Below are 56,685 nucleotides of genomic sequence, written 5' to 3'. Positions count from 1 at the left end.
AAATACGATTTTATTTCCCTCGCAAACTGGCAGCGGAGTGACAACAGCAACGAAAGCGGAAGCTGAGCAGTGGATTAAAGAATTGAATTTACCGGCCAGCTGTCTAAAGGCGTCTGGTTCTGGTTATGTCGTACTGGTGGATACGGGGCCACTGAGCAAAATGGTTAGCGATCTTAATGGAATAGGATCGGGTTCAGCCCTTGAACTGGATAACGCCAAATATCAAGCCTGGCAGTCGGGTTTTAAAGCACAGGAAGAAAATCTGAAAACCACATTACAGACGCTGACGCAAAAATATAGCAATGCCAATTCATTGTACGACAACCTGGTAAAAGTGCTGAGCAGTACGATAAGTAGCAGCCTGGAAACCGCCAAAAGCTTCCTGCAAGGATAACAGAAGAGGATATTAATAATGGTTACAAGTGTAAGAACTCAGCCCCCCGTCATGATGCCAGGTATGCAGACCGAGATCAAAACGCAGGCCACGAATCTTGCGGCGAATCTTTCCGCAGTCAGAGAAAGTGCCACAGCGACGCTGTCAGGGGAAATTAAAGGCCCGCAACTGGAAGGTTTTCCCGCGCTGATCAAACAGGCGAGTCTGGATGCATTGTTTGCATGCGGGAAAGACGCCGAGGCGTTAAAAGAAGTTTTTACCAATTCAAATAATGTCGCCGGTAAGAAAGCGATAATGGAATTTGCCGGGCTCTTTCGTTCAGCGCTCAACGCCACCAGTGATTCTCCTGAGGCGAAGACGCTACTAATGAAGGTGGGGGCAGAGTATACCGCGCAAATCATAAAAGATGGCCTGAAAGAAAAGTCAGCTTTTGGACCATGGCTGCCAGAAACAAAGAAAGCGGAAGCGAAGCTGGAAAACCTGGAAAAACAGCTGTTAGATATCATCAAAAATAACACTGGCGGTGAATTAAGTAAATTATCGACGAATCTTGTTATGCAGGAGGTGATGCCCTATATTGCCAGCTGCATTGAACATAACTTTGGCTGTACGTTAGATCCGTTAACCCGCAGCAATCTTACGCACCTTGTTGACAAAGCGGCGGCGAAGGCGGTTGAGGCGCTTGATATGTGCCACCAAAAATTAACGCAAGAGCAGGGTACCAGCGTAGGACGGGAAGCCCGGCACCTTGAAATGCAAACGTTGATACCCCTGCTGCTACGTAATGTTTTTGCACAAATTCCTGCAGATAAACTGCCCGACCCTAAAATTCCGGAACCTGCGGCTGGACCAGTACCTGATGGTGGGAAAAAAGCAGAACCTACGGGTATTAATATCAATATTAATATTGATAGCAGTAACCATAGCGTGGATAACAGTAAGCATATTAACAATAGCCGAAGCCATGTCGATAATAGCCAGCGCCATATCGATAATAGCAACCATGATCATAGCCGGAAGACGATTGATAATAGCCGAACATTTATTGATAACAGCCAACGCCATGGCGAGTCACACCATTCGACTAACAGCAGTAACGTAAGTCATAGTCATTCGCGTGTGGATTCGACTACGCATCAAACGGAGACGGCACACAGCGCCAGCACAGGGGCAATTGACCATGGCATCGCGGGTAAAATTGACGTCACGGCTCATGCGACGGCAGAGGCTGTGACCAACTCTTCATCCGAAAGTAAAAATGGAAAGGTGGTCACGTCAGAAAAGGGCACTACGGGTGAAACCCCCTCTTTTGATGAAGTCGATGGCGTAACCAGCAAGAGCATTATCGGCAAGCCGGTACAGGCCACGGTGCACGGCGTTGATGATAATAAACAGCAAAGCCAGACGGCAGAGATTGTGAATGTGAAGCCGCTTGCCAGTCAACTGGCTGGCGTCGAGAATGTTAAAATCGATACCTTACAATCAGACTCGACGGTAATTACAGGTAATAAAGCCGGTACGACCGATAATGATAATAGCCAGACAGATAAGACTGGCCCATTTTCTGGTTTGAAGTTTAAGCAAAATAGTTTCCTCTCAACAGTACCGAGCGTTACGAATATGCATTCAATACATTTCAACGCCCGTGAGGCGTTTTTGGGTGTGATACGTAAAGCCCTGGAGCCGGATACCTCCACACCGTTCCCTGTACGCAGAGCGTTTGACGGCTTGCGTGGGGAAATATTACCCAATGACACGATAAAGAGTGCAGCGTTGAAAGCGCAATGTAGCGATATTGACAAGCACCCAGAATTGAAAGCGAAAATGGATACGCTTAAAGAGGTCATTACTCATCATCCACAAAAAGAAAAACTGGCTGAGATTGCATTGCAGTTTGCCAGAGAGGCGGGGTTGACCAGGCAAAAAGGGGAAACTGACTATGTGTTAAGTAATGTGCTGGACGGCCTTATCGGAGACGGTAGCTGGCGAGCTGGCCCGGCTTACGAGTCATACCTGAATAAACCTGGCGTGGATCGGGTTATTACTACCGTTGATGGCTTGCACATGCAGCGTTAATTAACCGGGAAAGATGCGATGAATATGGATATTGAAGCAAGAGTCAAAAAAGTGATCACCTCCTGTATTGCCGTTGATGTTGATAGTATCAATGGTCAGACCCATCTGGTTGAGGATCTTTATGCTGACTCATTGGATTTAATTGATATTGTATTTGGTCTTAGTGAGGAGTTTGACATTAGTTGCAATGAAAACGATCTTCCTGATATGACGACCTTTGCAGATATATGCCGTGTTGTTAAAAAAAGTCTTGAGTCCAGGGTGTAGTATTTTTCTCTCGCTCGACAACAATTGAACAAGATTAATTGTTATGAAAATCATCACACACGTAGTACCCGGTTCAGGTATGGCTGCAATATATGATGATATTGCTGACAGTCCGCGTTTTGTTATTAAAGGCAAGTTACGTCATGTTGAAAATGATCCGAAGGAGCTGCTGATATGTGTTCCGATGCGTAGTGAATGGCTATTCTACTGGATTAAAGGAGAGAAATATTGCGCCCGGCGATGGGCGCGAAAAAGTATCAAGACATTGTGTAACCAGATTAAATTTGAAGAAGCAATCTTATAAAAGATATAATTCAAGAGGAAAGTAAATTGCAAGCACACCAGGATATTATCGCTAATATTGGTGAGAAATTGGGTTTACCGCTCACTTTTGACGACAACAATCAGTGCTTATTACTACTCGATAGCGATATTTTTACGTCTATTGAAGCTAAAGATGATATCTGGTTATTGAACGGTATGATTATACCGTTATCGCCTGTTTGTGGCGATTCTATCTGGCGGCAGATTATGGTGATTAATGGTGAACTGGCTGCGAATAATGAAGGTACGTTAGCGTATATTGAGGCCGCAGAGACGTTGTTGTTTATACATGCAATTACCGATCTGACAAATACTTACCATATTATATCGCAGCTTGAGTCATTTGTGAATCAGCAGGAAGCGCTCAAAAACATACTGCAGGAATATGCTAAAGTATGAGGAGAGAAAATTGAATAATTTAACGTTGTCTTCTTTTTCAAAAGTTGGTGTGTCGAATGATGCCCGACTTTATATTGCTAAGGAAAATACTGATAAGGCATATGTTGCGCCTGAAAAATTTTCGTCAAAAGTATTAACCTGGCTTGGAAAAATGCCGTTATTTAAAAACACTGAAGTGGTGCAAAAACATACGGAAAACATCAAGGGACAGGATCAGAAAATTTTACAAACATTTCTCCAGGCACTAACGGAAAAATATGGGGAAACAGCGGTCAATAACGCACTGTTAATGTCCCGTATAAATATGAACAAACCCCTTACCCAACGTTTAGCAGTGCAGATCACGGAGTGTGTAAAAGCTGCTGACGAAGGGTTTATAAACCTTATTAAGAGCAAGGATAATGTTGGTGTCATGAATGCCGCTTTAGTCATAAAAGGCGGCGATACAAAAGTGGCAGAAAAAAATAACGATATTGGAGCAGAAAGTAAGCAACCTTTACTCGATATCGCGCTAAAAGGACTTAAGAGAACAATACCGCAACTGGAACAAATGGATGGAAATAGCCTGCGAGAAAACTTCCAGGAGATGGCTTCAGGTAACGGCCCGCTACGTTCATTAATGACGAATTTACAGAATTTAAATAAAATTCCAGAGGCTAAACAACTTAATGATTATGTTACAACGTTAAAAAATATTCAGATAGGAGCAGACAGGTTCTCACAATGGGGAACCTGTGGGGGAGTGGTTGAGAGGTGGATTGATAAAGCCTCTACTCATGAATTAACCCAGGCTGTAAAAAAAATTCACGTTATTGCTAAAGAACTGAAAAACGTTACAGCTGAACTTGAGAAAATAGAAGCCGGCGCGCCAATGCCACAGACGATGAGCGGACCGACACTGGGCCTGGCACGGTTTGCGGTCAGCAGCATTCCAATTAATCAGCAAACCCAAGTGAAACTGAGCGATGGAATGCCTGTGCCAGTGAATACGTTAACTTTTGACGGTAAGCCTGTGGCATTAGCCGGTTCGTACCCAAAAAATACGCCGGACGCGCTGGAAGCGCATATGAAAATGCTTCTTGAAAAAGAATGCTCGTGCCTGGTGGTGTTAACGTCGGAAGATCAGATGCAGGCAAAACAATTACCACCCTATTTCAGAGGGAGCTACACTTTTGGCGAGGTGCATACCAACAGCCAAAAAGTGAGCTCAGCCAGTCAGGGAGGAGCGATAGACCAATACAATATGCACCTGTCCTGCGGGGAAAAGCAGTATACAATCCCGGTATTGCATGTAAAAAATTGGCCAGATCACCAGCCGTTACCGTCTACTGATCAGTTAGAATACCTGGCGGATAGGGTGAAAAATAGTAACCAAAATGGCGCGCCGGGGCGTAGTTCATCAGATAAGCATTTACCGATGATTCATTGTCTGGGCGGAGTGGGGAGAACCGGAACGATGGCGGCGGCTCTTGTACTTAAGGATAATCCTCATAGTAATCTGGAGCAGGTACGTGCAGATTTCCGGGATTCACGGAACAATAGAATGCTGGAAGACGCCTCACAGTTTGTACAACTAAAAGCAATGCAAGCCCAGTTGCTTATGACGACGGCAAGCTGATAAAAACATAGCTTACTTTTAGAACTATCTGAAAGTAAGCTATTTCTGTATAATTATTTGTTTACCGCGATAGAAAGTCTTTTGTTTTTCTCTTCTGCTGACATCCCTTTTAATTTTCTGTAATTCTCCCAAATTTTTTTAGCATAACGCTTCCTTATATCCGATCGTTTCGGTGACGTCCCGGCATTATAAGCGCCAACGGCCTCCCAGCTATAACCGTAGATTTTCATCATATCTGATAAAATGGATGCGCCCACAATGACAGAAATGCAGGGGTCCTGTAACAACTGTTTTTCACTAATCCCCATTTTTTTCAGCCTTTTCATATGGAAGCTGTTAATTTGCATCAGGCCAAGATCGGTTGAACCATCTCGGTTATAACCAATGGCGCCTGGTTTCATCGCCGATTCCTGCTGGGCGATAGCGTAAAGTAGTTCGGATTCAATATTGAACATTTTTTCAGCCTGAAGCCAGCAATCAGCCCATGCAGTATTTATGCTAAGCAACCAGATTACGATGATAAAAAAATAATGCATATCTCCTCTCTCAGATTTTACCGTAATTTAATCAAGCGGGGATCCTGTTTCCATCTTTTGAACCAAATATTGTCTTCGTTTTTAAATTTATTCCACATTTTCTCGGCAATAGCTTCGCCGTGGGCAACCAGCACTAACGGTAATAATCCCGGATTATTATCTATACGCTGTTCACTTTCCAGAAATTCTCTTATCGTCGGTAAGGCTCGCTCACTATTCTGACAGTATTCAGCATAAAGAAGATTAACAGCAATAAGCCCTGTTATTTCCTGCGTGGATATTTCTTTAGTTAATTTTCGTGCCAGTTCATGTTTACCTTTAAGCGAAAGAAACATAACCTGCATACTTAATAATATTGGATTATCCTGCAGGTGTTGTGAGCGTAATTCATCGCCTAAACGTATAGCATCATCAATACCAGTATGATAATAGGTAATCCACAGCTTAGTGATCCCTGCGGCTGCACGCGTTGGATCCAATTTTAAACACTCATTAATCGTTTGTAAGGCCTCCTCCAACTGACCAGCCATGAAGAGATTCCAGCCATAATAATATTTAATATCTGCAGAGATGGGCGAAAGTAAGTTAGCTTGTTTGAATAGCAAACTCCCGACGATGTATTCTGAATGAATCGTATTAATTAGCCCCAGTAATCCTAAAGCTTGTGGATTATTGTGGTCCAGCTCTGTCGCCTTAATCGCATGTTCTTTAGCTTTGATCATGGCGTTTTGTTTATCAAAAATCCCCATTTGCGCCATGCTGAGGTAGCATTCTGCCAGCGCACAGTAAGGCGCAATGCTGTTTGGCGACATGTTAACGCATTGAGTCAGCAATTTAAGCGCTTGCTGTAAGCTATAGGGGGTATATTGATTTAACTCATGCTTACCGCGTAAGTAAACCATAGTACTGTCAATCGAATTTAGCTCGCTAACCTGCTTTGTGTCCCAGCGAAGCCCGGGAATACATCTGAGCAAAAGATTAGCAATTTTGTTTTGCAAGAGAGAAGCGGGTTGGTGTTCTATCAACTTAATGCTTTCCTGGTGCAGCAGGTGATAACCTTTAACCCGAACTATCTCGATCTGTACAATATTATCATTGCCATCGGGTATCATCTGCCCGGAGATATAATAATCGGGGCGTAATTGATCCATGAGCTCAAGAATATCTTTAACACTGCGACAGTTCTTCGTAATGGTCACCGGTAGCACGCTCAGGCCAAAGGGCGCATACTGCGATAATCCCTTCACGATAGAGTAATGCAGACTCTCGGATTGAACCTGATCCTGCATCTGAAAAGGAAGTATCGCCAATGTATGAGTCGTAGGTTGCGGCGCTGGCGGAGACACCACTACGACCGGACGATTAAACCGATAGCCCTGTCCGTACAGTGTTTCAATGTAACGATGCTCTTTATCTTCCGACAGAATACGTCGTAAGGCATAAATACAGCGGGTAAGAGATTCTTCGTTAACTTCCGCGTCGCCCCATACCTGGTCCAGTAAGGTGTTTTTACTCACAATCTCGCCGGCGGCTTCGAGCAGGATGACCAGAACGGCATATTCTTTTGGCGGAATATTGACTTTCTTTTCTGAGCGTAGCAGGGAGCCGTCCATGTTGAGTATGAAATCATCAAAGACGAATTTTTTATTCGATACAGGAACAGGATTAAAATGTGGCATGATAATAGTGTATTCTCTTACAGGGTGAAAAGTTATAATAGCTAATACAAGTCGTTAGGATAGAATCTACTGTTTCAGTAATTCTGCTGTTAGTACTAACGGTCAGGTTGAGCTTTTATTATGAGCTTAATGTCATATTGTACGGGCTCGGGTTTATATGTTTTTAACATTTGATTATTTAGCTTATGCCTGTGCTTTAAATAACTGACATGTTGGTAATAATATTGTTATAACTAACCGTGATTATCGAATGGACGCTGTCGTATATCCTGGTGCAGAGAGTCAGCGCCGGGCATCTAAATATTTACATATTTAACTTGGCCTCATTGCAATAGAGATTAGTTTTGTAGCTATCTTACTGCATTTTTTTTGGGTGTAAATGCTGCTTATTATATCTTCATGGTTAATGGTCTGATAATTACACCATCAGAACCATTTTTCTCGAAGATTTCCACTAAATGACCATTCGTTGAAAGTTTAAGAGTGTAATTTGTCTTAGGTGCCAAAATATAAATGAAAGACTGTTTTTAATGGTGCGCTTATTTTTATATTTTTTTGCAAAATAATGATATCGTCTTTTCTTTACTCCCTTCAGCTATAGCGTGAAAAAGGCAGGGGGGTTATGAGCAGTATCATCCTCAGGCTGGCCCCCAGGCATTATATCGATATCAGGAGGAAGAGAAGAGGTATGCCTGGCAGAAAGCTAACAAGCGTGACTGTTTCGGTGTAGACCGTTCAGGCAAATAGTTCTCAGAGGGAACGGATGATGTATAAATATGAATAAAATGCCGGCCTTAATCCACAGGATTAAAGCCGGAAGGAGATAGTGTCATCTGGACGAATTCTTACGCTGTGAATAAGGCAATATCGGTTTACTAGTCATCATAGCGATGACAAGTTCACAAAAATCGTGTTATATAATCAGCCTTACTTTAAATTACCAGAGATATCAGTATAAGCTGTCTTCCGGACAGAACAATGATATTGAATAGCCTCCCATTCTGATATAGCGTGTTAATGCGCAGTCTGAATTTTAAATTATTACAATTTTAATAAAAATCTTTACTTGAATGACAGATACAAAAAATGTTAATGGTTCGCCATTTTTATGAATGTCGATGGCGTAGTTTTAAAATATTTTTTGAAACATTGAATGAAGTAGGACGTGCTGTCATAACCACATTTTAATGCTACAGCATTAACATTATGGTTGCCTATGCGTAAAAGTTTTGCTGCCTGATTCATTCTTGCCGATAAGTAGATGTCGCTAAAGCTGGTACCTTCTTCTGCAAGTTTCCGTTTGAGCGTTGACGTACTCATAAATATATGATCGGCAACATCCGTAAGCTTCCACTGTCTACTGGGTGACGAAGATATAATGTTGTAAACGCGCTCCTTTAACGTTATCTGAGCCGAGCTAAGGATGATCTCATAACTCTCCGGGAGTCGGAGAAAAGCAGTAAGCAGGAACAGCAGAAAATAAGGAATTAACTCTTCATTTTCAATACAACTCTTGTTGTTACAGTTACTGCAACCTTTGCTTGTATCCTTCGTACAGGAGAACGCCGTTTTCAGATGTTCAAATACCTCTCTTCTGGCAGGAAAGTCAGGCGTATAGAAGATTTTCTGCGCTTTCTCTGTGGGTACCGCCATTTTTGTTTGCTGCTCGTTTGGGATAAGTGCATAGAGAGCGCCAAGTCGTTGCGTCGGTATCTCGAGTATATCGAAATCCATATGGCCATTGACTTCTTCAAGCGTCACGCTAACTACCTGCTCTTTTTTGAGCACCAACATCCCAGGTTCGTCACAGTAAATCGTATCGTGATTATTGCTAATCGTCAGTTTACCGCTCCGAAAGCAAACTAAAGTGAAACTGCTTACATAAAGATTTTTGATGGTAACCTGCTGAGTCTGACTTTTAATTTGCTGCCGGGTATTTGTCAAAAGTGATTTTAATTTCTGTAAGTTATCTGCGGCAGGACGCTGATGACTATTACTTACAAAGGTTACATTTTCCATATTATCCCTTTGTTGATGTTATTTTAATGTTCCTTACTGGTATCCTACTGAAAAAATCTGAGTTGTAAATGCTCTTTATTAGCGTGTGTTGGCAATGGTCTGATTGTTACACCAAAAGAACCCAAATTTGGGTAATTTATCTACAGTAGTTTAAGCCCCAATGGGGATGATGGTTCTTTTAATATGTGTTGAGACGCATTATACAGAATAAATTGATTTTATTTCTCACTTTTCATTCTATTTTCATCAGGAATCCCTGTGTCCTGTGCGGTAATCTGCTGCTATCGAGAACGACAGACATCGCTAACAGTATATATGGAAACATCAAAAGAGAAGACGATAACAAGCCCAGGGCCATACATAGTTCGATTACTTAACAGCTCACTGAACGGCTGTGAGTTTCCATTGCTGACAGGCCGAACACTCTTTGTGGTAGGTCAGAGTGATGCGCTCACTGCTTCAGGCCAACTCCCTGATATACCTGCCGATAGCTTTTTTATCCCGCTGGACCATGGCGGAGTAAATTTTGAAATCCAGGTGGATACGGATGCGACCGAAATTATACTCCATGAGCTGAAAGAAGGAAATTCTGAATCTCGTTCGGTGCAATTAAATACGCCAATACAGGTCGGTGAATTGCTTATCCTGATTCGCCCGGAAAGCGAGCCGTGGGTGCCCGAGCAGCCTGAGAAGTTAGAAACGTCTGCAAAAAAGAACGAGCCACGTTTTAAAAACGGAATTGTAGCAGCACTGGCCGGGTTTTTTATATTGGGAATTGGGACGGTGGGGACGTTATGGATACTTAACTCGCCGCAGCGGCAGGCCGCAGAGCTCGATTCGTTATTGGGGCAGGAGAAGGAGCGCTTTCAGGTGTTGCCAGGACGGGACAAAATGCTCTATGTCGCTGCGCAAAATGAAAGAGATACGCTGTGGGCTCGTCAGGTTTTAGCGAGGGGCGATTATGATAAAAATGCGCGAGTGATTAACGAAAACGAAGAAAATAAGCGTATCTCTACCTGGCTGGATACCTATTATCCGCAGCTGGCTTATTATCGGCTTCATTTCGATGAGCCGCGTAAACCCGTTTTCTGGCTAAGCCGCCAGCGAAACACGATGAGCAAGAAAGAGCTCGAGGTGTTAAGTCAAAAGCTGAGAGCGCTAATGCCTTACGCGGATTCGGTTAACATCACGTTGATGGACGATGTTACCGCCGCAGGCCAGGCGGAAGCGGGGCTAAAACAGCAGGCGTTACCTTATTCCCGCAGGAATCATAAGGGGGGCGTAACGTTTGTTATTCAGGGGGCGCTCGATGATGTAGAAATACTCAGAGCCCGTCAATTTGTCGATAGCTATTACCGCACATGGGGAGGACGCTATGTGCAGTTTGCGATCGAATTAAAAGATGACTGGCTCAAGGGGCGCTCATTTCAGTACGGGGCGGAAGGTTATATCAAAATGAGCCCAGGCCATTGGTATTTCCCAAGCCCACTTTAATTTAACGCAAATAAGGAAGTCATTATGGCAACACCTTGGTCAGGCTATCTGGATGACGTCTCAGCAAAATTTGATACGGGCGTTGATAATCTACAAACGCAGGTAACAGAGGCGCTGGATAAATTAGCAGCAAAACCCTCCGATCCGGCGCTACTGGCGGCGTATCAGAGTAAGCTCTCGGAATATAACTTGTACCGTAACGCGCAATCGAACACGGTAAAAGTCTTTAAGGATATTGATGCTGCCATTATTCAGAACTTCCGTTAATCAGTTATAAGGTGGATTATGTCGATTGCAACTATTGTCCCTGAGAATGCCGTTATAGGGCAGGCGGTCAATATCAGGTCTATGGAAACGGACATTGTCTCGCTGGATGACCGGCTACTCCAGGCTTTTTCTGGTTCGGCGATTGCCACGGCTGTGGATAAACAGACGATTACCAACAGGATTGAGGACCCTAATCTGGTGACGGATCCTAAAGAGCTGGCTATTTCGCAAGAGATGATTTCAGATTATAACCTGTATGTTTCTATGGTAAGTACCCTTACTCGTAAAGGAGTCGGGGCTGTTGAAACGCTATTACGCTCATGATTCGTCGATATCTATATACCTTTCTGCTGGTAATGACCCTTGCCGGCTGTAAGGATAAGGATCTTTTAAAAGGACTGGACCAGGAACAGGCTAATGAGGTCATTGCCGTTCTGCAAATGCACAATATAGAGGCGAATAAAATTGATAGCGGAAAATTGGGCTATAGCATTACCGTTGCTGAGCCTGATTTTACCGCTGCGGTGTACTGGATTAAAACTTATCAGCTTCCTCCCCGGCCGCGGGTGGAAATAGCGCAGATGTTCCCGGCGGATTCGCTGGTATCGTCTCCGCGAGCTGAAAAGGCCAGGTTATATTCGGCTATTGAACAGCGACTGGAACAGTCATTACAGACGATGGAGGGCGTGCTCTCCGCCAGGGTCCATATTAGTTATGATATTGATGCTGGTGAAAATGGCCGCCCGCCAAAACCTGTTCATCTGTCGGCATTAGCCGTATATGAACGAGGTTCGCCGCTTGCGCATCAGATCAGCGATATCAAGCGTTTCTTAAAGAATAGTTTTGCCGATGTGGATTATGACAACATTTCTGTTGTGTTGTCAGAACGTTCTGATGCCCAATTACAGGCTCCCGGCACACCAGTAAAACGTAATTCTTTTGCAACCAGTTGGATTGTGTTGATTATTTTGTTATCCGTGATGTCAGCAGGCTTTGGCGTCTGGTATTACAAAAACCATTATGCCCGCAATAAGAAAGGCATAACGGCTGATGATAAGGCGAAATCGTCAAATGAATAGGCAGCCATTACCCATTATCTGGCAAAGAATCATTTTTGATCCGTTATCGTATATCCATCCTCAGCGGTTGCAGATAGCGCCGGAAATGATTGTCAGACCCGCCGCCAGGGCGGCGGCAAATGAGTTAATACTGGCGGCATGGCGGCTTAAGAACGGAGAAAAGGAGTGTATTCAAAACTCACTGACGCAGCTGTGGCTGCGTCAGTGGCGCCGACTGCCGCAAGTAGCGTATTTACTCGGTTGCCATAAACTGAGAGCCGATCTGGCAAGGCAGGGAGCCTTGCTTGGCCTGCCGGATTGGGCGCAAGCATTTTTGGCAATGCATCAGGGAACAAGTTTATCTGTCTGCAATAAGGCGCCGAATCACCGGTTTTTACTTAGCGTCGGGTATGCACAGTTAAATGCCCTGAATGAATTTTTACCTGAATCTTTAGCACAGCGTTTTCCTTTGCTTTTTCCTCCATTTATTGAGGAGGCATCGAAGCAGGATGCTGTAGAAATGTCAATTTTGCTACTGGCCTTACAATATGCTCAAAAATATCCCAATTCCGTCCCCGCTTTCGCCTGTTGAGGGGATACTGATAAAGCGTAAAACGCTGGAACGTTATTTCTCTATTGAAAGATTAGAACAGCAGGCGCATCAACGGGCTAAGCGTATTTTGCGAGAGGCGGAAGAAGAGGCAAAGACCTTGCGGATGTACGCCTATCAGGAAGGTTACGAGCAGGGAATGATAGACGCGTTACAGCAGGTCGCCGCTTATCTTACTGATAATCAGACAATGGCCTGGAAGTGGATGGAAAAAATACAGATTTATGCCCGCGAGTTATTTTCAGCTGCGGTCGACCATCCCGAAACGCTTTTAACCGTCCTGGATGAGTGGCTAAGGGATTTCGATAAGCCTGAGGGGCAACTTTTTTTAACACTACCAGTTAACGCGAAAAAAGATCACCAAAAACTGATGGTGTTGCTTATGGAGAACTGGCCAGGCACTTTTAATCTTAAATATCATCAGGAACAGCGCTTTATCATGAGTTGCGGCGATCAGATCGCAGAATTTTCACCTGAACAATTTGTTGAAACGGCAGTAGGCGTCATTAAGCATCATCTTGATGAACTTCCACAAGACTGCCGGACGATTTCTGATAACGCCATTAACGCACTTATTGATGAATGGAAGACAAAAACGCAAGCATTGTAAAATGGAGGTTATAAGGTGATACCGGGTACGATTCCGACTTCTTATTTGGTCCCGACAGCGGATACTGAAGCGACGGGTGTGGTTTCGTTGAGTGCCAGGGCCGCTATGCTGAATAATGTGGATAGCGCGCCTTTAAGCAATGGCGGCGACGTTGATCTTTATGATGCATTCTACCAACGACTTTTGGCGCTTCCTGAGTCAGCCTCTTCTGAAACGCTTAAAGATAGCATTTATCAAGAGATGAATGCCTTCAAAGATCCGAAAAGTGGTGATTCGGCTTTTGTTTCTTTTGAGCAGCAAACGGCTATGCTACAAAACATGTTAGCAAAAGTTGAACCGGGCACTCATTTATATGAGGCTTTAAACGGGGTATTAGTTGGTACAATGAATGCGCAGTCACAAATGACCTCCTGGATGCAGGAGATTATTTTATCGGGCGGGGAAAACAAAGAGGCAATTGACTGGTGACCCCCATTGCTGGCGATTTGTGATAAGGTATGGTGTATACATTAGCAAATAATGCAGAAAATGCACCATGCCAGTGTATCTATCTTATTGATGTATATGGATTATTAAGGTATCTACCAGGCGTTTTATTCTGAAATGATTATATTAATATTGTAAGCTTCCATTACAAAATTGTGCATAAAGTTTGTAAGAGTATCTTTTTGTGACGAAATGAACGCGCGTTGGAATGTAATTATTGGCTATAATAATAAAAAAATCGGATTTAAATCATCTCTGTGAGTTTTAATTATTTGTTTATAAGAATATAACGATTTTGAGTTCCTTATAGCACACAGGATAAAATATGGTATTGCCTTCAATGAATAAATCAGTTGAGGCCATTAGCAATAATCACCTTCAACAGCCGAACAAATTTCCATTAATAAATGGATTAGCTGACGTAAGAGACTATTATGTCGCAAACTGCTTATTGTTTAAACTTAATAAAGGCAGTTTGCGAATTGAAAACGAATTTGGGGAGTTCATCGAACAATCTGCGCCGTGTTTATTTTTATTGGAAAAAGATCAAACAATCACGCTTAGTATGAGCGAAATAGAAGGGCATATTGATTTTTCTTCACTGGAAGTTTCCTATGACTTAATGCAAAAATTCTACAAAGTTTTTTACAGTACAAGAAACTATAATGATCGAGAGCTATCATTAAAAACGAAACCAAAGTATTTTTTTCATGCGGACTTGTTGCCAGGGATGAGTGATACTTTTGACTCTATTTTGCATGGTGTGGCATGTCCACGGGTTTGTAGTAACGTGAGTATTGATGATCATGATTATTCATATTTCTCATTGATGTATCTTATATCAGCATTTGTACGTAAGCCCGGTGGGTTTGATTTCCTTGAGCGAGCAATAAAAATTACGACAAAAGAGAAAGTTTATAACATTATTATCAGCGATCTCACCCGCAAATGGTCACAGGCTGAGGTAGCAGGAAAGCTGTTTATGAGCGTATCAAGTCTGAAGCGAAAACTGGCCGCTGAAGAGGTGAGTTTTAGCAAAATATATCTGGATGCTCGTATGAATCAGGCTATAAAATTATTACGTATGGGGGCTGGAAATATTTCACAAGTCGCGACGATGTGTGGCTATGATACGCCTTCTTATTTTATCGCTATTTTTAAACGGCATTTTAAGATTACACCGCTTAGCTTTATGCGTACGATGAACCATTGATTTGTGAAATTATTTTAAACGTTACTATCTGTTTGCGTTACAGATACCAAATATTTTTTTAATCGTAGTGTATATTTCAGTATCGCTACACCAGTGATATATAGTTAATGAAAGGGAATCGAAAGCGTTCATTGCCAGACATACATGGCCACCAGGCGTCGGGCAATCGTTGTACTCTAAGAGATTACAGTAAAGTAAAACAGCAAATTTAATCATTATCAGATTTGTAAAAGGAATTCATTTCGGTAACGACATTGCGCATGTAATAACGTATCTGGTCTTATTACCTTTGTAGTAAGAAGGCGTTATCTACTTGCGCAGTAGTCGCCCAGGAAGAAAAATCATTACCGAAGCTGTGGTCAGTTTTCAAAAAAGGATAAATAAATGAGAAATGTAATTATATACGGTATTAACTGGACTAATTGTTATGCCCTTCAGTCTATTTTTAAGCAAAAATATCCGGAAAAGTGCGTTAAAACGTGTAACTCATTAACTGCACTTTTGCATTCTCTATCCGATATGCCGGACGCCGGGCTGATTTTAGCTTTGAACCCGCATGAGCATGTTTATCTTTTTCATGCGTTGCAGACGCGGTTGCAGAACCGTAAAGTTTTGGTAGTGGCAGATCGCTTGTATTATATCGATCGCTGTGTGCTGCAATATTTTGGCGTTATGGATTATGTTTTAAAAGACGAACTATCCTGCGCTATCCGCTCGGATCGAGAGAAGCTTCGTCTTCCGGAAGCCTGGCTGCGTTTCTGCCACAGGCCACAAAAGAAAACCGTGGCTGCTACGTATGCTTTTAATGCCGGCGAGACGCCGGAAGAGGTATTGTTTAATATCAATCAATACGCCTGGTGGAATCTACCTCCCGGCGTCACTCAGGCGAAATATGCGCTGCTGATATTATTATCCTCGGGACATCCGGCAATTGAACTGGCGAAAAAATTTGGTCTGGGAACAAAAACCGTTAGTATTTATCGTAAGAAGGTTATGTATCGTTTGGGGATGGACTCTTCACCGCTATCGCTGTTCCGGGGACTGAAACTAGACGCGCATTTACAGCGCACTGCTTTTGCACATAACCCTGCTGTACCTGACGATAATTGCGCGTTACCGATTGCGGTAGGAATGAATTAAAATATTTTTTATCATTTATGACCATGTGTTGAGCTTTTATTATAAAAAAGATTTTTTGAGTAGTAATTCTTATATATAATCATCCGGAGGTGGTTGGTAGCCTGGCTCAATCATTGAGGCATATTTTTGCAGGCAATATATTGAATCTGAAAAGTTAAAGATGATATTTTCGGTGCAGGAGCTATCATGTGGAGGGAGAAGTATGCTAAGTCCTACGACTCGTAATATGGGGGCGAGTTTATCGCCTCAGTCTGACGTCAGCGGGGAGCTAAACACCGAAGCATTGACCTGTATTGTTGAGCGTCTGGAAAGTGAAATTATAGATGGCAGCTGGATTCATATCAGTTACGAGGAAACCGATCTCGAAATGATGCCTTTTCTTGTTGCACAGGCCAATAAGAAGTATCCAGAGTTAAATCTTAAATTTGTTATGTCAGTCCATGAGCTTGTTTCCTCTATAAAGGAGACCAGAATGGAAGGCGTTGAATCTGCCCGATTTATCGTAAATATGGGAAGTTCAGGTATCCATGTTTCAGTCGTCGATTTTAGAGTTATGGACGGAAAGACATCGGTGATTTTGTTCGAACCAGCAGCGTGTAGCGCTTTTGGACCTGCTTTACTGGCATTGAGGACCAAAGCAGCTCTTGAACGTGAACAATTGCCTGATTGTTATTTTGCTATGGTCGAGCTGGACATTCAACGAAGCTCTTCTGAATGCGGTATTTTTAGCCTGGCGCTCGCCAAAAAACTTCATCTTGAATTTATGAACTTAGTAAAAATTCATGAAGATAATATTTGTGAACGTCTGTGTGGTGAAGAACCTTTTCTCCCGTCCGATAAAGCAGACCGCTATCTGCCGGTGAGTTTTTACAAACATACTCAAGGCGTACAACGATTAAATGAATATGTGCAGGCCAATCCGGCGGCGGGAAGCAGTATAGTAAACAAAAAGAATGAAACGCTTTATGAGCGATTCGATAACAATGCCGTTATGCTAAACGATAAAAAACTCTCTATATCCGCTCATAAAAAAAGGATAGCTGAATATAAGTCTTTACTTAAACCGTAATGAAGTTATAAGGTTGCCTGCCAGAGGTAATCCTTCCAGCGCCATAAGACTACTCTATATTATGACCGTATGTTTCCTGAATAGCAGGCAAAAAAGTGTTAACCTTGCGCCTCTGGTACGATTTCATTACGCCTGTCGCGCCATGTTGCGTAAATAAATACCGCAATAAACACGATGGCAAATAATACCACGATGGTCGGCGCTGGCGCGCTATCAAGATAAAAAGACAGATAGACGCCCGCAAAAGCGGTAATAACTGACAGACTCACCGCTAATCCCAGCGCGCGCGCAAAGCGTCGCGTCAGCAAAATGGCAATTGCGCCGGGGGCGATAAGCAATGAAATCGACAGAATAATGCCCACCGATTTCAGCGTGGCGACGATAGTCAGCGCAATCATACATAGCAGACCATAATGCAGTAGCGTCGTATTCAGCCCGCTGGCTTTCGCCTGGTGCGGGTCAAAAGCGTGTAGCAGGAGATCTTTCCATTTCAGCCCTATGATTAACGCAATACCCAGTGCAATAACCGACGTTTGTACGATATCCCCCAGCGATACGCCCAGCATATCCCCAAACAGGATGTGATCCAGATGCACTTCCGATTGAATAGAAACATAGAGCACCAGACCTGCGCCAAACATCCCGGAAAAGACGATGCCCATCACCGTATCACGTTTGATGCGGCTGTTATCGTCCAGATAGCCGGTCGCGATAGCGCAAAATAATCCGGCAATGAAAGCGCCAATCGCCAGGGGGATCCCCACAATATATGCCAGCACGACCCCGGGGAATACCGCATGACTCATTGCGTCGCCCATTAACGCCCAGCCTTTTAACACTAAAAACACGGACAGTAAGGCGCAGGGAATCGCCACAATGACCGAAACCATAAGGGCGTTCACCATAAAATCAAACTGAAAGGGTTCCAGTAACGTTGTTAAGAACATGTCGGCTCCTTCTGCAGGCGGGCGCGTCGACGGTTGGCTAACAGACCGTGTTTCGGGGCGAAAATAAAGGCTGTGATGAACAGTAAGGTTTGCATGACGACAATAATTCCACCCGTGGCGCCATCCAGCCAGTAGCTAAGCCATGCGCCCAGAAAACTGGTCAGGCTGCCAATCACGACGGCAATCATGAGCAGACGTGGAAAACGGTCGGTGAGTAACCAGGCCGTCGCGCCCGGCGTGACGACGAGACAGATCACCAGGAACGCCCCAACGGTTTGCAGGGCCGCCACGGTGGAGACGGACAACAGAGTGAAAAACAACAGCTTTAGTCGACCCGGATTAAGCCCGATAGAACGCGCATGGGTTTCATCGAAAAAGACGACCATTAAATCTTTCCACTTTAACAGCAGAATAGTCAGCGAGACCGCGCCGATAATCGCCAGTTGCGCAATATCCGCTGGCGCGATAGCCAGCACGTTGCCGAGAATAATCGTCTGGATATTCACCGACATCGGATTGAGCGACACCATAAAAAGGCCGACGCCAAAAAAAGAGGAGAAGATAAGCCCGATAATCGCGTCTTCTTTCAGGCGTGAGCGTTGGTTAAGAAAGAGCATACTGCCTGCCGCCAGTCCGCCGGAAAGAAACGCGCCGAGCGAGAAGGGCAGCCCTAACATCCAGGCGCCAGCGACGCCAGGCACAATAGAGTGAGATAGCGCATCGCCAATGAGCGACCAGCCTTTGAGCATCAAATAGCAGGAGAGAAACGCGCACAGACCGCCCACCATCGCGGAGACCCACATCGCGTTGAGCATATACTGGTAGCCAAACGGCTCAACAAGCCAGTTCATGACGATTTTCCTCCGCTGGCCACGCGCCGGGAAATAAAGGGGCGCTCGTCATCGGTGATGATGTGCTCTTCACCTCCGCTTAGCGCGATATGACGTAGAACGCCGCTAAACGCCTGTTCCAGATTCGCGGCGGTAAACGTGGTTTCGGTAGGGCCGCTGGCCAGTACGGTTCCTTTAATCATTACCGTATAGTCGCAAAACTCGGTGACGGAGCCGAGATTATGCGTTGAGACCAGCATCGTGCGGCCTTCATCGCGCAGTTCCTGCAGTAGATCGATGATTCGCGCTTCGGTTTTTACATCCACGCCGGTAAAAGGTTCATCCAGCAGGATTACCTGTCCATCCTGAGCGATGGCCCTGGCAAGAAACACACGTTTTTTCTGCCCGCCGGACAGCTCGCCAATCTGCCTGTGACGATACTCCTGCATATCCACCCGCGCCAGCGCGGCGTCAACACAGGCGTGATCATGCGCAGTGGGGCGGCGTAGCCAGCCCATATGGCCGTAGCGTCCCATCATCACCACATCTTCTACCAGCACCGGAAATGACCAGTCCACTTCTTCCGATTGTGGAACATAAGCAATGAGGTTTTTTTTCAGCGCTTTGTTGACTGACTGTTGCAGGATAGTGATATCGCCCTGCGCAAGATGCACAAAGCCCATTAACGCTTTAAATAACGTAGACTTACCGGAACCATTTACGCCTACCAGCGCGGCGATTGAACCGCCAGGCACCTGAAAAGTGGCGTCCCGTAGGGCGGTATGACCGTTGCGATACGTCACCGTGACTTGATCAACGGTAATCGCAGATTGACTCATTGTTGACTCCTCAGTCCGTCGTTAATGCCGTTGACGATGGTTTCGGTCGTGACGCGCAGCAGATCCAGATAGGTTGGCACAGGGCCGTCAGCGGCGCTCAGAGAATCGACATACAGCACGCCGCCATAATGCGCGCCGGATTCACGCGCGACCTGGCGGGCCGGTTTATCGGAAACCGTACTCTCGCTAAAGATGGCGGGAATATGGTGCTTTTTAATGGTATCAATCACTTTACGCACCTGTTTTGGCGTCCCCTGTTGATCGGCGTTAATTGGCCAGAGATAAAGCTCTTTCATGTCGTTATCGCGCGCCAGGTAAGAGAACGCGCCTTCACTGGTGACCAACCAGCGCTGATCGGCGGGAATTTTTTCCAGTTCGGCACGCAACGGATCGGCCATCTGGCGAATTTTCGCTTTATAGCGTTCGGCGTTTTGCTTATAGATCTGCGCATTATCCGGATCGTACTTCACCAGGGCGTCTCGAATGTTATCGACATAAATCAGCGCGTTTTCTGCCGACATCCAGGCGTGCGGGTTCGGTTTACCGTTATACGGGCCTTCGGTAATGCCCATCGGTTTGACACCGGTGGAGACGACGACTTCCGGCACGCCGGAAAGGTGCTGATAAAAGCGGGCGAACCATCGCTCCAGGTTCAGACCATTCGCGAGGATAAGCTGTGCCCCCTGCGCTCGTTTAATATCGCCGGGCGTTGGCTGATACTCATGGATTTCAGCGCCGGGCTTGGTAATTGAGCTGACTTCCGCTGCGTCGCCCGCCACGTTTTTCGCCATGTCGGCAATAACGGTAAACGTGGTGATGACTTTAAATTTCTCTTTTGCATAGGCTGGCGATAGCGCGAGTATCGCAACAATACCGGCAATCAGGAGTGTTTTCAGACGATGTAGATTCGTCATAGTATCCCTCGCAACAATGTGGTTAATTAATCATCGAATATAGCCTTTGCTATGTTATATAGCACAAGGTATGAATAAATGAAAATAATTCTTATTTGCGAAATGGCGACGATATGCAGTGATAGTGCTAAAGAGGGATAAGGTGTAAAATAAATACACCTTAATGTTCGGAGAGAGCACGATGCCTGGTAAACGTATCGCTCGTGAAAAACTGACGATCAAAAAAATGATCGCGCTGTATGAAAGCCAGTGCCCACAGGCGTCAGCGGTGCAGGGGCATTACGACGCGCTGTTCGCCTACGCGCAAAAACGTCTTGATAAATGCGTATTTGGCGAGGAAAAACCCGCCTGTAAGCAGTGCCCGGTGCACTGCTATCAGCCGGCTAAACGCGAGGAGATGAAGCAGATTATGCGTTGGGCAGGTCCGCGAATGCTTTGGCGGCATCCTGTCCTGACCGTGCGGCACCTTATCGACGATAAGCGCCCCGTTCCGGAATTGCCGGAAAAATATCAGCGCAAGAAGTGAAGGGGAAGCGCCAGGCCTACGGCGCGCATCATCTCCAGGCCGGATCAGATCCGGCAACCCGTTACGCTAACGCGTCTTTATCAATACCCAATCGCTTCATACGCGACAGCAGGGTGGTTCGTTTAAGCCCCAGACGCTGCGCCGCGCCTTTTGGTCCAGCCACTACGCCATTGGTCTCTTTCAGCACGCGTATAATAAGCTGATATTCATCTTCGCCTTCTTTGGCGCTTTCAGTCGCAACAGGCGAGGTATCGGGCGTTACGGCGGTAATATCCGGCAGCGACAGTTGTAGCACATTGCCGCGCGTTAGCAGCACGGCGCGCTCGACGACATTCTCCAGCTCGCGAACGTTCCCCGGCCATTCCATGCCGCTGAGCGTGCGCAGCGTTTCGGCGGGAATGCTGTCGATATTACGCCCCATTCGGCGGGCGATTTTGAAGGTGAACGCTTTGACCAGTAGTGGAATATCTTCCGGACGTTCGCGTAACGGAGGAAGCTGGATCGGAAAAACATTCAGCCGATAGTAGAGATCGTTACGGAATTCGCGATCGGCGACCATTTTTTTCAGATCGCGGTTAGTCGCGGCGATCAGCCGCACGTCGGTCTGGATCAGTTTATTGCTGCCGAGACGTTCAAACTCTTGCTCCTGAAGGACGCGCAGCAGCTTAGGCTGTAGCTCCAGCGGCATGTCGCCCACTTCATCCAGAAACAGCGAGCTTTTATCCGCCAGCTCGAAACGGCCAATCCGCTGCGCGCTGGCGCCGGTAAACGCGCCGCGCTCATGACCAAACAGATCGCTTTCCAGCAGCCCCGCCGGCATCGCGGCGCAGTTCATCTTTACCATCCTGCGTCCGCTACGTCCGCTCAGGTTGTGAATGGCGCGGGCAATCAACTCTTTACCGGTTCCCGTTTCGCCCAGAATCAGCACGGTACTGTCGCTCTGCGCCACCATCTCAACCTGCTTTAGCACGTTGTACATCGCTTCGCTGCGTCCGATGATCTCGCCAAACTCGCTGTCGACGTTATTAAGCTGCTCCGTGAGCGCCAGGTTTTCGTCGACCAGGCGTTCCTTCAGTCGGTGGATTTCCTGATAGGCCAGCGCATTATCCACGGCAATGGCTACCCGTTCGGCAATCTGACGCAGCAGCTTGAGGTTGGCGGTGGTAAACACTTTTTCTTCGCACTGGGCCAGTTTGAGCACGCCAAGCATCGTCTTGCCGGACATCAACGGCAGCAGGCAAAGCGTCTGGATCTGATTGCCCCAGGTATCGAACAGCATGCGTTCGTAGGGGGCAAGCGGATCGCGTTCGTTGAGGTTGATAAGCAGCATCTCTTTACTTTTAAAGACGCGCTCCGTGAGCGTGCCGGCTTCGTCGACTTCGCTCTGTTCGTGCGCCGGATGATGCTCATCAAGGTAGTGGGTGGAGTAGATATTCAGCTTATTTTTGCGATGGCTGCGCAACACGATGCTGATTGCGTCGATATTGAAATAGTGGTGGATCTCTTTTGCGACTTCGCTTACCAGCTCATCAATATCCAGACGCGACAGGACGGCGTTGGTAATCGCAACCAGAATACGGAAGTTATCGCGTTCGCGGCACAACAGATCATAATCGACATTATTGTTTACCCGGTTTTGAATTTGCTCGGCGACCACGCCGACAATTTGGGTAAACGTATGCAGACGGTCATATTCCTTTTCACTCCAGGGGCGATCTTCCTGACGGATGAATTCGCAGCCGCCGAAAATACGGCCCTCCGCGGCTAAAGGAAGCAGACAGTAATGACCAAATTCAGGGTAGAGGCCGCTCGCGGCAAGCTGCGGCCAGGTTTCGGTAAACTCATGGAAATTACAGTGCAATGCATCGGGGCGAGAAAGGATGCGACGTACCGGGCCGTGCGCCAGTACGGTTTCATCTTCATATTCAACAGGACGGCCATTTTCTCGCGTCGCATAATATTGTGCGCGTTGCGACTGCGCCTGCCATAGCACAATGCCGGCGCTGTCGGCGAGCGCTGAACGCTTTACCAGTTGCGAAAGCGCTTCACTGAGCGACGCCAAATCGGGCTGCTGCAATAAGGTACGAGTGATATCGAACAAGCCTTGCTGTCCAAGATCGCTCATGGGTGTATACGACATGTTGCTTTTCCAGGAAAATACCGCAAAACGGTGCGAAAACGGTAAATGAATTATAGGTATAAGTCGTAAGTTATTGCCGGATGGCTGACCGCAAACTCGCTGGTCACACACTCCGTAGGCCTGATAAGCAAAGCGCCATCAGGCGTTCATGCAGCGTTAATGCCGGATGTCGACGCAAATGCGTCTTATCCGGCCTACAGTATGCTGCCAACAGGCTGCTAGCATATACGAGGTAATGGTTCGGCGTGTGGCAAATCAAGGGTTCGCTTCACGCCATAGAGTCCGGCTAAGCGAACGCCTTTGCGTTCCACGACTTCGCCAATCAGCGCTGCATCACGTCCCAGCGGATGCGCGCGTAATGCCGCCAACGCCCGATCTGCGGCCTGCCGTTCAACGGCAATCACCAGTTTTCCTTCGTTGGCAAAGTTCAGGGCATCCAGCCCCAACAGCTCGCAGACGCCGCGCACGGCAGGTTTGAGCGGCAGTGCGGATTCGGACAATTCAATACCGTAACCGCAGGACGCCGCAAACTCATGGGCGACCGCATTCACGCCGCCGCGCGTGGCGTCACGCAATGCCTTCACTCCGTCAATATGACGCAGCGTCTGAATAAGCGGCGTTAATACTGCGCAGTCGCTCGCCAGCTCGCCATCCAGCCCCAGTTGCTCACGCAGGTTGAGGATAGTGGCGCCGTGATCGCCAAGCGTACCGCTGACTAACAGCACATCGCCAACGCTCAGCGTTTGCGCGCCCCAGTGAATATCGGCGGGAATCGCCCCCATGCCGGCAGTGTTGATAAACAATTTATCCGCCGCGCCGCGCTGCACAACTTTGGTGTCGCCGGTTACAATGGCGATACCCGCTTCCCGCGCGGTCGCCGCCATGCTATTGACCACGCTTTTTAACGTCTCCATCGGCAGCCCTTCTTCAAGGATAAAGCCGCAGGAGAGATAGCGGGGGATCGCGCCGCTCACCGCTACGTCGTTCGCCGTACCGCAAATCGCCAGTTTGCCGATATTGCCGCCGGGGAAAAAGAGCGGATCAATCACATAGCTATCGGTAGAAAACGCCAGACGGTCGCCCTCCGCCGTCAGTTGCGCCAGCTCCAGACGCGCCTGATCTTCTTGTTCCGCCAGCCAAGGGTTGGCAAAGGCCTCCATAAACAGGCTATTAATCAACTGTTGCATAGCCTGGCCGCCGCTGCCGTGGGCGAGTTGTATATTGTTCAAACTTCACACTCCTGCTGACGATACTGATACCAGGCGGCGCATGCGCCTTCGGAAGAGACCATCAGCGCGCCGAACGCGGTCTCTGGATTACATGTTTTACCAAATAGCGGGCACTGATGCGGCTTGCATCTGCCGGTCAGCACTTCGCCGCAACGGGCGCGCGGATCGTCATAGACCTGTTGCGGCGCTGGGCGGAAATGCGCTTCGGCGTCAAAGCGCTGATACTCTGGCGTCAGGTGGACGCCGGAGGATTCAATCACGCCCAGACCGCGCCACTCGCTATCGCCATTAACGCAGAACACATCGGCGATGGCCTGCTGCGCCAGCATGTTTCCGGCATCCGGCACCACGCGACGGTATTGGTTTTCAACCTGGCTTAGGGCCGCTATTTTCTGCTCAACCAGCATGACCACGCCTTGCAGTAGATCAAGCGGTTCGAATCCAGCCACCACCAGCGGGCGATTAAAATCGGCGGCGATAAACTGGTACGCCTCGGTGCCGATGACCATGCTGACGTGGCCTGGCGCAAGAAAGGCGTCAATGCCGTTGTCCGGCTGCTCCAGTAAGCTACGCAGCGTCGGGATCAGCGTAATGTGCTGGCAGAAAAAGTAGAAGTTTCGCACGTCACGCTGTTTTGCCTGCTGTAGCGTGATGGCGGTGGTCGGCATGGTGGTTTCAAAGCCCAGCCCGAAAAATACCACTTTGCGGGTCGGGTTATCCTGCGCCAGTTTCAGCGCGTCCATCGGAGAATAAACAATACGCACATCCGCGCCGCGCGCTTTAGCCTGCAACAGAGACCCCTGTTTCCCCGGCACGCGCATAGCATCGCCAAAGGTGCAGAAAATCACCTCCGGATGGCTGGCGATTTCCACGCAACTGTCGATGCGTCCCATCGGCAGCACGCAGACCGGACAACCGGGGCCGTGAATAAACTCCACGTTTTCGGGCAGTAACTGATCGAGACCAAATTTAAAAATTGCGTGGGTATGACCCCCGCAGACTTCCATAATGCGCAACGGACGTTCGGCAGTGTAAGGAAGAAGGGCGGCGCGTTCACGCAGGTGTTCAATGAGCTGCATCACCTGTTCCGGCGCACGGTACTCGTCAACAAAACGCATTATCTCTCCTCACCATACAGCAGTGCGCCGACGTCCGGCTCAACATCAAACATATTTTGTAGCGCGTCGAGCGTGTCGCGCGCTTCCGCTTCGTTAATGACGCTCATGGCGAATCCGACATGAACCAGCACCCACTGACCCAGACGCGGCTGACCGTTTTCATCACAACTGCCGACTAATGTGAGATCGACGTCGCGCTGAATGCCGCAGACGTCAACTTTTGCCTGATTGCCGTCAATGGCGCGGATTTGACCCGGCACGCCTATGCACATCGCTGCGCCTCCAGCCAGGCCAGCCACTGATCCATGCCTTCGCCGCTGGTGGCGGAAATCAGGATAATTTCAATCTCCGGGTTCACTTCACGCGCGCTGGCGATGCACTTCTCAACGTCAAAATTGAGGTAGGGCAGCAGATCGACTTTATTGAGCAGCATGAGCGACGCAGCGGCAAACATATGGGGATATTTCAGCGGTTTATCTTCACCTTCGGTTACGGAAAGCACTGCGACTTTATGCTTTTCGCCCAGATCGAAGCTGGCCGGGCAGACAAGATTACCGACGTTTTCGATAAACAGAATACCGCGGTCATCCAGCGGCAGGCGCGGCGCGGCGTCGGCGATCATTTGCGCGTCAAGATGGCAGCCTTTACCGGTGTTGACCTGAATGGCGGGCGTGCCGGTAGCGCGGATGCGGGCGGCGTCGTTCACTGTCTGCTGGTCGCCTTCAATCACCGCGCACGGTACACGGTCTTTCAATTTCATCAGCGTTTCGGTCAGCAGGGTGGTTTTACCGGACCCGGGGCTGGACACCAGGTTGAGCACCAGTTGCTGGCGGGCGGCGAAACGGGCGCGGTTGCGCTCAGCCAGACGATTATTTTTGTCCAGCACGTCGATTTCAACCTCCAGCATCCGCCGCTGACTCATACCAGGCGCGTGGGTTCCGGCTTCGCCGTGGCCGTAATGCAGATCGCCTTCTGCGGTCTGACTTGGGGCAAAGTCAGGCGTTTTAATGCCGGTAATATTCAGCGCCGGGCGAGCCGCTGGGGCAAAGGGCGCGCTACGAAACGCTGAGTGCGGATTATGTTCATCGCCTTCTATATAAAGGTTGCCTTCAGCGCAACCGCAAGTCGTACACATCGCTTACTCCTGATCTTTTTCTTGTTACAGGCTTTCTGCCGGATGGCGACGCGAGCGTCTATCCGGCATTAATCTTCAGTTTCATCAATCTCTATGCGCCGAATTTGTAAGCCGTCATCGGCCACAATTCGCAGCGTATCGCTATGACATTGCGGACAACGACGTACACGGTGGGTTAACAACGTGACATATTGTTGACAATGCTCACACCAGCATTCGGCTTCCTGTTCTTCGAGGTGCAGTTTACAACCTTCTGCTATCGTGCCGCGGCATACCAGATCAAAACAAAAGGAAAGAGCGCTGGTTTCCACGCAAGAAAATGCGCCAATTTTGATCCAGACGGCTGTCACACGTTTTGCACCGTATGCTGAAGCCTGTTGTTCAATCAATTCCAGTGCCCGTTGGCAGAGGGTGATTTCGTGCATATCGCCTCCCGTAGTGGTTGCCCCTGTAAAGCAATATTTATGCCAATATTTTTATCCCCTGGCAGGTTAATGTCGACGATGACGAAATGACATGTCGTCACCGCGTCGAAACGGCAGTTACTGTGCGCGTCTGCCATTAAAAACAATAAGTTAAAAATTGGCATGGAAAATGCTTAACGCAGGCATCTCTGTTAAACGGGTAACCTGACATGACTATTTGGGAAATAAGCGAAAAGGCCGATTACATCGCGCAACGGCATCGTCGCCTACAGGACCAGTGGCATATTTACTGCAATTCGCTGGTTCAGGGGATCACCCTCTCGAAAGCGCGCCTGCATCACGCAATGAGCTGCGCGCCGGAAAGGGATCTTTGCTTTGTCCTGTTTGAGCACTTTCGTATTTACGTCGCGTTGGCGGATGGTTTTAACAGCCACACCATTGAGTACTACGTTGAAACCAAAGATGGCGAAGATAAGCAATTGATTGCACAGGCGCAGCTCGATATCGACGGCAAGGTTGACGAACGGGTTAATAACCGCGATCGCGAGCAGGTGCTGGAGCACTATCTGGAAAAAATCGCCAGCGTTTACGACAGCCTCTATACCGCTGTAGAAACCAACTCGCCGGTTAATTTGCGTCAATTGGTAAAGGGTCACAGCCCGGCGGTATAAGCCTGAGGCGTTGCCCGCTTTGATTCGCGATGTGGCGTTGCGCCATGTCATGAATGTTTTGGGGATGGGCGTGTCGATAAGTGTCGAAAATGACATTTCAACGGCATGTTTTCGTCAAAAATGACAATCACCTGAGGAATGCCTGGTGAATCGTTTTGTAATTGCTGACTCCACTCTCTGTATCGGCTGCCACACCTGTGAGGCCGCCTGTTCAGAGACGCATCGCCAGCATGGCCTGCAGTCAATGCCGCGCCTGAAAGTGATGCTGAATGAAAAAGAATCTGCGCCGCAGCTTTGTCACCACTGTGAAGATGCGCCATGCGCCACGGTATGCCCGGTTAACGCGATTAATCGCGTTGACGGCGCTGTCCAGCTTAATGAAAGCCTGTGCGTGAGCTGCAAACTGTGCGGTATTGCCTGTCCGTTTGGCGCTATTGAGTTTTCCGGCAGCCGTCCGCTGCATATTCCGGCGAACGCCAATACGCCGAAAGCGCCGCCCGCGCCGCCAGCGCCTGCGCGCATCAGTACGTTGCTCGACTGGGTGCCGGGCGTACGCGCTATCGCGGTGAAATGCGACCTGTGCAGCTTTGACGAGCAAGGCCCGGCCTGTGTGCGGATGTGCCCGACTAAAGCGCTACACCTGGTGGAGAACACGGATATCGCCCGCGCCAGCAAACGTAAACGTGAGCTGACGTTTAATACCGATTTTGGCGATCTCACCTTGTTTCAGCAGGCTCAGAGTGGGGATGCATAATGAGTTCACTTTCACTGATTACTAGCGGCGTCGCGTGGTTTGCCGCCGCCGCCGTTCTGGCGTTTCTGTTTTCGTTTCATAAAGCGCTGAGCGGCTGGATTGCCGGTATCGGCGGCGCGGTCGGCAGCCTGTGTACGGCTGGCGCGGGGTTCACCGCACTGACCAGCGCCGTTACGGTGAGCGGCGTGATGCCGTTTACCGGCCACATGCTGCAAATTACGCCGCTGAATGCTATCTGGCTGATTACGCTGGGGCTGTGCGGCCTGTTCGTCAGCCTGTTCAATATCGACTGGCATCGCCATCCACAGGTAAAAGCCAACGGACTGTTGATCAACCTGCTAATGGCGGCAGCCGCCTGCGCCGTGGTCGCCAGTAATCTGGGGACGATGGTGGTGATGGCGGAAATCATGGCGCTCTGCGCCGTGTTCCTCACCGGCGGTAGCAAAGAGGGCAAACTGTGGTTTGCGCTGGGCCGTCTCGGTACGCTGCTGCTGGCAATCGCCTGCTGGCTGGTGTGGCAGCGCTACGGCACGCTGGATCTGGGGCTGCTGGATCAACGCGCTCAGCAACTGCCGCTGGGCTCCGATATCTGGCTGCTCGGCGTTATCGGTTTTGGTCTGCTGGCCGGGATTATCCCGCTACACGGTTGGGTGCCGCAGGCGCACGCCAACGCCAGCGCTCCCGCCGCCGCGCTGTTCTCGACCGTGGTGATGAAAATCGGGCTGCTGGGCATTCTCACGCTATCTCTGCTTGGCGGCAATGCGCCGCTGTGGTGGGGCGTGGCGCTGTTGGTGCTTGGGATGATCACCGCCTTTGTCGGCGGTCTGTACGCGCTGATGGAGCATAACATTCAGCGCCTGCTGGCCTATCACACGCTGGAAAATATCGGCATCATTTTGCTCGGGCTGGGCGCAGGCGTTACCGGGATTGCTCTCAATCAGCCGGTACTGATCGCGCTGGGTCTGACCGGCGGGCTCTATCACCTGCTGAACCATAGCCTGTTTAAAAGCGTGCTGTTTCTGGGCGCGGGCAGCATCTGGTTCCGTACCGGTCATCGCGATATCGAAAAACTGGGCGGTATTGGTAAACGGATGCCGGTTATTTCTATCGCCATGCTGGTCGGTCTGATGGCGATGGCCGCGCTGCCGCCGCTGAACGGCTTTGCCGGCGAGTGGGTGATTTACCAGTCCTTCTTCAAACTGGGCAACAGCGGCGCGTTTGTTGGTCGTCTGTTAGGACCGCTGCTGGCGGTTGGCCTGGCGATTACCGGCGCGCTGGCGGTGATGTGTATGGCGAAAGTTTACGGCGTGACGTTCCTTGGCGCGCCGCGCACGAAGGAAGCTGAAAACGCCAGCTGCGCGCCGATCCTGATGGGCGTCAGCGTGGTGGCATTGGCGATTTGCTGCGTACTGGGCGGGGTTGCCGCGCCGTGGCTGCTGCCGATGATTTCCACTGCGGTACCGTTGCCGCTGGAAACCGCGCACACCACCGTATCGCAGCCGATGATCACGCTGCTGTTGGTCGCCTGTCCGCTACTGCCGTTCATCATTATGGCGATGTTCAAAGGCAACCGTCTGCCGTCGCGTTCTCGCGGCGCGGCCTGGGTGTGCGGCTACGACCATGAGCAGTCGATGGTGATTACCGCGCACGGTTTCGCCATGCCGGTGAAAGAGGCCTTTGCCCCGGTACTTAAACTGCGTAAATGGCTGAACCCGGTATCGCTGGTGCCGGGCTGGCAGAACGCGGCGGCCGCGGTGCTATTCCGTCGTCTGGCGCTGATTGAGCTGGCGGTGCTGGTGGTGATTGTGGTTTCACGAGGAGCCTGAAAATGAGTGTGTTTTATCCGTTAATTCAGGCGCTGGTGCTATTTGCCGTTGCGCCATTGCTGTCCGGTATTACTCGCGTGGCACGCGCCCGTCTACACAATCGCCGTGGGCCGGGCGTGTTGCAGGAGTACCGCGACATTATCAAACTGCTCGGTCGTCAGAGTATTGCGCCTGCGGATTCCGGCTGGGTTTTTCGCCTGACGCCGTTTGTGATGGTCGGCGTGATGCTGACTATCGCCACCGCGCTGCCGGTCGTCACCGTTGGATCTCCGTTGCCGCAACTGGGTGATTTAATCACCCTGATTTACCTGTTCGCCATCGCCCGTTTCTTCTTCTCTATTGCAGGCCTGGATACCGGCAGTCCGTTCACTGCGATCGGCGCCAGCCGTGAAGCGATGCTCGGCGTGCTGGTGGAGCCGATTCTGCTGCTGGGTCTGTGGGTCGCCGCGCAGGTGGCGGGTTCAACTCATATCAGCAATATCGCCGATACCATTTATCACTGGCCTGTCGCGCGCAGTATTCCGCTGATTCTGGCGCTGTGCGCCTGCGCCTTCGCCACTTTTATCGAAATGGGCAAGCTGCCGTTCGACCTGGCGGAAGCGGAGCAGGAGTTGCAGGAAGGGCCGTTGACCGAATACAGCGGTAGCGGCTTTGCGGTGCTGAAATGGGGCATCAGCCTTAAGCAACTGGTGGTGCTGCAAATGTTCGTCGGCGTGTTTCTGCCGTGGGGACAGATGGAAACCTTCAGCGCAGGCGGACTGTTGCTGGCGCTGGTGATTGCCGTCGTCAAGCTGATTGTCGGCGTACTGGTGATCGCCCTGTTTGAAAACAGCATGGCGCGACTGCGTTTTTGCGCCACTTCACGCGTGACCTGGGCCGGTTTTGGGTTTGCGTTTTTAGCCTTCGTCTCCTTGCTGGCGGCGTGATTTAAGAGAGTTTGAGCATGTCTGAAGAAAAATTAGGTCAACAATACCTTGCGGCGCTGCACCAGGCGTTTCCGGGCGTCGTGCTGGACGAAGCCTGGCAGACCAAAGATCAGCTGACTATTACAGTAAAAGTGAACTATCTGCCGGAAGTGGTGGAGTTTCTTTACTACCAGCAGGGTGGGTGGTTGTCGGTGCTGTTCGGTAATGACGAACGCCAGTTGTGCGGCCACTATGCCGTTTATTACGTGCTGTCGATGGAGCAGGGCACGAAGTGCTGGATTACCGTCCGCGTTGAAGTGGATGCCAATAAGCTGGAATTCCCATCCGTTACGCCGCGCGTGCCGGCTGCCGTGTGGGGTGAGCGCGAAGTACGCGACATGTACGGTTTAATCCCGGTCGGTCTGCCGGACGAGCGCCGTCTGGTGCTGCCGGACGACTGGCCGGATGAACTCTATCCGCTGCGTAAAGACAGCATGGATTATCGTCAGCGCCCGGCGCCGACCACCGATGCGGAAACCTACGAGTTCATTAACGAGCTGGGTGACAAGAAAAATAACGTGGTGCCGATTGGCCCGCTGCATGTCACCTCCGATGAACCGGGCCACTTCCGTCTGTTCGTCGATGGCGAAAACATTATCGACGCCGACTACCGCCTGTTCTACGTCCACCGTGGTATGGAAAAACTGGCGGAAACCCGCATGGGTTATAACGAAGTCACCTTCCTGTCGGATCGCGTGTGTGGTATCTGCGGCTTCGCCCACAGCACTGCCTACACCACTTCCGTGGAAAACGCGATGGGCATTCAGGTGCCGGAGCGTGCGCAGATGATCCGCGCCATTCTGCTGGAAGTGGAGCGTCTGCACTCGCACCTGCTGAACCTAGGCCTCGCCTGCCACTTTACCGGTTTTGACTCCGGCTTTATGCAGTTCTTCCGCGTGCGTGAAACCTCCATGAAAATGGCAGAGATCCTTACCGGCGCGCGCAAAACTTACGGACTGAACCTGATCGGCGGGATTCGCCGCGATCTGCTGAAAGAAGACATGATCCAGACCCGTCAACTGGCGCAGCAGATGCGTCGTGACGTGCAGGAGCTGGTGGACATGCTGCTGAGCACGCCGAATATGGAACAGCGTACCGTGGGTATCGGCCGTCTGGACCCGGAAATTGCCCGTGACTTCAGTAATGTCGGCCCGATGGTGCGCGCCAGCGGTCACGCCCGCGACACCCGCGCCGACCACCCGTTTGTGGGCTATGGCCTGCTGCCGATGGAAGTGCACAGCGAGCAGGGCTGCGATGTGATTTCTCGTCTGAAAGTCCGTATCAACGAAGTTTACACCTCGCTGAATATGATCGATTTCGGTCTGGATAATCTGCCGGGCGGCCCGCTGATGGTGGAAGGCTTTACCTATATTCCGCACCGTTTTGCGCTCGGCTTTGCCGAAGCGCCGCGTGGTGACGATATCCACTGGAGCATGACCGGCGACAACCAAAAGCTTTACCGCTGGCGCTGTCGTGCGGCGACCTACGCCAACTGGCCGACGCTGCGCTATATGCTGCGCGGCAACACCGTCTCCGATGCGCCGCTGATTATCGGCAGCCTCGACCCTTGCTACTCCTGTACCGACCGGATGACCGTGGTCGATGTACGTAAGAAGAAGAGCAAAGTCGTACCGTACAAAGAACTTGAGCGCTACAGCATTGAGCGTAAAAACTCGCCGCTGAAATAAGGAATCGCCATGTTTACCTTTATCAAAAAAGTTATCAAAACCGGCACGGCGACCTCGTCTTATCCGCTGGAGCCGATTGCGGTTGATAAAAACTTCCGCGGCAAGCCGGAACATAATCCGCAGCAGTGCATCGGTTGCGCCGCCTGCGTTAATGCCTGCCCGTCGAACGCGCTGACGGTGGAAACCGATCTCGCGACCAATGAGCTGGCGTGGCAGTTCAATCTTGGCCGCTGCATCTTCTGCGGTCGCTGCGAAGAAGTTTGCCCGACGGCGGCGATCAAACTGTCGCAAGAGTACGAACTGGCAGTGTGGAAGAAAGAAGATTTCCTGCAACAGTCCCGCTTCGCGCTGTGCAACTGTCGCGTGTGTAATCGTCCTTTCGCGGTACAGAAAGAGATTGACTACGCCATTGCGCTGCTTGCGCACAACGGCGACAGCCGCGCGGAAAACCACCGCGAAAGCTTTGAGACCTGCCCGGACTGTAAGCGTCAGAAATGCCTGGTGCCGTCCGACCGTATTGAACTGACTCGCCATATGAAAGAGGTCAGCTAATGAGCAATTTATTAGGCCCGCGTGACGCCAACGGCATTCCGGTACCGATGACGGTGGATGAATCCATCGCCAGCATGAAGGCGTCTTTACTGAAAAATATTAAGCGTTCGGCATACGTTTACCGCGTGGACTGCGGCGGCTGTAACGGCTGTGAAATCGAAATCTTTGCGACGCTTTCGCCGTTGTTTGATGCCGAGCGTTTCGGCATCAAAGTAGTACCGTCGCCGCGTCATGCCGATATTCTGCTGTTTACCGGCGCGGTGACCCGCGCCATGCGCTCTCCGGCGCTGCGCGCCTGGCAGTCGGCACCGGACCCGAAAATTTGTATCTCTTACGGCGCCTGCGGCAACAGCGGCGGCATCTTCCATGATCTGTACTGCGTCTGGGGCGGTACCGACAAAATCGTCCCGGTGGATGTGTATATTCCAGGCTGCCCGCCAACGCCTGCGGCGACGCTGTATGGCTTTGCGATGGCGCTTGGCCTGCTGGAGCAGAAAATCCACGCCCGCGCGCCGGGTGAGCTGGACGATCAGCCCGCAGAGATCCTGCATCCGGATATGGTGCAGCCGCTGCGCGTGAAGGTGGATCGCGCGGCGCGCCGGCTGGCGGGGTATCGCTATGGTCGTCAGATCGCCGATGATTACCTGACACAGTTGGGGCAGGGCGAGCAGCAAGTGGCGCGTTGGCTGGAAGCGGAAAACGATCCGCGTTTAACCGAAATTGTCACCCATCTTAATCATGTTGTTGAAGAGGCGCGTATCCGATGAGCGAACAGGTGGTGTTCAGTCAACTGAGCCGTAAGTTTATTGATGAGAACGATGCGACGCCTGCCGAGGCGCAGCAGGTTGTCTATTACAGCCTGGCGATTGGTCACCACCTGGGGGTTATCGATTGTCTGGAGGCCGCGCTCACCTGCCCATGGGATGAGTATCTGGCGTGGATCGCCACCCTGGAAGCCGGTAGCGATGCCCGGCGTAAAATGGAAGGCGTGCCGAAGTATGGCGAGATCGTCATCGATTTCAACCATGTGCAAATGCTGGCGCGCGCGTTTGATGAGGCGCGCGCCGCGCAGACCCCGCAGCAGCAAGAATGGAGCAAACTGATGCTCAGTATGCTGCATGACATTCATCAGGAAAGCGCCATCTACCTGATGGTGAGGAGGCTTCGTGACTGACGTTTTACTCTGTGTCGGCAACAGCATGATGGGCGACGACGGCGCAGGCCCGCTACTGGCGGAAATGTGCGCGGCGCAGCCGAAGGGTAATTGGGTGGTGATTGATGGCGGCAGCGCGCCGGAAAACGACATTGTGGCGATTCGCGAACTGCGCCCGCAGCGTCTATTGATTGTCGACGCCACCGACATGGGGCTTAATCCGGGCGAGATCCGCATTATCGATCCGGATGATATCGCCGAAATGTTTATGATGACCACCCACAATATGCCGCTCAACTACCTTATCGATCAGCTGAAAGAGGATGTCGGCGAGGTGATTTTTGTTGGTATCCAGCCGGATATCGTCGGGTTTTATTATCCGATGACTCAACCGATTAAGGACGCGGTAAACATCGTCTATCAGCGCCTGGAAGGCTGGCAGGGAAACGGCGGATTTGCCGCGCTGGAAGCGCCGGAGGCGTAAAATGCGCACATATTTAGGGAGAATTTGTGTTACACGGCAAAGGTTGTAAGAAGGACGTGAAGATTATCGTATGGAGCGGACTGCTATTTCTCTGCCTCGCCGCACGCGCACTGGCCACCGGTGTTGTCGGTTACCTGCCGATGAGCGACGGTGAATATGCGCAAAAGCGTGCGCTGAAGCCGCTGTTGACCCTGCCTTATTCTGTATCGCCCGACCAGACCTGGCATTTTCGCCAGGTCGGAGTCAGTGGCGTGACGCTACTGCCGGAGCCGAAAAAAGATAACGAATGGCGGATTAGCGGAAAAGACAGCGCCGGTAATTCGTGGGTTGTCCCGGTGGGAAGGCTGATTAATTTGGCGGGTAATGCGCAATTTTATCGCGCTGACCTCGATCGTAACGGCATTCAGGATCTGGTTATCTGGTTGGGCAATCCTGGGTTGGGCCTGGCGCCGAGCGCGCAATACATCATTTTCACCTTTCTCAAGAATGGCCGCCCCTGCGTCTTTGAACCGTGGGGGTTTTATACCGCCAGCGATACTGGCGTCGATGATTTGCTTGATTTACAGGGCAATGGGCGTACGTAACTGTTGGATATGCAGTTTGACTCAGGCTACTGGATAACCAATTTATATCAGGTGAAGGACGCCCGCTGGCAGCGCGTACACGGCTGGTTTGGCCGGTTGAGTTATCCGGCGCTGACCCGTTTTAATCACTATCCTGGCCGTAAATTAATTATCAAACCTATTGCCGGAAGGAATCCGCAAACGGACGATCTTTCCCTTACGCAGCGCTGTTTAATACGCGGTAACGTATTGCCAGGCGTTAATCAGGATTGATGCCAGTTGCGGTGCAGAGTTGGCTGGCTATCACTGTAAATCTTGACCACCACTGGCGACATTACGTGTCATCGACACTTGTGACGATGACACGTAAATGCTCACGAAAATAGAAATAATATTCTTAAATAACAATGAAATAAAAATTGGCACGATTCGTGTATATATCGGCACATCATCTGTTATTGCTGGAGAATTTGATGAACCGTTTCATCATTGCAGACGCGAGTAAGTGCATTGGTTGCCGTACCTGTGAAGTGGCTTGCGTCGTATCCCATCAGGAAAATCAGGATTGCGCATCGCTGACCCCTGAAACCTTTTTACCTCGTATCCATGTCATCAAAGGCGTGAACGTTTCCACGGCAACGCTGTGTCGCCAGTGTGAAGACGCGCCGTGCGCCAACGTTTGCCCGAATGGCGCCATCAGCCGTGACAAAGGCTTTGTTCATGTGATGCAGGAACGCTGCATTGGCTGTAAAACTTGCGTAGTGGCATGTCCTTACGGCGCCATGGACGTGGTGGTACGTCCGGTGGTTCGCAATAGCGGCGCGGGGCTGAACGTGCGTGCCGAAAAAGCCGAAGCCAACAAGTGCGATCTATGTCACCACCGTGAAGCCGGTCCGGCCTGTATTGCCGCTTGCCCAACGCACGCCCTTATCTGCGTTGACCGCAATAAGCTCGAACAGCTAAGCGCGGAAAAACGCCGTCGTGCGGCGCTGGATTCAACGGCATCGCTGCTTTTCTGATTTCTGCGATTGCGCGTAGAATACGCCACAAAGCATTGCCGGATGGCGGCATCAATGCCTTCTCCGGTCTACGGTCCGTGCGGTTGTAGGCCTGATAAGCGTCGCGCCATCAGGCATCCGGGTTCGATGATGGCGGGAAAATAAGATGGCGATAGACACACCTTCCGGCGTACAGCTACGCATTCGGGGCAAAGTACAGGGCGTCGGTTTTCGTCCTTTTGTCTGGCAGCTGGCGCAGCAGTTGCGATTACACGGCGACGTGTGTAATGACGGCGACGGCGTCGTCGTTCGGCTGCTGGAAGAGCCGTCGCAATTTATTGCCGCGCTCTATCAGGATTGCCCGCCGCTGGCGCGCATTGACAGCGTTGAACACGCGTCGTTGATATGGGAGCGCGCACCGACGGATTTCGCTATTCGTCAGAGCGCAGGCGGTTCGATGAACACGCAAATCGTGCCGGATGCGGCGACCTGCCCGGCATGTCTTGCCGAGATGAATACCCCTGGCGAGCGGCGCTACCGTTATCCTTTCATCAATTGCACCCACTGCGGACCACGCTTCACCATTATTCGCGCTATGCCCTATGACCGGCCATTTACGGTGATGGCGGCGTTTCCCTTGTGTCCGGAATGCGACAGCGAATACCGCGATCCGTACGATCGCCGTTTTCATGCCCAGCCCGTTGCCTGTCCGTCATGCGGGCCGCATCTTGAGTGGCGGAGCCAACATGAACGAGCGGAAAAAGAGGCGGCTTTGCAGGCGGCGGTCGCCCAACTGAACGCCGGGGGCATTATTGCCGTTAAAGGGCTGGGTGGTTTTCATCTGGCCTGCGATGCGCGCAACGATAACGCAGTGGCGATGCTGCGGGCGCGTAAACATCGCCCGGCGAAACCATTGGCGGTGATGTTGCCCACGGCGCAAACGCTGCCGAGCGCGGCGCGTTCGCTGCTGACCACGCCAGCGGCCCCGATTGTACTGGTGGATAAGCAGTATGTACCTTCGCTGAGTGAGGGCATCGCGCCAGGACTTACGGAGGTGGGTGTGATGCTGCCAGCCAACCCATTGCAACACCTCTTGTTGCAGGCGCTCAATTACCCGCTGGTGATGACATCCGGCAACCTGAGCGGCAGACCGCCCGCCATCACCAACGAACAGGCGCTGGACGATTTACACGATATTGCCGATGGTTTTTTGTTGCACAATCGCGACATTGTTCAGCGCATGGACGACTCTGTCGTGCGCGACAGCGGCGAAATGCTGCGTCGTTCGCGGGGATACGTGCCGGACGCGATTGCGTTGCCGCCCGGATTTCGCGATGTGCCGCCGATACTTTGTCTGGGCGCGGATCTGAAAAACACGTTCTGTCTGGTACGCGGCGAACAGGCGGTTGTCAGCCAACATTTGGGCGATCTCAGCGATGACGGTATCCAGGCGCAGTGGCGCGAGGCATTGCGTTTGATCCAGTCAATCTACGATTTTACCCCAGAGCGTATCGTCTGTGATGCGCATCCGGGCTATGTTTCCAGTCAGTGGGCCAGTGAGATGCGTCTGCCGACAGAGACGGTGTTACACCATCATGCCCATGCGGCGGCTTGCCTGGCCGAGCATGGTTGGCCGCTGGACGGCGGAGAGGTGATTGCCCTGACGGTAGACGGTATCGGCATGGGTGAGAATGGCGCGCTATGGGGCGGAGAATGTTTGCGGGTCAATTATCGCGAATGCGAACATTTAGGTGGTTTACCCGCCGTGGCGCTGCCGGGAGGCGATCTGGCTGCCAAACAGCCGTGGCGTAATCTGTTAGCGCAGTGCCTGCGCTTTGTGCCGGACTGGCTGGATTATCCGGAGACAGCGGGGCTGCAACAGCAAAACTGGAGTGTCCTGGCGCGTGCCATTGAGCGCGGCGTCAATGCCCCGTTGGCCTCTTCCTGCGGGAGGTTGTTTGACGCGGTGGCTGCCGCGCTTCGCTGCGCGCCAGCATCGCTTAGCTATGAGGGCGAGGCCGCCTGCGCGCTGGAGGCGCTGGCCTCTCAATGCGCTAACGTTGAGCATCCGGTAACGATGCCGCTTAACGGCGCTCAACTGGACGTCGCTGTTTTCTGGCGGCAATGGTTGAACTGGCAGGCCACGCCCGCGCAACGCGCCTGGGCTTTTCATGATGCGCTGGCGTGCGGGTTTGCCACGCTAATGCGCCAGCAGGCTACGGCGCGGGGGATAACCACTCTGGTCTTCAGCGGCGGGGTGATACACAACCGCTTACTTCGCGCGCGTCTTGCCTTTTATCTTTCTGATTTTAAATTGTTATTTCCGCAGCGGTTACCGGCGGGCGACGGCGGACTGTCGTTTGGACAGGGTGTGATTGCCGCAGCGCGAGCGTTAAGGGAAGTGTAGGGCGCCGGATGGCGGCTGCGCCTTATTCGGCCTGTAAATAGATGCTCACTCGTAGGCCGGATAAGACGCGAAGCGGCGCCATCCGGCATCACAGGCTTATACGGACAACGTTTTCAGTAGTGCAAAGGCCTCTTTCATGCGGTCTTCACTCACCACAAAGGCGCGTAGTTGGCCTTCTCCACTCATGCCTTTGGCAATCATACCGTCAGATTCTGCGGTAATCTGCCAGCTTAAATCGCGGCGCTGAGTTTCTCCCGCCAGATGCAGCGGCAGTTCCGGCGTTTTGACTTTGACCAGCATCGCCGGTAGCTTCAGCGGCGCGTTGCCGCCAAACAGATTTTTCGCCAGGTACATCGCGCTTAACTGGATCGGTTGCAGGAAGGGCAGCACCTGACCGTTGATTTCCGCGCAATCGCCGATCGCATAAATATCCGGGTGACTGGTCTGTAGATAGCTATCCACGCAGACGCCGCGGTTGACGGCTACCCCGGCGCGGCGCGCCAGGGCGGTTTCCGGGCGTAAGCCGGTGGCGGCAATCACCGTATCGACCTCAATACTATGCTGGCTTACCAGCGTAGCGCGGATACCGGCTTCGGTTTTCTCCAGTTTTTGCAACTGCGATTTCAGCAGCAGATGCACCCCCATATCGGTCAGGTGATGCTGTAAGCGACTGCTCACTTCCGGTGGCATCAGTGAGGCGAGAAGGCTGGCGGCGTTATCCATCAGCGTTACCGTTTTCCCGGCGCGGCAGAAATCCATTGCTAATTCACTACCAATGAGACCGCCGCCGACAATCAGCACTCGCTGCGCGTCGCGCAGTTGTGTCTCACAGGCGCGGTACTCCTGCTGGCTATTCAAAGTAAGCATTAACTCACGTCCTGCAATCGGCGGTACAAAGGCTGTCGCCCCGGTCGCCAGTACCAGCTTGTCGTACTGCCACTGCTTATCCTGACTTTTCACCACATGGGCATCGGCATCAATGTCAGCAACCCAGGTATGCGGGAACAGTCGCAGATTAAACTGTTCAGCAAATTCCCCCGCTAACTGGCGGGTGAGATCATCGGCGCGCTGCGACTGGCTGATAACGTGGCTGAGATCGGGCTTGTTATACTCATCCATACTGTCCGCCGCAATCAGGGTTAACGGCACATGCGCATCTTGTTTACGGATATTTTTGACGAGCTGGCGGGCGGCGAAGCCCGACCCAATAATGATGATCCCCCGACTCATTTTGCCTCCGTCGCCAGTACGTCGAACACGTCTTTACCTAATGAACATTCCGGGCACAGGAAGTTATCCGGCACGTCGCTCCACGGCGTACCCGGCGCGACATCCTGCAACGGCTCGCCCTGCGCAGGGTCGTAAATCCACTGGCATACGCTGCATTGCATTTTAGGGCCGAGGTCTGCGGCGGCGCAGGTTGTGATTTCTTCGGCTGGCGCGGTTTTCTGTGTGGTTTCCGGCAGCGGAGCAAGCGCCCACTGACGGGCGATGTCGCGACCATGCTGACGGCACAACTCCAGCGCATCCAGATCCGGACGCCATTTCGCTTTCAGACTCAGGGACATTTCAAAACCGGCATCCTGTAAGCGCGTGGACAGTCGATCCACCGCGCCGCCGCTCCAGCCATGAGAACCGAAGGCGCTGGCGCGTTTGTTGCGAAAGCGCAGGCCGGTCATCTCTTCCACCAGACCAGCGATTTTCGGCATCATCACGTTGTTCATGGTAGAAGTGCCGACCAGCACGCCTTTCGAACGGAAGACATTGGTCAGTATTTCATTTTTATCGCTGCGGGCGACGTTAAAGATTTTGACCGCCACGTTCGGGTCCACTTCATTGATACCCTGCGCGATGGCATCCGCCATCATGCGAGTATTGTTCGACATGGTATCGTAGAAAATAGTGATACGATCTTCCTGATAATCTGCCGCCCATTTCAGATACAGTTCCACGATTTGCGTTGGGTTGTCGCGCCATACCACGCCGTGTGATGTGGCAATCATATCCACCGGCAGGTTGAAGCCGAGGATTTCGGTAATTTTTGGCGTTACCAGACGGCTGAACGGCGTCAGGATATTGGCGTAGTAGCGCTGGCATTGTTCAAACAGTTCGGTTTGGTCCACTTCATCATTGAACAGACGCTCGTCGCAGTAGTGCTGACCAAAGGCGTCGTTGCTGAATAACACCGCGTCGCCGGTCATATAGGTCATCATGCTGTCCGGCCAGTGCAGCATCGGCGTTTCCACGAAGATCAACTGCTTGCCGTTGCCGATATCCAGCGTATCGCCGGTTTTCACCACCTTAAAATTCCATTCCGGGTGATGGTGATGGCCGTTGATAGAATCAATGGCGTTGGCGGTACAGTAGATAGGCGTGTCCGGGATCTGCGCCATCAGTTCGGTCAGCGCGCCTGCATGGTCTTCTTCGGCATGGTTAATGATGATGTAGTCGATATCCACGAGGTCGATTTCACTGCGCAGGTTTTGCACAAACTCACGGCTAAACTTATGATCGACGGTATCGATCAGCACATTCTTTTCTTCACGAATGAGATAGCTGTTATAGCTGCTGCCGCGCAGAGTTTTGTATTCAGTGCCGTGAAAATCACGTACTTCCCAGTCGCGTTGGCCAACCCAATGAATATTATTTTTAACCAGAATAGACATAACCACCTCAATTCATTCAACGTTTGCAAAAAGTTGTTTTGCTTATTGCAGGTAGTGTGCCAACCTTTCATCTGATTGATTTATATGAAATTATAATAATTTTGTATTTTTGATATAGTCAAAAAGACTATAAATGATGCTGTCAATATGACACTATAGGTTGTCAAAATGACAATGAGGTAACCATGAGTTTTTCCGTGGAGGTATTGGCGGGCATCGCCATTGAGTTACAACGCGGCATTGGGCATCAGGATCGTTTTCAGCGGTTGATTACTACGCTGCGTCAGGTGCTGGCGTGCGACGCCTCGGCGCTGCTGCGCTATGAATCACGACAATTTATTCCACTGGCGATTGATGGCCTGGCGCAGGACGTCCTCGGCAGACGTTTTACCCTGGAAGGGCATCCGCGCCTGGAAGCCATCGCCCGCGCGGGGGACGTGGTGCGTTTTCCGGCTGATAGCGATTTGCCCGATCCGTATGACGGGTTAATTCCCGGACAGGAAAGCCTGAAAGTCCACGCCTGTGTTGGTCTGCCGCTGTTTGCCGGACAGAACCTCATCGGTGCGCTGACCCTTGATGCTATGACGCCGGAGCAGTTCGAGGTATTTAGCGATGAAGAACTACGGCTTGTCGCCGCGCTGGCCGCCGGGGCATTGAGTAATGCGCTGTTAATTGAACAACTGGAAAGCCAGAACATGTTGCCGGGGTCGTCAGGCGTGTTTGAACCGATAAAAGAGACGCACATGATCGGCCTGTCGCCGGCGATGACGCAGTTGAAAAAAGAGATCGAGATTGTGGCGGGCTCCGATCTTAACGTGCTGATCGGCGGTGAAACGGGGACCGGTAAAGAGCTGGTGGCGAAAGCTATTCACCAGGGCTCCCCCAGAGCGGTCAATCCGCTGGTCTATCTCAACTGCGCCGCGCTGCCGGAAAGCGTGGCGGAGAGCGAGTTGTTTGGTCATGTAAAAGGGGCTTTTACCGGGGCTATCAGTAATCGTAGCGGTAAGTTCGAAATGGCGGATAACGGTACGCTGTTTCTGGATGAGATTGGCGAACTGTCGCTGGCGCTACAGGCCAAGCTGCTTCGCGTGTTGCAGTATGGCGATATTCAGCGCGTCGGCGACGATCGTAGCCTGCGCGTGGATGTGCGGGTGTTGGCGGCGACCAACCGTGACCTGCGTGAAGAGGTGCTGGCGGGGCGTTTTCGCGCCGATCTGTTCCATCGCCTGAGCGTTTTTCCGCTCTTTGTGCCGCCGCTGCGCGAGCGTGGCGATGATGTGGTGCTGCTGGCGGGCTATTTTTGCGAGCAGTGCCGACTGCGGCTGGGGCTGTCCCGCGTGGTGCTGAGTCCCGACGCGCGCCGCCATTTGCTCAACTATGGCTGGCCGGGCAACGTCCGGGAGCTGGAACATGCCATTCACCGTGCGGTTGTGCTGGCGAGAGCGACTCGGGCAGGGGATGAGGTGATACTGGAGGCGCAGCATTTTGCCTTGTCAGAGGACGTTTTACCCGCGCCGCCTGCGGAAAGCTTTCTGGCGCTGCCAACCTGCCGCAATTTGCGCGAATCGACGGAGAACTTCCAGCGAGAGATGATTCGCCAGGCGCTGGCGCAAAATAATCATAACTGGGCGGCCAGCGCGCGGGCGCTGGAAACCGACGTCGCCAACCTGCATCGGCTGGCGAAGCGTCTGGGACTGAAGGATTAGATAATCCCTGCCTGGTAGAAATCCTGCAGGTTAATGGCGCCGGTGAGTTTGCCGTTTTCATCGACCACTGGCGCGGCGGTAATTTTGCGTTTCATCAGGATCTCTTTGGCGTCAATGGCGCGGCTTTGCGCCTGGAGCGTAATACCGTTGGGCGTCATGGCTTCGCTTACCGGCGTGGTGAGCGCGCCGCCGCCCACCAGCCAGCGACGCAGGTCGCCGTCGGTAAAGACGCCTTTCACAACATGTTGCTCATCGCAAACCGCCACCAGCCCCAGCCCGGTACGGCTAAGTTCCAGCATGGCATCCATCACGCTGGTGGCAAGCATCACCTGCGGTATTGCATCGCCCTGGCGCATCAGGTGATGCACATTATTGAGCAAACGCGCGCCCAGTGCGCCAGCCGGATGCGAACGGGCGAAATCTTCTTCGTTAAAACCTCGCGCCTGCATGACCGCCATCGCCAGCGCATCGCCCATCATTAGCGTATTGACGGTACTGGACGTCGGCGCCAGATGCATCGGACAGGCTTCACGCTCGACGGAAATATCCAGAACGGCTTTTGCCGCTCGCCCCAGCGGAGAGTGAGGTTTACCGGTCATCGCCAGCAGCGCGACGGATTTATCTTCCAGACGCGGGATGATGAGGTCGAGTTCTTTTGCGCCGCCGGAATAGGAGATAAATAACATCACGTCGCGGCTTTCAATCATCCCCAGATCGCCATGCAGTGCTTCCGCCGGATGAACAAAAAAAGCGGGAGTACCGGTACTGGCAAGCGTCGCGGCGATTTTTTTACCAATATGACCTGATTTACCAATACCGGAAACGATCACTTTGCCTTCACAGTGAATAATGATATTGGCGGCGCGGACAAAATCATCGCCCAGACGCTCCGGCAGACGGCTGGCTTCTTGTAGCTCCAGCATTAAGGTCTGACGGCCCGCGTTTAGTAGTGCATCACTCATTGCTTTCTCCGGTTATGATTACTTCAATCCCTTTTGCTTCCAGCGCCTGACGAAATGCCGGATCGATCCCCGCGTCCGTGATCAGTTTGTCGACGGTTTCCAGACTGCACACCACATTGGGGCTTTTACGACCAAATTTTGAGGAGTCCGCCATCAGAATCACCTCGCGTGCTGCATTGCACATTGCGTTACTGACGGTGTAAACCTCATTGAACGTGGTCACACCGACGTTCAGGTCAATACCGTCAGTTCCCATGAAAAGTTTATCAAAGCTGAATTGCTCAAAGGCGTTTTCCGCCAGTTGACCGTGAAACGACGCCGATTTTTTACGGAAGGTGCCGCCGGGCATCAGGATAGTTTGTTCGTTGTCCAGTTCCGATAGCGCGTTGACAATATGGAGGCTGTTGGTCATCACCGTGATGTTGCTAAAACGCGAAAGCAACGGCACCATCTGTAACACGGTACTTCCGGCGTCCAGAATAATGGAATCGCCATCATGGATATATTTCACAGCGGCTGCGGCTATCAGCGCTTTTTTGTGGGTGTTGATAAGCGTTTTGTGATCAATAGGCGGATCGGACTCTTCTTTATTCAACACCACGCCGCCATAGGTGCGGATGACGGTTCCGGCATTTTCCAGAATGACCAGATCTTTACGGATAGTGGTGCCTGTCGTGTCAAAGTACTGGGCCAGTTCTTCAACCGAGCATTTTCCCTGTTTTTGCAGGTGCTCCAGAATCGCGGCCTGACGCTGACGAGGTTTCATAGGCGTGATTACCCTGACTTATGTATTTACCCGTCATACTTCACGCTGCATGTGCGTTGGCTTTCCTCGCTCACCCCGGTCACGTACTGATGTACGCTCCTGGGATTCACTGCGTCGCCGCCTTCCTGCAACTCGAATTATTTAGGGTATTGGTTGCAAAATGATAATTTCGCAAGCTATACGCATTCACAACGAAATTACCCATGTTTCAGTTTAAGCGCCAATGATAGTGCATTCTGCGCGAGCGAATCATGGGGAAAGATCACATCAGGCTGTAATTCATGCAAATGTTTTCCTTGCATTGCGGCAATTTTAACCGGTCTGGCGAATACCGTAAGGCCTTTCATCAATAAAGTGTCCGTCACCCGCTGCTGTTCGTCCAGCGCCACGGCAACCACCACCCGGGGCTTAAAACGCCCGCCGGAGCGCCCGACGCCGACCCGCCCCTGTTGGCTAAGTTTATCGAAAGCCCGATTAAAGCGGGAAATCTGCCAGCCGCCCAGCGCCAGTTGCGCACACCAGGCGATAACGGCGACGGTAATCAGAGTGGAAACCATAATGTGCTCCTGTTGTTTTGCCTGATGGCGGCGTAACCGTCTTATCCGGCCTACGGCGCCATCCGGCAATTCACGGTCAGAACATCACTTGACCGCCGGTTACGTTGATCGACTGCCCGGTGCAATAAGACGCTTTCGGGCTGGCATAAAATAGCAGCATGTTCAGCACATCCTGATAATCACACCCGCGTTTGAGCGGTACCTTATCAATGTAATACTGCTCCACCTCGTCGGGCTTAATGCCCAGTTTAGTAGCGTATTGCGGCAGCAGTGACTGGAACATTGGCGATTTCAACAGGTTGCCGAGCATCAACGAGTGTACGGTAATGCCGTATTCCGCCAGATCCAGCGCCAGAGACTGGGTTAACCCCACGCCGCCGAATTTCGCCGCGCTGTAGCCGGAGTTGTGTTTACTGCCCACTTTGCCGGATTTAGAGTTAATCTGAATAATGCGCCCCTGAATGCCGTCGCGGATCATCAGGCGGGAAAACTCACGGGCGCAGAGGAAATAGCCCACCAGATTCACCTGTAGCGAGCGGTCAAAATCGCCCAACTGGAAATCGCTGATAAACGCCGCTTTGGCGATACCCGCGCTGTAAACCAGCAGATCGACGCGCCCGAAAATCTCGTCTACGCCGCGGGACAGCGCCAGCACGCTCTGCTCGCTGGTAGCGTCAGCGCCAAAACCGTACGCCATACCTTCGCCAAAATCGGCGTTAATTTCCTGGGCGACATTCGCGGCTTTATCGCTTTGAATATCAACGACCGCCACGCGGTATCCTTCTTCTGCAAGCCCACGGCAAAGGAATGCCCCCAGGGTCTGGCCTCCGCCAATGACAACGGCAACTTGATTCATGTTTTTTCTCCTTAAGCGACAAACGTCAAAATACAGCCCGGCGCGATATCGTCCGGTACAGGCCCCGCAACGTGTACGGTGCCGGGAAATTCCGCTTCGCGCAGACCATCGAAGCGCAAAGTGATATGCCCCAGTTCACGCAGGTTTTGCTCGGCTACGCTGCCGACCGCCGTGACCGGATAGCAATGTTGGCCCAATTCACACCGCGCGCCAGGCTGCAGCGCGCCGGTCAGTTCGCCATGACAATGGATGAAGCAAAATTCTTCGATATCCGCCGGCGCGCCTTCCCGAAACGTAATCAGCATCTGTTCGCCGAGCGCCTCCTTCGCGCTCTGGCCGATACGGGTGATGGTGGTTTGATAAATCACGCTCATGTCTGAACCTCTTATTGATAGATAAAGCCGGAAACAAACCAGGCGATAAGTACCGTGGGCGCGCCAGTCAGGAAGCGTCCGACCAGCACGGAAGGTACGCCGACGCGAACGGTGTCTTGTTTCGCTTCTGCCAGCGACAGGCCGACCGGGATAAAGTCGCAGGCCGCCTGCGCGTTAATCGCGAACAGGGCGGGAAGCGCCAGATGCGGGGGGATATTGCCCAGGCCTATCTGAACGCCGATCAGGACGCCAATGACCTGAGCGATAACCGCGCCAGGGCCGAGAAAGGGCGACAGCAGCGGGAAAGAGCAGATCAATGCCAGCGTCACCAGCCCCAGTGGATGGCTGGCTAATGGCGCCAGACCGTGGGCGATCCAGTCGCCAAGACCTGAGGCCATAATGATGCCGATCAGCGCCGAAACGAACGCCATAAACGGCAGGATTGTTTTCAGGACCGTATCAATGGTGTCGCGACCGGACTGGAACAGTACCGCCACGGCGGAGCCCATTCCCATACCAACTTTTGCCAGCAGCCCGTCGCTCTGCTCGGTGATTTTTTTGCTGGTGTCGTAGTCACGTCCTAATGTCGTTTTGGCAGGCTGGGGACTGTCAGGCGTTTCGCCGACAAGAGTAATGTTTTCTTCTTTTACGCCGGAGACATAAATATCCTCAACAATATACTGCGCCAGTGGGCCGGACTTACCCGTCGAGTGAATATTAATGGTTGGAATCCGGCGTTTCGGATAGATACCGCAGCGCAGCGTACCGCCGCAGTCGATAATGGCCGCGCCGATTTCCGCTTCCGGCGGTTCGCCTTCTTTAAAGCCGTCCACCGCTTGCCAGCCTGTTAGTTGCGCCAGTTTGTCGACGATCGCCGGGCGCGTACCGGCTGTGATATAGACGATCTTTTTGCCTGGCGTAACGTCCAGTTCAAGCGGGCCGCCCCAGCCGCCGGCGCCTTTCTCAATACGAACCCGTGTCATGATACCGCTCCTGTCAGATGAACTTTCTGCTCAAGTTGAATCCCCATTTTTTTCTCAAAAATAGCGGTGGTGAGATCGGTTACCCAACCGCGGAAGAAGTTCGTCACCAGACCTACCAGCAGATAGCTCACTGCGAGCGGGCCGAGAGGAAGCCCTAACGTGGTGAGTCCGCTGGCGATACCCAGATAAACAAACAGTTCGCCGGGATTGATATGCGGAAACAGACCGTTCATGGAGTGACAGCTATAGGAGGCCGCCGCGTAATAGCTCGGCTTGTACTTCTCCGGCATAAAGCGTCCCAGACTCAGGGTCATCGGATTACAAAAAACAAATGTCCCGATACACGGTAAAAGCAGGTAACGAGATAGCGGATTTCCGGCGCAACGTTGGGCAAAACGCTCAATACGCTGCTGGCCGATAAAATTGATGAGCGCATTCATGATAACCAGCAGGCTTATCAGTAGCGGAAGAATACCTGTCACCATACCGGTAAACACCTCTCCGCCTTTCTGGAATAACCCGATGAACCACTCCGCACCATGTGTAATGGTTTCGATCATTGTTCTCTCCTGTAGGGTTTTTAGTTTTCTTGCTAATTTCCTATTCATTTTAATCATGTTGAAAGATTCAAAAGTGTTATTGTGATCTCAAAATAAAAGAAAAATATTTTAAGTTGAAAGTTTGTGGGGTAGGGGAGCAGATACAAACTGAAAAGAGGAGAAAGGTGATTTATTCTCTTGTGCCGCTTCCTTGTGCGGCGGGGGATGCTTTACCATACTTCTTCCTGGCTGAATTTGTTTAATGGATGTCTCATGTTCAAGCGTCGTTATGTAGCGTTACTTCCACTTTGCGTATTGCTTGCTGCCTGTAGCAGCAAGCCAAAATCTTCCGAGACTCAAGCGACGACGGGCACGCCTTCCGGCGGCTTCCTGCTTGAGCCGCAGCATAACGTCATGCAAATGGGCGGCGACTTCGCCAACAACCCTAATGCGCAGCAGTTCATTGATAAAATGGTCAGTAAACACGGTTTCGACCGTCAGCAGCTGCAGGAGATCCTCTCGCAGTCTAAAAGACTGGATTACGTCCTGCGTCTGATGGACAGACAAGCGCCGACCACTCAGCCGCCCGCTGGACCAAATGGCGCCTGGTTGCGCTACCGCAAACAATTTATTACGCCGGATAACGTGCAAAACGGCGTCGCGTTCTGGAATCAGTATGAAGACGCGCTGAACCGCGCCTGGCAGGTATACGGCGTACCGCCGGAAATCATCGTGGGGATTATCGGCGTGGAAACCCGCTGGGGACGTATCATGGGGAAAACGCGGATTCTGGACGCGCTGGCGACGCTGTCATTTAACTATCCGCGTCGGGCGGAATATTTCTCCGGCGAGCTGGAAACCTTCCTGCTCATGGCGCGCGATGAGCAAGACGATCCGCTCAATCTGAAAGGTTCCTTTGCGGGCGCGATGGGCTACGGCCAGTTTATGCCGTCTTCCTATAAAGAATATGCGGTCGATTTCAATGGCGACAATCACATCAACCTTTGGGACCCGGTTGATGCCATCGGCAGCGTGGCGAACTACTTCAAGGCGCATGGTTGGGTGAAAGGCGATACGGTTGCGGTGCCGGCGAATGGTCAGGCGCCTGGGCTGGCGAATGGTTTCAAAACAAAATATAGCCTCTCTCAGCTTGCCGCCGCAGGCTTAACGCCGCAGCAATCGTTGGGCAATCATCAGGAAGCCAGCCTGCTGCGTCTGGATATCGGTACGGGCTACCAGTACTGGTACGGCCTGCCGAACTTCTACACCATTACCCGATATAACCACAGCACGCATTATGCGATGGCGGTTTGGCAACTGGGCCAGGCGGTAGCGCTGGCGCGGGTGCGCTAATTTACGCTTAGGGAGGGGAGCACCCCCTCCGCTATTATTATGGCTTTTTGGGCTGATTCTCTGCCTGCAAGTGGGATATCTTCTTTGATAGTGCCAGACTATATCCCAGACATCCCAGGCCTAAGATAATTTGACCGCCATCATACGGTTCAAAATAGCCTGACGACAATATATTCAGTACTCCCATGACAAGTGAACAGACGCCGCCAATTGTGGCCCACAGCCGTAGTTGGGTGGTTTGTTTTAGTTTGTGCTGTGTGCTTTCCGTTTTTTTGAGTGACATCCTTGCTTTCTCTCCGTGCGTGTAAATTTAGCAACATGGTACTGCTATTTAGTCATGTGCTACCTCTTTCATTCTGCATAAATAACCTGCTGGCATTTTTTCGGAATCCGACTCGTAAAATCGACTGCTCGTCCCCATCTCTGGTGAGAAAGTGCTATCTTGTGCGGCAGGATTTCTAACTGACAGAGGTCATGATGACTGACAGTGAACTGATGCGGCTTAGCGAGCAGGTTGGGCTGGCGTTAAAAGCGCGCAGGGCGACCGTAACGACAGCAGAGTCCTGTACCGGCGGCTGGCTGGCGAAAGCCATTACCGACATCGCCGGAAGCTCCGCCTGGTTTGAACGCGGCTTTGTCACCTATAGTAATGAAGCCAAAGCGCAGATGATTGGCGTGCGTGAAGAGACTCTGGCGCAGCATGGCGCGGTCAGCGAACCCGTAGTGGTCGAAATGGCGATCGGGGCGTTGAAGGCCGCTCGCGCCGATTTTGCTGTCGCTATTAGCGGAATTGCCGGGCCGGATGGCGGCAGTGAAGAAAAGCCGGTTGGTACGGTGTGGTTTGCTTTCGCCAGCGTCAGTGGAGAAGGGATTACGCGTCGGGAATGCTTCAGCGGCGACCGTGAATCGGTGCGTCGACAGGCGACGACGTACGCGCTACAAACCCTGTGGCAACAATTTCTACAAAACACTTGATACTGTATGAGCATACAGTATAATTGCTTCAACAGTACGAATTCACTATCCGGTTCAATACCAAGTTGCATGACAGGAGTAATAATGGCTATCGACGAAAACAAACAGAAAGCGTTGGCGGCAGCACTGGGCCAAATTGAAAAGCAATTTGGTAAAGGCTCCATCATGCGTCTGGGTGAAGACCGTTCTATGGATGTGGAAACTATCTCCACCGGTTCGCTTTCACTGGACATCGCACTCGGTGCGGGCGGTCTGCCGATGGGGCGTATCGTCGAAATTTACGGGCCGGAATCTTCCGGTAAAACGACCCTGACGCTGCAGGTGATTGCCGCTGCGCAGCGTGAAGGTAAAACCTGTGCGTTTATCGATGCGGAACACGCGCTTGACCCTGTTTACGCACGCAAGCTGGGCGTCGATATCGATAACCTGCTCTGCTCTCAGCCGGATACCGGCGAGCAGGCGCTGGAAATCTGTGACGCGCTGGCGCGTTCAGGCGCGGTGGACGTCATTGTGGTCGACTCCGTAGCGGCGCTAACGCCGAAAGCGGAAATCGAAGGCGAAATTGGCGACTCTCACATGGGCCTCGCGGCGCGTATGATGAGCCAGGCGATGCGTAAGCTGGCGGGGAACCTGAAACAGTCCAACACGCTGTTGATTTTCATCAACCAGATCCGTATGAAGATTGGCGTGATGTTCGGCAACCCGGAAACCACCACCGGCGGTAACGCGCTGAAATTCTACGCTTCTGTTCGTCTTGATATCCGTCGTATTGGCGCGGTGAAAGAGGGCGATAATGTCGTGGGTAGCGAAACGCGTGTGAAAGTGGTGAAAAACAAAATCGCCGCGCCGTTTAAGCAGGCCGAGTTCCAGATCCTCTACGGCGAAGGCATCAACTTCTATGGCGAACTGGTTGACCTGGGCGTGAAAGAGAAGTTGATCGAGAAAGCGGGCGCATGGTACAGCTACAACGGCGAGAAGATTGGCCAGGGCAAAGCGAACGCGACTACCTGGCTGAAAGAGAACCCGGCGACAGCGAAAGAGATCGAGAAAAGGGTTCGTGAATTACTGTTGAGTAATCAGAATGCCACGCCCGATTTCGCCGTTGACGATAGCGAAGGCGTTGCAGAAACCAACGAAGATTTTTAAGCATCAGGTGATGGTGGGTCGGACAAAACGAAGCCGCCATTCAGCAAAACGTTAAATTACCATCAAGGGCTGCATTTATGCGGCCCTTTTGGCATTTCTCCCTGTTAAGGTTTTTTATGAGTGAACCCACATCGCGCCGTCCCGCTTATGCTCGTCTCCTTGATCGTGCGGTACGTATTCTTGCTGTCCGCGATCACAGCGAGCAGGAATTACGGCGTAAACTCTCCGCGCCGGTGATGGGCAAAAATGGGCCGGAAGAGATTGATGCGACGGCAGACGATTATGAACGCGTGATCGCCTGGTGCCACGAACATCGCTATCTTGATGACGAGCGCTTCGTGATGCGCTTTATCGCCAGTCGTAGCCGCAAAGGCTATGGCCCGGCGCGTATTCGCCAGGAGTTGAATCAGAAAGGCATTTCCCGTGAATCGACTGAAAAAGCAATGCGAGAATGTGAAATTGACTGGAGTGAAATGGCACGTGAACAGGCCATTCGCAAATATGGCGAGCCGCTCCCTTCAAACTTTTCAGAAAAGGTTAAGGTACAGCGCTTTTTGCTCTATCGCGGGTATCTGATGGACGATATCCAGCAAATATGGCGAAATTTTGCAGATTGAGCGCATACGGGATTTTACTTCCCGGTAAAGAAAACTTATCTTATTCCCACTTTTTCCGTCTGGACGCGGGTTGCTTAACGGCGAACAGCGTCTGCGACGAATATTCCTTAAATACACAAAATCATTCAAGCCGCATCAAAGCGGCAAGTGAGCCTCGGGAACGCGTGACCGGGAAACTCGCAGCCAACGCAGAGGCGGCCTGAAGGATGAAGTGTAGCTTGATTTCAGGATAATTATGAGCAAGAGCACCGCTGAGATCCGTCAGGCGTTTCTCGACTTTTTCCATAGTAAAGGGCATCAGGTAGTTGCCAGCAGTTCCCTGGTGCCTAACAATGACCCCACTCTGTTGTTTACCAATGCCGGGATGAACCAGTTCAAGGATGTTTTCCTTGGGCTCGATAAACGTAATTATTCCCGTGCAACCACTTCCCAGCGTTGCGTACGCGCGGGGGGTAAACACAACGATCTGGAAAACGTCGGATACACTGCACGTCACCATACTTTCTTCGAAATGCTGGGCAACTTCAGCTTCGGCGATTACTTCAAACACGACGCCATTCAGTTCGCATGGGAATTACTGACCGGTGAAAACTGGTTTGCTCTGCCAAAAGAGCGTTTATGGGTCACCGTCTATGAAACCGACGACGAAGCCTATGAGATCTGGGAAAAAGAAGTCGGCATCCCGCGCGAGCGTATCATCCGTATCGGCGACAATAAAGGCGCGCCATACGCATCGGATAACTTCTGGCAGATGGGTGATACCGGTCCCTGCGGTCCGTGCACCGAAATCTTCTACGATCATGGCGACCACATCTGGGGCGGCCCTCCGGGAAGCCCGGAAGAAGACGGCGATCGCTATATTGAGATCTGGAACATCGTCTTTATGCAGTTCAACCGTCAGGCTGACGGGACTATGGAACCATTGCCGAAACCGTCTGTAGATACCGGTATGGGGCTGGAGCGTATTGCCGCGGTACTGCAACACGTTAACTCTAACTATGATATCGACCTGTTCCGCACGTTGATTGAAGCGGTAGCGAAAGTCACCGGCGCCACCGATCTGGGTAATAAATCGCTGCGCGTTATCGCCGACCACATCCGTTCCTGCGCATTCCTGGTTGCCGATGGCGTGCTGCCGTCGAATGAAAACCGTGGCTATGTGCTGCGTCGCATTATTCGTCGCGCGGTTCGTCACGGCAACATGCTGGGCGCGAAAGAGACCTTCTTCTACAAGCTGGTTGGGCCGCTGATTGAGGTAATGGGCTCCGCAGGCGAAGAGTTGAAACGTCAGCAGGCGCAGGTCGAGCAGGTTCTGAAAACGGAAGAAGAGCAGTTCGCCCGTACGCTGGAGCGCGGTCTGGCGCTGCTGGATGAAGAACTGGCGAAATTGCAGGGCGACACCCTGGACGGCGAAACCGCTTTCCGTCTGTATGATACTTATGGTTTCCCGGTCGATCTAACGGCGGACGTCTGCCGTGAGCGCAACATCAAAGTCGACGAAGCCGGTTTTGAAGCCGCTATGGAAGAGCAACGCCGTCGTGCGCGCGAAGCTAGCGGTTTTGGCGCGGACTACAACGCGATGATCCGCGTTGATAGCGCTTCTGAATTTAAAGGTTATGACCATCTGGAACTGAACGGCAAAGTGACTGCGCTGTTTGTCGATGGTAAAGCGGTTGAAGCGATTAACGCGGGACAGGAAGCTGTTGTCGTGCTGGATCAGACCCCATTCTATGCGGAATCAGGCGGTCAGGTTGGCGATAAAGGCGAGCTGAAAGGCGCTGGATTTACTTTCGCTGTGGACGACACGCAAAAATATGGTCAGGCGATTGGTCATATCGGCAAATTGTCTGCGGGCGCTCTGAAAGTGGGCGATGCGGTACAGGCTGATGTAGATGAAGCGCGCCGCGCACGTATCCGTCTGAACCACTCCGCCACGCACCTGATGCACGCGGCGTTGCGCCAGGTGCTTGGGACACACGTTGCGCAGAAAGGTTCGCTGGTTAGCGATAAAGTGCTGCGCTTCGACTTCTCGCACAATGAAGCGATGAAGCCGTCGGAGATTCGTCAGGTTGAAGATTTGGTGAATGCGCAAATTCGCCGCAACCTGCCGATTGAAACGAACATCATGGATCTCGACGCGGCGAAGGCGAAAGGGGCCATGGCGCTGTTTGGCGAGAAATATGACGAACGTGTACGCGTTCTGAGCATGGGCGATTTCTCTACCGAACTGTGCGGCGGTACTCACGCCAGTCGTACCGGTGATATCGGTCTATTCCGTATTATCTCTGAGTCCGGCACCGCAGCGGGCATTCGTCGTATTGAGGCGGTAACCGGTGAAGGCGCTATGGCCACCGTTCACGCGCAAAGCGATCGCTTAAACGATATTGCGCATCTGCTGAAGGGCGACAGCCAGAATCTGGGCGACAAAGTGCGTGCCGTGCTGGAACGTACACGTCAGCTGGAAAAAGAGTTGCAGCAGTTGAAGGACCAGGCCGCAGCGCAGGAGAGTGCAAATCTTTCCAGTAAAGCGGTCGATCTCAACGGCGTGAAGCTCCTGGTCAGCGAGCTTGCTGGTATTGAGCCGAAAATGCTGCGAACCATGGTTGATGATCTGAAAAATCAACTGGGGTCTACCGTTATCGTACTGGCAACGGTTGTTGAAGGTAAGGTTTCTCTGATTGCGGGCGTGTCGAAGGATGTGACCGACCGGGTTAAAGCAGGGGAATTGATTGGTATGGTCGCTCAGCAGGTGGGCGGTAAGGGTGGCGGTCGTCCGGACATGGCGCAAGCCGGTGGTACGGATGCGGCAGCTCTGCCTGCAGCGTTAGCCAGTGTACAAGGCTGGGTCAGCGCAAAATTGCAATAATTATAAGCGTTCGTTGGCGCCGCAGCCCGTGCTGCGGCGTTTACGTCAACGCTATCGACAACGATAAAGTCAGGTTGAAGTTTTGTATATCGGCTAAACTTAGGTTTAACAGAATGTAATGCCATGACTGCTTACACCTAAGGTGTTTGTCATCGCTTACTTTTTGGCGTTATATGATGGATAATGCCGGGATACAGAGAGACCCGACTCTTTTAATCTTTCAAGGAGCAAAGAATGCTGATTCTGACTCGTCGAGTTGGTGAGACCCTCATGATTGGCGATGAGGTCACCGTGACAGTTTTAGGGGTGAAGGGCAACCAGGTGCGTATTGGCGTGAACGCCCCGAAAGAAGTTTCTGTCCATCGTGAAGAGATCTACCAGCGTATCCAGGCTGAAAAATCCCAGCAGTCCAGTTACTAAGGTTTTCGCGTCTCACTTTTCGGGTGAGACGCAGCCTCTCTTCTCGCTCGCCCTCGTTGTCCCTTCATGACTTTTTTCAACCCCACTGTTGATATGGTGCGCTTTTGGCGGCCAGCGTGTCATCAAATTATCTGTTGATAAAACACTCTTTTTGGCTTTTTTACAGACTAATTGAGCGTGAAGTGTGCAAACGATAAAAGCTCTGGAAAAATTGTTTGACTTATAAGTCCCAGAAAGTAATATGTGCGCCACGCAGCGACGATGAGCAGAACAAGTTCTTCGAAGCACTCGTAAGAGGCGTGTGGTGAGGTGGCCGAGAGGCTGAAGGCGCTCCCCTGCTAAGGGAGTATGCGGTCAAAAGCTGCATCCGGGGTTCGAATCCCCGCCTCACCGCCATTTGCATCCGTAGCTCAGCTGGATAGAGTACTCGGCTACGAACCGAGCGGTCGGAGGTTCGAATCCTCCCGGATGCACCA

58 protein-coding genes, 2 tRNA genes and 1 pseudogene (1 of these 61 running past the window's edge) are annotated in these 56,685 nt (G+C 51.5%); 38 read left to right on the top strand and 23 right to left on the bottom strand.

Annotated elements, in window-relative coordinates; all coding sequences use genetic code 11:
- The 6 genes in view from sipD to sptP are tightly spaced (at most 43 nt apart) and all read left to right on the top strand, a layout consistent with a single transcriptional unit that may run on beyond the window.
- Nucleotides 1-394 carry the end of an SPI-1 type III secretion system needle tip complex protein SipD gene (gene sipD / locus ACLJRE_RS00910; RefSeq protein ID WP_023212174.1) on the top strand. The gene continues 629 nt to the left of window position 1, outside the view, so 394 of the gene's 1,023 nt are visible here — the last part of the coding sequence; its start codon lies off the left edge, out of view; the stop codon is at nt 392-394.
- An 18-nt stretch (nt 395-412) separates the two neighbouring features.
- The gene (gene sipA, locus ACLJRE_RS00905; protein WP_000258828.1) at nt 413-2,470 is read left to right on the top strand and encodes an SPI-1 type III secretion system effector SipA; all 2,058 of its coding nucleotides are present in this window, start codon (nt 413-415) and stop codon (nt 2,468-2,470) included.
- Between the two features lie 18 nt (nt 2,471-2,488).
- Nucleotides 2,489-2,737 carry an acyl carrier protein gene (locus ACLJRE_RS00900; protein ID WP_001055579.1) on the top strand — a complete coding sequence of 83 codons (249 nt, stop codon included), beginning with the start codon at nt 2,489-2,491 and terminating at the stop codon, nt 2,735-2,737.
- Nucleotides 2,738-2,780: 43 nt separating this feature from the next.
- Nucleotides 2,781-3,041, top strand: a complete 261-nt coding sequence (locus tag ACLJRE_RS00895; protein ID WP_000692251.1) for a hypothetical protein — start codon at nt 2,781-2,783, stop codon at nt 3,039-3,041.
- Nucleotides 3,042-3,067: 26 nt separating this feature from the next.
- Nucleotides 3,068-3,460, top strand: a complete 393-nt coding sequence (gene sicP, locus ACLJRE_RS00890) for a chaperone SicP (RefSeq protein ID WP_001147854.1) — start codon at nt 3,068-3,070, stop codon at nt 3,458-3,460.
- Nucleotides 3,447-5,078 (top strand): SPI-1 type III secretion system effector GTPase-activating protein SptP, encoded by a 1,632-nt coding sequence (gene sptP, locus ACLJRE_RS00885; RefSeq protein ID WP_023212173.1) that lies wholly within the window; start codon nt 3,447-3,449, stop codon nt 5,076-5,078. Before sicP ends, sptP begins: the two co-directional genes overlap by 14 nt.
- A 53-nt stretch (nt 5,079-5,131) precedes the next feature.
- Here sptP and iagB read toward each other — a convergent pair whose 3' ends face one another.
- The 3 genes from iagB to hilD all read right to left on the bottom strand — a co-directional run bounded on the left by iagB (nt 5,132) and on the right by hilD (nt 9,312).
- A complete protein-coding gene (gene iagB, locus ACLJRE_RS00880; RefSeq protein ID WP_000558932.1) occupies nt 5,132-5,614 on the bottom strand; it encodes an SPI-1 type III secretion system invasion protein IagB in 483 nt (160 codons plus the stop codon).
- Nucleotides 5,615-5,631: 17 nt separating this feature from the next.
- Nucleotides 5,632-7,293, bottom strand: a complete 1,662-nt coding sequence (gene hilA / locus ACLJRE_RS00875) for a transcriptional regulator HilA (RefSeq protein ID WP_001120090.1) — start codon at nt 7,291-7,293, stop codon at nt 5,632-5,634.
- Between the two features lie 1,089 nt (nt 7,294-8,382).
- Complete coding sequence (gene hilD / locus ACLJRE_RS00870; protein ID WP_000432701.1) at nt 8,383-9,312, bottom strand: transcriptional regulator HilD; 930 nt, start codon at nt 9,310-9,312, stop codon at nt 8,383-8,385.
- A gap of 315 nt (nt 9,313-9,627) precedes the next feature.
- Here hilD and prgH point away from each other — a divergent pair, with 315 nt between their 5' ends.
- The 10 genes from prgH (at nt 9,628) to avrA (ending at nt 17,259) form a co-directional block, all read left to right on the top strand.
- Nucleotides 9,628-10,806 (top strand): type III secretion system inner membrane ring protein PrgH, encoded by a 1,179-nt coding sequence (gene prgH / locus ACLJRE_RS00865; RefSeq protein ID WP_000450196.1) that lies wholly within the window; start codon nt 9,628-9,630, stop codon nt 10,804-10,806.
- A gap of 24 nt (nt 10,807-10,830) precedes the next feature.
- Nucleotides 10,831-11,073: a type III secretion system needle filament protein PrgI gene (gene prgI, locus ACLJRE_RS00860; RefSeq protein ID WP_000235228.1), complete on the top strand. Its 243-nt coding sequence runs from the start codon at nt 10,831-10,833 to the stop codon at nt 11,071-11,073.
- Nucleotides 11,074-11,091: 18 nt separating this feature from the next.
- Entirely contained in the window at nt 11,092-11,397 is a 306-nt protein-coding gene (gene prgJ / locus ACLJRE_RS00855; protein WP_000020431.1) for a type III secretion system inner rod protein PrgJ, read from the top strand.
- Nucleotides 11,394-12,152, top strand: a complete 759-nt coding sequence (gene prgK, locus ACLJRE_RS00850; protein ID WP_000621238.1) for a type III secretion system inner membrane ring lipoprotein PrgK — start codon at nt 11,394-11,396, stop codon at nt 12,150-12,152. Before prgJ ends, prgK begins: the two co-directional genes overlap by 4 nt.
- A complete protein-coding gene (gene orgA, locus ACLJRE_RS00845) occupies nt 12,124-12,723 on the top strand; it encodes an oxygen-regulated invasion protein OrgA (protein WP_001591231.1) in 600 nt (199 codons plus the stop codon). Before prgK ends, orgA begins: the two co-directional genes overlap by 29 nt.
- Nucleotides 12,680-13,351 (top strand): type III secretion system linker protein OrgB, encoded by a 672-nt coding sequence (gene orgB, locus ACLJRE_RS00840; protein ID WP_000916655.1) that lies wholly within the window; start codon nt 12,680-12,682, stop codon nt 13,349-13,351. Before orgA ends, orgB begins: the two co-directional genes overlap by 44 nt.
- Before the next feature lie 15 nt (nt 13,352-13,366).
- Nucleotides 13,367-13,819 carry a type III secretion system effector protein OrgC gene (locus tag ACLJRE_RS00835; RefSeq protein ID WP_000612177.1) on the top strand — a complete coding sequence of 151 codons (453 nt, stop codon included), beginning with the start codon at nt 13,367-13,369 and terminating at the stop codon, nt 13,817-13,819.
- 343 nt (nt 13,820-14,162) lie between these two features.
- Nucleotides 14,163-15,050, top strand: coding sequence for an invasion transcriptional regulator HilC (gene hilC, locus ACLJRE_RS00830; RefSeq protein ID WP_000243998.1), 888 nt, complete (start codon nt 14,163-14,165; stop codon nt 15,048-15,050).
- Between the two features lie 384 nt (nt 15,051-15,434).
- Nucleotides 15,435-16,190 (top strand): transcriptional regulator SprB, encoded by a 756-nt coding sequence (gene sprB, locus ACLJRE_RS00825; protein ID WP_001246665.1) that lies wholly within the window; start codon nt 15,435-15,437, stop codon nt 16,188-16,190.
- Between the two features lie 160 nt (nt 16,191-16,350).
- Entirely contained in the window at nt 16,351-17,259 is a 909-nt protein-coding gene (avrA, locus tag ACLJRE_RS00820; RefSeq protein ID WP_077906402.1) for a type III secretion system YopJ family effector AvrA, read from the top strand.
- Nucleotides 17,260-17,357: 98 nt separating this feature from the next.
- Here avrA and sitD read toward each other — a convergent pair whose 3' ends face one another.
- From sitD to sitA, 4 genes are read right to left on the bottom strand one after another with little or no spacing between them, the layout of a single operon-like run.
- Complete coding sequence (sitD, locus tag ACLJRE_RS00815; protein WP_000480209.1) at nt 17,358-18,206, bottom strand: iron/manganese ABC transporter permease subunit SitD; 849 nt, start codon at nt 18,204-18,206, stop codon at nt 17,358-17,360.
- On the bottom strand, nt 18,197-19,057 hold the full coding sequence (gene sitC, locus ACLJRE_RS00810; RefSeq protein WP_001104336.1) for an iron/manganese ABC transporter permease subunit SitC: 861 nt from the start codon (nt 19,055-19,057) through the stop codon (nt 18,197-18,199). The genes sitD and sitC overlap by 10 nt, the downstream gene beginning before the upstream one ends.
- Complete coding sequence (sitB, locus tag ACLJRE_RS00805) at nt 19,054-19,875, bottom strand: iron/manganese ABC transporter ATP-binding protein SitB (RefSeq protein ID WP_410957290.1); 822 nt, start codon at nt 19,873-19,875, stop codon at nt 19,054-19,056. The genes sitC and sitB overlap by 4 nt, the downstream gene beginning before the upstream one ends.
- Nucleotides 19,872-20,789: an iron/manganese ABC transporter substrate-binding protein SitA gene (gene sitA, locus ACLJRE_RS00800; RefSeq protein ID WP_000182930.1), complete on the bottom strand. Its 918-nt coding sequence runs from the start codon at nt 20,787-20,789 to the stop codon at nt 19,872-19,874. Before sitA ends, sitB begins: the two co-directional genes overlap by 4 nt.
- Before the next feature lie 181 nt (nt 20,790-20,970).
- Between sitA and ACLJRE_RS00795 the strand changes: the two genes are divergently transcribed.
- On the top strand, nt 20,971-21,315 hold the full coding sequence (locus ACLJRE_RS00795; protein WP_001117938.1) for a nitrous oxide-stimulated promoter family protein: 345 nt from the start codon (nt 20,971-20,973) through the stop codon (nt 21,313-21,315).
- 61 nt (nt 21,316-21,376) lie between these two features.
- On the opposite strand, the gene flhA is transcribed toward ACLJRE_RS00795, so the two are convergent.
- From flhA to hypA, 6 genes are all read right to left on the bottom strand, one after another.
- Nucleotides 21,377-23,455, bottom strand: a complete 2,079-nt coding sequence (gene flhA, locus ACLJRE_RS00790) for a formate hydrogenlyase transcriptional activator FlhA (RefSeq protein ID WP_000122691.1) — start codon at nt 23,453-23,455, stop codon at nt 21,377-21,379.
- 218 nt (nt 23,456-23,673) lie between these two features.
- The gene (gene hypE / locus ACLJRE_RS00785; RefSeq protein ID WP_001059959.1) at nt 23,674-24,684 is read right to left on the bottom strand and encodes a hydrogenase expression/formation protein HypE; all 1,011 of its coding nucleotides are present in this window, start codon (nt 24,682-24,684) and stop codon (nt 23,674-23,676) included.
- A complete protein-coding gene (gene hypD, locus ACLJRE_RS00780) occupies nt 24,681-25,802 on the bottom strand; it encodes a hydrogenase formation protein HypD (protein ID WP_001212962.1) in 1,122 nt (373 codons plus the stop codon). Before hypD ends, hypE begins: the two co-directional genes overlap by 4 nt.
- Nucleotides 25,802-26,074 carry a hydrogenase 3 maturation protein HypC gene (gene hypC, locus ACLJRE_RS00775; protein ID WP_000334871.1) on the bottom strand — a complete coding sequence of 91 codons (273 nt, stop codon included), beginning with the start codon at nt 26,072-26,074 and terminating at the stop codon, nt 25,802-25,804. Before hypC ends, hypD begins: the two co-directional genes overlap by 1 nt.
- Entirely contained in the window at nt 26,065-26,937 is an 873-nt protein-coding gene (gene hypB / locus ACLJRE_RS00770; protein WP_000337640.1) for a hydrogenase nickel incorporation protein HypB, read from the bottom strand. Before hypB ends, hypC begins: the two co-directional genes overlap by 10 nt.
- A 68-nt stretch (nt 26,938-27,005) precedes the next feature.
- A complete protein-coding gene (gene hypA, locus ACLJRE_RS00765; RefSeq protein ID WP_000544461.1) occupies nt 27,006-27,362 on the bottom strand; it encodes a hydrogenase maturation nickel metallochaperone HypA in 357 nt (118 codons plus the stop codon).
- A 209-nt stretch (nt 27,363-27,571) separates the two neighbouring features.
- Here hypA and hycA point away from each other — a divergent pair, with 209 nt between their 5' ends.
- The 12 genes and pseudogenes from hycA to hypF all read left to right on the top strand — a co-directional run bounded on the left by hycA (nt 27,572) and on the right by hypF (nt 39,423).
- Nucleotides 27,572-28,033: a formate hydrogenlyase regulator HycA gene (gene hycA, locus ACLJRE_RS00760; RefSeq protein ID WP_000158074.1), complete on the top strand. Its 462-nt coding sequence runs from the start codon at nt 27,572-27,574 to the stop codon at nt 28,031-28,033.
- A 145-nt stretch (nt 28,034-28,178) separates the two neighbouring features.
- Nucleotides 28,179-28,787, top strand: a complete 609-nt coding sequence (hycB, locus tag ACLJRE_RS00755) for a formate hydrogenlyase subunit HycB (RefSeq protein ID WP_023212172.1) — start codon at nt 28,179-28,181, stop codon at nt 28,785-28,787.
- On the top strand, nt 28,787-30,613 hold the full coding sequence (gene hycC, locus ACLJRE_RS00750; RefSeq protein WP_000097027.1) for a formate hydrogenlyase subunit 3: 1,827 nt from the start codon (nt 28,787-28,789) through the stop codon (nt 30,611-30,613). Before hycB ends, hycC begins: the two co-directional genes overlap by 1 nt.
- Before the next feature lie 2 nt (nt 30,614-30,615).
- Nucleotides 30,616-31,539, top strand: coding sequence for a respiratory chain complex I subunit 1 family protein (locus tag ACLJRE_RS00745; RefSeq protein WP_000110563.1), 924 nt, complete (start codon nt 30,616-30,618; stop codon nt 31,537-31,539).
- Nucleotides 31,540-31,556: 17 nt separating this feature from the next.
- Nucleotides 31,557-33,266 (top strand): formate hydrogenlyase subunit HycE, encoded by a 1,710-nt coding sequence (gene hycE, locus ACLJRE_RS00740; RefSeq protein ID WP_001288155.1) that lies wholly within the window; start codon nt 31,557-31,559, stop codon nt 33,264-33,266.
- A 9-nt stretch (nt 33,267-33,275) separates the two neighbouring features.
- Nucleotides 33,276-33,818, top strand: coding sequence for a formate hydrogenlyase subunit HycF (gene hycF / locus ACLJRE_RS00735; protein WP_000493767.1), 543 nt, complete (start codon nt 33,276-33,278; stop codon nt 33,816-33,818).
- On the top strand, nt 33,818-34,585 hold the full coding sequence (hycG, locus tag ACLJRE_RS00730) for a formate hydrogenlyase subunit HycG (protein ID WP_000067419.1): 768 nt from the start codon (nt 33,818-33,820) through the stop codon (nt 34,583-34,585). Before hycF ends, hycG begins: the two co-directional genes overlap by 1 nt.
- A complete protein-coding gene (locus ACLJRE_RS00725) occupies nt 34,582-34,992 on the top strand; it encodes a formate hydrogenlyase maturation HycH family protein (RefSeq protein WP_000003725.1) in 411 nt (136 codons plus the stop codon). Before hycG ends, ACLJRE_RS00725 begins: the two co-directional genes overlap by 4 nt.
- Nucleotides 34,985-35,455, top strand: a complete 471-nt coding sequence (gene hycI / locus ACLJRE_RS00720; protein WP_000132984.1) for a hydrogenase maturation peptidase HycI — start codon at nt 34,985-34,987, stop codon at nt 35,453-35,455. Before ACLJRE_RS00725 ends, hycI begins: the two co-directional genes overlap by 8 nt.
- Nucleotides 35,456-35,481: 26 nt before the next feature.
- Nucleotides 35,482-36,291 (top strand): annotated as a pseudogene (locus ACLJRE_RS00715) (hypothetical protein).
- Nucleotides 36,292-36,491: 200 nt separating this feature from the next.
- Complete coding sequence (gene hydN / locus ACLJRE_RS00710) at nt 36,492-37,037, top strand: electron transport protein HydN (protein ID WP_023212170.1); 546 nt, start codon at nt 36,492-36,494, stop codon at nt 37,035-37,037.
- Between the two features lie 145 nt (nt 37,038-37,182).
- Nucleotides 37,183-39,423, top strand: coding sequence for a carbamoyltransferase HypF (hypF, locus tag ACLJRE_RS00705; RefSeq protein ID WP_023212169.1), 2,241 nt, complete (start codon nt 37,183-37,185; stop codon nt 39,421-39,423).
- Nucleotides 39,424-39,519: 96 nt separating this feature from the next.
- On the opposite strand, the gene norW is transcribed toward hypF, so the two are convergent.
- A complete protein-coding gene (norW, locus tag ACLJRE_RS00700) occupies nt 39,520-40,653 on the bottom strand; it encodes an NADH:flavorubredoxin reductase NorW (protein ID WP_023212168.1) in 1,134 nt (377 codons plus the stop codon).
- Nucleotides 40,650-42,089: an anaerobic nitric oxide reductase flavorubredoxin gene (norV, locus tag ACLJRE_RS00695; RefSeq protein ID WP_023212167.1), complete on the bottom strand. Its 1,440-nt coding sequence runs from the start codon at nt 42,087-42,089 to the stop codon at nt 40,650-40,652. The genes norW and norV overlap by 4 nt, the downstream gene beginning before the upstream one ends.
- 185 nt (nt 42,090-42,274) lie before the next feature.
- On the opposite strand from norV, the gene norR reads away from it, so the two are divergent.
- Nucleotides 42,275-43,795, top strand: coding sequence for a nitric oxide reductase transcriptional regulator NorR (gene norR, locus ACLJRE_RS00690; RefSeq protein WP_000010808.1), 1,521 nt, complete (start codon nt 42,275-42,277; stop codon nt 43,793-43,795).
- Here norR and gutQ read toward each other — a convergent pair.
- The 7 genes from gutQ to srlA form a co-directional block, all read right to left on the bottom strand.
- Nucleotides 43,792-44,757: an arabinose-5-phosphate isomerase GutQ gene (gene gutQ, locus ACLJRE_RS00685; protein WP_001278204.1), complete on the bottom strand. Its 966-nt coding sequence runs from the start codon at nt 44,755-44,757 to the stop codon at nt 43,792-43,794. The two genes, norR and gutQ, sit on opposite strands and share 4 nt — an antisense overlap.
- Complete coding sequence (gene srlR, locus ACLJRE_RS00680; protein WP_000804536.1) at nt 44,750-45,523, bottom strand: glucitol operon DNA-binding transcriptional repressor SrlR; 774 nt, start codon at nt 45,521-45,523, stop codon at nt 44,750-44,752. Before srlR ends, gutQ begins: the two co-directional genes overlap by 8 nt.
- Before the next feature lie 197 nt (nt 45,524-45,720).
- Complete coding sequence (gutM, locus tag ACLJRE_RS00675) at nt 45,721-46,080, bottom strand: transcriptional regulator GutM (RefSeq protein ID WP_000255198.1); 360 nt, start codon at nt 46,078-46,080, stop codon at nt 45,721-45,723.
- Between the two features lie 76 nt (nt 46,081-46,156).
- Nucleotides 46,157-46,936, bottom strand: coding sequence for a sorbitol-6-phosphate dehydrogenase (srlD, locus tag ACLJRE_RS00670; protein ID WP_001077372.1), 780 nt, complete (start codon nt 46,934-46,936; stop codon nt 46,157-46,159).
- A gap of 11 nt (nt 46,937-46,947) precedes the next feature.
- Nucleotides 46,948-47,310 carry a PTS glucitol/sorbitol transporter subunit IIA gene (srlB, locus tag ACLJRE_RS00665; RefSeq protein ID WP_000111553.1) on the bottom strand — a complete coding sequence of 121 codons (363 nt, stop codon included), beginning with the start codon at nt 47,308-47,310 and terminating at the stop codon, nt 46,948-46,950.
- 11 nt (nt 47,311-47,321) lie between these two features.
- Entirely contained in the window at nt 47,322-48,293 is a 972-nt protein-coding gene (locus ACLJRE_RS00660) for a PTS glucitol/sorbitol transporter subunit IIB (RefSeq protein ID WP_000199042.1), read from the bottom strand.
- Nucleotides 48,290-48,853, bottom strand: coding sequence for a PTS glucitol/sorbitol transporter subunit IIC (srlA, locus tag ACLJRE_RS00655; RefSeq protein ID WP_000573333.1), 564 nt, complete (start codon nt 48,851-48,853; stop codon nt 48,290-48,292). Before srlA ends, ACLJRE_RS00660 begins: the two co-directional genes overlap by 4 nt.
- Nucleotides 48,854-49,105: 252 nt before the next feature.
- Here srlA and mltB point away from each other — a divergent pair, with 252 nt between their 5' ends.
- Nucleotides 49,106-50,185, top strand: coding sequence for a lytic murein transglycosylase B (gene mltB, locus ACLJRE_RS00650; RefSeq protein WP_000476811.1), 1,080 nt, complete (start codon nt 49,106-49,108; stop codon nt 50,183-50,185).
- Between the two features lie 37 nt (nt 50,186-50,222).
- Here the strand turns inward: mltB and ACLJRE_RS00645 are convergent, their stop codons facing one another.
- Nucleotides 50,223-50,468, bottom strand: a complete 246-nt coding sequence (locus ACLJRE_RS00645) for a hypothetical protein (RefSeq protein WP_000053775.1) — start codon at nt 50,466-50,468, stop codon at nt 50,223-50,225.
- Between the two features lie 194 nt (nt 50,469-50,662).
- On the opposite strand from ACLJRE_RS00645, the gene pncC reads away from it, so the two are divergent.
- The 7 genes from pncC to ACLJRE_RS00610 all read left to right on the top strand — a co-directional run bounded on the left by pncC (nt 50,663) and on the right by ACLJRE_RS00610 (nt 56,685).
- Nucleotides 50,663-51,160 (top strand): nicotinamide-nucleotide amidase, encoded by a 498-nt coding sequence (gene pncC, locus ACLJRE_RS00640; RefSeq protein WP_023136961.1) that lies wholly within the window; start codon nt 50,663-50,665, stop codon nt 51,158-51,160.
- Nucleotides 51,161-51,244: 84 nt separating this feature from the next.
- Nucleotides 51,245-52,306, top strand: coding sequence for a recombinase RecA (gene recA, locus ACLJRE_RS00635; RefSeq protein WP_000963150.1), 1,062 nt, complete (start codon nt 51,245-51,247; stop codon nt 52,304-52,306).
- Nucleotides 52,307-52,422: 116 nt separating this feature from the next.
- On the top strand, nt 52,423-52,923 hold the full coding sequence (gene recX, locus ACLJRE_RS00630) for a recombination regulator RecX (protein WP_001294867.1): 501 nt from the start codon (nt 52,423-52,425) through the stop codon (nt 52,921-52,923).
- Between the two features lie 235 nt (nt 52,924-53,158).
- Entirely contained in the window at nt 53,159-55,789 is a 2,631-nt protein-coding gene (gene alaS, locus ACLJRE_RS00625) for an alanine--tRNA ligase (protein ID WP_000047220.1), read from the top strand.
- Between the two features lie 234 nt (nt 55,790-56,023).
- Nucleotides 56,024-56,209, top strand: a complete 186-nt coding sequence (csrA, locus tag ACLJRE_RS00620; protein WP_000906486.1) for a carbon storage regulator CsrA — start codon at nt 56,024-56,026, stop codon at nt 56,207-56,209.
- 303 nt (nt 56,210-56,512) lie between these two features.
- Nucleotides 56,513-56,605, top strand: a tRNA-Ser gene (locus ACLJRE_RS00615).
- Between the two features lie 3 nt (nt 56,606-56,608).
- Nucleotides 56,609-56,685 (top strand) — tRNA-Arg (locus ACLJRE_RS00610).

The organism is Salmonella sp. SAL04157, from assembly GCF_046551635.1.
In the GTDB taxonomy this organism is placed as follows: Bacteria; Pseudomonadota; Gammaproteobacteria; order Enterobacterales; family Enterobacteriaceae; genus Salmonella; species Salmonella enterica.
The sequence above is the reverse complement of the archived record's forward strand: the minus strand, read 5'-3'. Positions and strand labels throughout refer to the sequence as shown.

Excerpts from the sequence above, each read along its gene's own strand:
- ACLJRE_RS00795 (WP_001117938.1), top strand. The coding sequence starts at position 20,971 with ATGCCTGGTAAACGTATCGCTCGTGAAAAACTGACGATCAAAAAAATG.
- hypD (WP_001212962.1), bottom strand. The coding sequence starts at position 25,802 with ATGCGTTTTGTTGACGAGTACCGTGCGCCGGAACAGGTGATGCAGCTC.
- hilD (WP_000432701.1), bottom strand. The coding sequence starts at position 9,312 with ATGGAAAATGTAACCTTTGTAAGTAATAGTCATCAGCGTCCTGCCGCA.
- sitA (WP_000182930.1), bottom strand. The coding sequence starts at position 20,789 with ATGACGAATCTACATCGTCTGAAAACACTCCTGATTGCCGGTATTGTT.
- hilA (WP_001120090.1), bottom strand. The coding sequence starts at position 7,293 with ATGCCACATTTTAATCCTGTTCCTGTATCGAATAAAAAATTCGTCTTT.
- prgH (WP_000450196.1), top strand. The coding sequence starts at position 9,628 with ATGGAAACATCAAAAGAGAAGACGATAACAAGCCCAGGGCCATACATA.
- hycG (WP_000067419.1), top strand. The coding sequence starts at position 33,818 with ATGAGCAATTTATTAGGCCCGCGTGACGCCAACGGCATTCCGGTACCG.
- alaS (WP_000047220.1), top strand. The coding sequence starts at position 53,159 with ATGAGCAAGAGCACCGCTGAGATCCGTCAGGCGTTTCTCGACTTTTTC.
- sipA (WP_000258828.1), top strand. The coding sequence starts at position 413 with ATGGTTACAAGTGTAAGAACTCAGCCCCCCGTCATGATGCCAGGTATG.
- norW (WP_023212168.1), bottom strand. The coding sequence starts at position 40,653 with ATGAGTCGGGGGATCATCATTATTGGGTCGGGCTTCGCCGCCCGCCAG.
- ACLJRE_RS00660 (WP_000199042.1), bottom strand. The coding sequence starts at position 48,293 with ATGACACGGGTTCGTATTGAGAAAGGCGCCGGCGGCTGGGGCGGCCCG.
- hycF (WP_000493767.1), top strand. The coding sequence starts at position 33,276 with ATGTTTACCTTTATCAAAAAAGTTATCAAAACCGGCACGGCGACCTCG.
- csrA (WP_000906486.1), top strand. The coding sequence starts at position 56,024 with ATGCTGATTCTGACTCGTCGAGTTGGTGAGACCCTCATGATTGGCGAT.
- ACLJRE_RS00645 (WP_000053775.1), bottom strand. The coding sequence starts at position 50,468 with ATGTCACTCAAAAAAACGGAAAGCACACAGCACAAACTAAAACAAACC.
- ACLJRE_RS00895 (WP_000692251.1), top strand. The coding sequence starts at position 2,781 with ATGAAAATCATCACACACGTAGTACCCGGTTCAGGTATGGCTGCAATA.
- norR (WP_000010808.1), top strand. The coding sequence starts at position 42,275 with ATGAGTTTTTCCGTGGAGGTATTGGCGGGCATCGCCATTGAGTTACAA.
- srlR (WP_000804536.1), bottom strand. The coding sequence starts at position 45,523 with ATGAAACCTCGTCAGCGTCAGGCCGCGATTCTGGAGCACCTGCAAAAA.
- flhA (WP_000122691.1), bottom strand. The coding sequence starts at position 23,455 with ATGTCGTATACACCCATGAGCGATCTTGGACAGCAAGGCTTGTTCGAT.
- hilC (WP_000243998.1), top strand. The coding sequence starts at position 14,163 with ATGGTATTGCCTTCAATGAATAAATCAGTTGAGGCCATTAGCAATAAT.
- sprB (WP_001246665.1), top strand. The coding sequence starts at position 15,435 with ATGAGAAATGTAATTATATACGGTATTAACTGGACTAATTGTTATGCC.
- orgA (WP_001591231.1), top strand. The coding sequence starts at position 12,124 with ATGATAAGGCGAAATCGTCAAATGAATAGGCAGCCATTACCCATTATC.
- gutM (WP_000255198.1), bottom strand. The coding sequence starts at position 46,080 with ATGGTTTCCACTCTGATTACCGTCGCCGTTATCGCCTGGTGTGCGCAA.
- srlA (WP_000573333.1), bottom strand. The coding sequence starts at position 48,853 with ATGATCGAAACCATTACACATGGTGCGGAGTGGTTCATCGGGTTATTC.
- norV (WP_023212167.1), bottom strand. The coding sequence starts at position 42,089 with ATGTCTATTCTGGTTAAAAATAATATTCATTGGGTTGGCCAACGCGAC.
- ACLJRE_RS00745 (WP_000110563.1), top strand. The coding sequence starts at position 30,616 with ATGAGTGTGTTTTATCCGTTAATTCAGGCGCTGGTGCTATTTGCCGTT.
- ACLJRE_RS00900 (WP_001055579.1), top strand. The coding sequence starts at position 2,489 with ATGAATATGGATATTGAAGCAAGAGTCAAAAAAGTGATCACCTCCTGT.
- hypF (WP_023212169.1), top strand. The coding sequence starts at position 37,183 with ATGGCGATAGACACACCTTCCGGCGTACAGCTACGCATTCGGGGCAAA.
- hydN (WP_023212170.1), top strand. The coding sequence starts at position 36,492 with ATGAACCGTTTCATCATTGCAGACGCGAGTAAGTGCATTGGTTGCCGT.
- hypB (WP_000337640.1), bottom strand. The coding sequence starts at position 26,937 with ATGTGTACGACTTGCGGTTGCGCTGAAGGCAACCTTTATATAGAAGGC.
- avrA (WP_077906402.1), top strand. The coding sequence starts at position 16,351 with ATGATATTTTCGGTGCAGGAGCTATCATGTGGAGGGAGAAGTATGCTA.
- ACLJRE_RS00725 (WP_000003725.1), top strand. The coding sequence starts at position 34,582 with ATGAGCGAACAGGTGGTGTTCAGTCAACTGAGCCGTAAGTTTATTGAT.
- prgI (WP_000235228.1), top strand. The coding sequence starts at position 10,831 with ATGGCAACACCTTGGTCAGGCTATCTGGATGACGTCTCAGCAAAATTT.
- sptP (WP_023212173.1), top strand. The coding sequence starts at position 3,447 with ATGCTAAAGTATGAGGAGAGAAAATTGAATAATTTAACGTTGTCTTCT.
- orgB (WP_000916655.1), top strand. The coding sequence starts at position 12,680 with ATGCTCAAAAATATCCCAATTCCGTCCCCGCTTTCGCCTGTTGAGGGG.
- prgJ (WP_000020431.1), top strand. The coding sequence starts at position 11,092 with ATGTCGATTGCAACTATTGTCCCTGAGAATGCCGTTATAGGGCAGGCG.
- recX (WP_001294867.1), top strand. The coding sequence starts at position 52,423 with ATGAGTGAACCCACATCGCGCCGTCCCGCTTATGCTCGTCTCCTTGAT.
- prgK (WP_000621238.1), top strand. The coding sequence starts at position 11,394 with ATGATTCGTCGATATCTATATACCTTTCTGCTGGTAATGACCCTTGCC.
- hypA (WP_000544461.1), bottom strand. The coding sequence starts at position 27,362 with ATGCACGAAATCACCCTCTGCCAACGGGCACTGGAATTGATTGAACAA.
- hycE (WP_001288155.1), top strand. The coding sequence starts at position 31,557 with ATGTCTGAAGAAAAATTAGGTCAACAATACCTTGCGGCGCTGCACCAG.
- srlB (WP_000111553.1), bottom strand. The coding sequence starts at position 47,310 with ATGAGCGTGATTTATCAAACCACCATCACCCGTATCGGCCAGAGCGCG.
- sitB (WP_410957290.1), bottom strand. The coding sequence starts at position 19,875 with ATGAGTCAATCTGCGATTACCGTTGATCAAGTCACGGTGACGTATCGC.
- srlD (WP_001077372.1), bottom strand. The coding sequence starts at position 46,936 with ATGAATCAAGTTGCCGTTGTCATTGGCGGAGGCCAGACCCTGGGGGCA.
- hypC (WP_000334871.1), bottom strand. The coding sequence starts at position 26,074 with ATGTGCATAGGCGTGCCGGGTCAAATCCGCGCCATTGACGGCAATCAG.
- pncC (WP_023136961.1), top strand. The coding sequence starts at position 50,663 with ATGACTGACAGTGAACTGATGCGGCTTAGCGAGCAGGTTGGGCTGGCG.
- iagB (WP_000558932.1), bottom strand. The coding sequence starts at position 5,614 with ATGCATTATTTTTTTATCATCGTAATCTGGTTGCTTAGCATAAATACT.
- hycC (WP_000097027.1), top strand. The coding sequence starts at position 28,787 with ATGAGTTCACTTTCACTGATTACTAGCGGCGTCGCGTGGTTTGCCGCC.
- gutQ (WP_001278204.1), bottom strand. The coding sequence starts at position 44,757 with ATGAGTGATGCACTACTAAACGCGGGCCGTCAGACCTTAATGCTGGAG.
- sitD (WP_000480209.1), bottom strand. The coding sequence starts at position 18,206 with ATGTTCTTAACAACGTTACTGGAACCCTTTCAGTTTGATTTTATGGTG.
- sitC (WP_001104336.1), bottom strand. The coding sequence starts at position 19,057 with ATGAACTGGCTTGTTGAGCCGTTTGGCTACCAGTATATGCTCAACGCG.
- hycA (WP_000158074.1), top strand. The coding sequence starts at position 27,572 with ATGACTATTTGGGAAATAAGCGAAAAGGCCGATTACATCGCGCAACGG.
- mltB (WP_000476811.1), top strand. The coding sequence starts at position 49,106 with ATGTTCAAGCGTCGTTATGTAGCGTTACTTCCACTTTGCGTATTGCTT.
- recA (WP_000963150.1), top strand. The coding sequence starts at position 51,245 with ATGGCTATCGACGAAAACAAACAGAAAGCGTTGGCGGCAGCACTGGGC.